Below are 41856 nucleotides of genomic sequence, written 5' to 3' on the forward strand. Positions count from 1 at the left end.
CCTTTCAGGTAAGCTCCTGGTAACTGCCGGTATTGGCGGCATGGGCGGCGCACAGCCACTGGCGGCTACTATGGCCGGCGCCGTGTTTATTGGCGCTGATATTGATCCTGCACGTATCCAGAAACGACTGGATACCCGCTACATCGACCGGATGACTTACTCCTACGAAGAAGCCATTCAATGGGCGAAAGAAGCGCAGGCTAAAGGCGGAGCGTTATCTATCGGCCTGGTAAGCGATGCCGGTGATATGCTGGAAAGAATGCTGAAAGATAATATTACACCAGACATCCTCACCGATCAAACCTCCGCGCATGATCCGCTGAACGGGTATATCCCTAATGGACTCACCCTGGAAGCCGCCCTGGAACTGCGTAAGAGCGATGCCGCCAGATACAGGGAGCTGTCGCTTAAAAGCATGGCGCGCCATGTAGGCTTTATGTTGCAACTGCAGCAGAAAGGCGCCGTTACTTTCGATTATGGCAATAATCTACGGGAATTTGCGCGCGAGGGTGGCGAGCCCAATGCCTTTAATTTCCCCGGCTTTACGCCTGCCTATATACGCCCGCTGTTCTGCGAAGGAAAAGGCCCCTTCCGCTGGGTAGCCCTTTCCGGCGACCCGGAAGATATTTACACTACAGACCGCGCACTGATGGAGGCTTTCCCGGAAAATACCCACCTGGTCAACTGGCTGAAACAGGCGCAGGAAAAAGTGGCTTTCCAGGGATTACCTGCACGTATCTGCTGGCTGGGACTGGGCGAACGCGAGAAAGCCGGTCTTATTTTCAATGAACTGGTGAGAACGGGAAAAGTGAAAGCGCCGATCGTGATTGGCCGTGATCACCTCGACTGTGGCTCTGTGGCGTCTCCCAATCGGGAAACAGAATCAATGAAAGACGGCTCCGATGCTGTGAGCGACTGGACCCTGCTGAACCTGATGGCCAATACCGGTGGCGGCGCTACCTGGGTATCCTTCCATCATGGCGGTGGCGTGGGCATGGGCTATTCCCAGCATGCCGGCATGGTAGTGCTGGCAGATGGTACCGGCCGCGCAGCGGAGTGCTTACGCCGCGTGCTTTTCAACGATCCTGCACTGGGTATTTTCCGTCATGCTGATGCCGGTTATGAAAAGGCACAGGAATGGGGACAGAAATTTAATATCAGCATTTAACGCGGGTTTTGTCTGACTCAGGATTATGATGATTATACTGATTAGTTTGATTTTATTTTTTGTGTTTACTTTTTGATTTTACCTGATTTCTCTTTTAAGAACTAATAGTAATGAAAGAGAAAACCAAACAGCGCTTCTTTCTTCCATTATTTTAAAACCCCAATAAAAAATAAACCAGTATAATCAGTATAATCATCATAATCCTGAGTCAGACAAAATCCGCGGAAAACCTTTTAATCAATTGCCCATGAAAACATTAATCGGCCCTTTTGCCCAGATCCTGCCAATGACCGGGTTACCGCTCAAAGGGGCCCTGCATGATGAGCAGTTAACCGTGATAGAGAAAGGAGGGGTAATGGTGGAAAATGGTGAGATAGTAGCCATAGCGGATTACAAATCGCTGCTGCAGAAATACCCGGATTGCGAGATTGCTTTCCAGGATACGCCGCTGGTTTTATTGCCGGGATTTATTGATTGTCATACGCACATTTGTTACGATGGTACCCGTAACCGCGATTATGCCATGCGCATTGCCGGTAAAAGTTACCTGGAAATAGCCCGTGCAGGCGGAGGTATATGGGACTCCGTTACCAAAACGCGTATAGCCGATGCAGTTACCCTCGCGGAAAATACCGTAGCCCGCGCCAACCGCCACCTGGCAGAAGGCGTCACCACCATTGAAGTAAAAAGTGGTTATGGTTTGAACCTGGAAGACGAACTAAAGATGTTGCGCGCCATACAACAGGCGGCAGTGCACACGTCTGCCACACTGATCCCTACCTGCCTGGCGGCGCATATGAAACCCCGTGATTACGAAGGTAGTGAAGAGGCTTACCTGCAATGGGTGTTAACGGAACTGCTGCCGGTAATACAACAGGAGCAGTTAAGCAACCGGGTGGATATTTTCATAGAAGAAACTGCGTTTTCTGTAAAGGCCGCCACTGCCTTCCTGCAACAGGCCATGCAGCAAGGGTTTGCAGCTACCGTGCATGCGGACCAGTTCAGCGCCGGCGGCGCCGAAGTTGCCGTGAGCACCGGCGCATTATCTGCCGATCACCTGGAAGCCAGCAGCGAAAAAGAAATTGCCTTGCTGGCAAATTCTGGTACGGTTGCCGTAGTTTTGCCGGGTGCTTCACTGGGGCTTGGAATGGCCTATGCACCGGCACGCAGGTTGTTGAATGCAGGTGCATGCGTGGCCATTGCGAGCGACTGGAACCCGGGATCGGCGCCTATGGGCGACTTGCTGATAGAGGCAGCTGTGATGAGCGCCGCGGAAAAATTGTCGACCGCAGAAGTGCTGGCCGCTATGACCGTAAGAGCAGCGCCGGCGTTGCAACTGAAAGATACCGGCCAGTTGCTGGCAGGCTATGCGGCAGACATGCAGGCATATCCTACCGCCGATTACCGTGATATACTTTATTACCAGGGCAAAATGAAGCCTGTCCTGGTATGGAAGAAAGGAATTGTAGTATGATAACAAAGGAAAACTACCTGCCCGCCACGGCAGCCTCCTGGAGCGGACGTACCGATGGCACGGATCCCGACCTGCTGCGCTGGCACCAGGTGATCACCGTAACGGACCTGCTACAGGCGCCGTTACCGGTACTGAAACAAGGGCAAAAAGGGATTGTATTACTGGGCTTTGCCTGCGATGAAGGCGTGCGCCGCAACAAAGGCCGCACCGGCGCTGCCGAAGGACCGGCTGCATTGCGCAAAGCCATTGCCAATTTCCCCGTTCACTTCAACGCACAAACGGTGTTACTGGACGCGGGGGATATTCTTTGTACCAACGGGGAGCTGGAGAATGCGCAACTGGTGCTCAGCGAAGCAGTAAATGCTATTCTCACTGCGGGATACCTGCCGCTGCTGCTGGGAGGTGGTCATGAAATTACGTATGGGCATGCCCGTGGTATCCGGCGTTATGCCGGCAAACAAAAAACAGGGTTCATTAACTTTGATGCCCATTTTGATATCCGTGTACCCGGACCGGAAGGCGCCAGCTCTGGCACCGGCTTCTGGCAACTGGCGCAGGATGCCAAACAGGAGGGCGCTCCTTTTCATTACCTGGCCCTGGGCATACAAAAAAATGGCAATACCCGCCAGCTGTTTACTACCGCAGGGGAGGAAGAAGCCACCTATGTAAGCGCCGATGCCTTTCATTTGCAGGATAAAGACACGCTGTTTGCCGCCATACAGCACTTTCTCAGCCAGGTGGATAAGGTGTATTTAACCACCTGCCTCGATGTATTTGCTGCGCCGTTTGCACCGGGAGTAAGCGCTACAGCCTATAACGGTATTATGCCGGGAGGTTTGTTCCTCCAGTGCTTCCGTAAAATATTGCAAAGCGGGAAAGTAGCGGGGGCCGATATTGCAGAGTTAAATCCTTCGCTGGATATAGATAACCGTACGGCGAAACTGGCCGCGGCCCTGATTTTTGAGATCGTAATGGCATACAGCGGGGAAGAGGCTTTTTAGCGTGTAGCCGTTTACTTTAACGGGTGTACGCTAAAAGCCGCCCGCGGCTTTCAATTCCTTCACCTGCCAGGCGCATTGCGCCAGTTGTTCCTTCATATCCATTTGCAGCAGCTGTATCAGCTGTTGCGCATTTACAGGCAGCACCGTCTTTTCTTTCTTCAGCTGTGCTACGGTTGCTTTTACAAACAATAACAATTCGCTGGTATCATGCCATTGCCCCAGCAGCTCGCCTGCTTTTCGGGTAGGAGCGGCCAGGTTTTCCGTGAATACCGCAGGCAGCACCTGTTCCAGTATATTGAGCTGGTAGTATAAAGCCTTTACTTCTTTCCGTACTTCATGCCATACCGTATGATGAGCCCTGCTGGCAGGCACAGTGATTTTTTTATGCTGTTCCTGCAGGTAGCTGATCAGTGCTGCAGTAGCGGCTTTGGGATCCATATCCGCCGTTGCTTCTTTAAATCTTTCCGGCAGCGTGTCCAGTTTTTTCAGGGAAGAAAATTTTACCGTAGCCTGGAGCATTTCACTGGCGGTGGCGGCTTTGTTCTGCAGCAGCAGGTGCGCAAATGAAAAGCGCCACGATACCTTTTTTTCATAGCTGCGCAGGTTTTTTTCCTGGAGATGCGTATCCCTGGAGGCGCCGCCTATAGACTGTATCAGCCTGGCGGTGCGCAGGTGTTTACCGGTTCCGAAGGAATAATCCGGCAGTTGTTTTACCAGCGAAAAGAATGCCCGCAGTTTTTTTACGCTTACCCGCATGGCGTGAATAGCCGCGGCATCGCCGGGAGCCTCCCGCAGGGTATGGTATGCGGCTGTTACGGTATCGCACTCCTTACGGAGGTAGTGATATAAGGCAGTTTGTAGCATGCCTTTAAGTTAACGAAAAATTCACCGCCGGGATCAGAATACGATGGTTTTGTTCCCGTGAAGGATCACGCGGTTATCGATATGGGCCTTCACCGCCCGGGTGAGCACCTGCCGCTCAATATCGCGCCCCAGCATTACCAGGTCTTCCACCGTATGTTTATGGCTTACCCTGGCCACATCCTGTTCAATGATAGGGCCTTCATCCAGTTCGTTGGTAACGTAGTGAGCAGTAGCGCCAATGAGCTTTACCCCCCTCGTATAGGCGTTGAGGTAAGGTCTTGCACCGGCAAAGGCGGGCAGGAAAGAGTGGTGGATATTGATGATCCGCTGGGGATAGCGGCTTACAAACTGTGGCGACAGGATCTGCATGTACCTGGCCAGCACAGTGAAATCTACCCCATGCTCTTCCAGCAGCCGGATGGCGTCCCGCTCCTGCAACTCTTTGTTAGCGCTGTTAACAGGAAGATAATGAAAAGGGATGCCCAGGCTGGTGCATTCATTTTCCAGGGACGCGTGATTCGAGATCACGACCGGTATATCTACCGGCAGCTCACCGCTTTTCCATCTCCATAATAATTCCAGCAAACAATGATCATAAGCCGATACCATGATAGCCATACGCTTACGGCGATCGCTGTAGTCTATTTTCCATTCCATTTGCAGGGGAATAGCTACCTGTTCCCTGAATGCCGTTTCCAGCGCGGCTTTATCCAGGTTGGCCAGCTGGAATTCCATGCGCATGAAAAATAATCCTTCCCGGGGATCAGTACTGTGTTGACTTGCATCCAGTATATTTGCACCCAACAGGTACAGGAACTGTGAAACGCCGGCTACAATGCCTGGCCGGTCCGGACAGCAAATAAGCAAACAGGCGGTGATATGAGGGATTTCTTGTGTTAACATATACTGCCAAAATATAAATATTAATACAATTTTCCCTTGAAAAAGATAGGACTGATGTCGGATACCCATAGCTATTTACATCCGCAGGTATTCAAATATTTTGAAGAAGTAGATGAAATATGGCATGCCGGCGATATCGGTAATGTGGAATTAGCCGATAAACTGGAAAATTTCAAGCCTTTCCGGGCCGTTTTTGGTAATATTGATGGGGCGGATATCCGTATCCGTTACCCCGAGATCCTGCGTTTCACCCTGGAAGGAGTAGAGGTTATGATGACACATATTGGTGGATACCCGGGGAAATATGCCCCCGGTGTAAAAGAGCAGCTGAAACAGCATCCTCCCAAACTCTTTATCTGCGGGCATTCCCACATTCTTAAAGTAATGCCGGACGCGGCACTTCATTTGTTACACATGAATCCCGGGGCATGTGGGCAACAAGGATGGCATAAGGTAAAAACGCTGCTGCGCTTTCAACTGGAGGCAGGTAATATTCAACAACTGGAAGTAATAGAGCTTCCCTGATCAACAACATTGTTTCAACCTACAACGTTTATGAACCTACGAACTTTAGCATGGCTGGTAATATTAGGAATGGGAGCTGCGCAGGCAAAGGCGCAGGGAAGATTCCTGAAATGGCTGAAAACAGAAAATGATACCACGTATATCGAAGATCATACGGAAGATATCACCTTCCGGCTCTATGGCTCCCGGAAGTATACCAGGTACGATATCATGGACCGGAAAACAAAAACCGATATCCTGTACCGGCCCAATACGCCCTTCAACGTTGGGTTTGGCGCCAACTACCGGTTTGTGGGCCTTAACATAGGATTTAACCTGCCGCTTATCAACAGCAACGACAGGTATGGTAAAACCAAATATATTGATCTGCAGTCGCATGTATACCTCCGCAAAATTGTGGTGGATTTTTACGGGCAGTATTATAAAGGCTACTATATAGCCAATCCGGAGGAAGTATTTGGTAAAGCCTATACCGCGCAAAATCCTTATCCACGGCGGCCCGACATCAGGAATATCGATTTCGGGCTGAATGTGGGATATATCTTCAACGACAAACGTTTTTCTTACCGCGCTCCCAACCTGCAGAATGAATACCAGAAGAAAAGCGCCGGTTCACTGATCGTGGGCGGCGAAATGTTCCTGGCCGGGATCAAGGGCGATTCTTCCCTTATCCCCACCAATATGGCGGATACCGCATTTTTACGGGATGAGCATTATTATAAGACCGGTATTAACTCCCTGGCCGCCAATGTGGGTTATGCCTATACCTTTGTGCTGAAGGAGCATTTCTTTTTATCGCTATCGGTTACCGGTGGGTTAGGTGGCAACATTACATCATTGTTCCTGGAAAACGGGGATGTGAGCCGTAAAGTGGGACTGCAATTCAGCAACACCGTGCGCGCTTCGCTGGGATATAACTCCAGCCGTTATTTTGCGGGTATCCATTACGTAGGCATGAATACCCGCAGTGGTATGTCTATACCGCACACGTACCAGACCTTTGGTACCGGCAATTTCAGGGTAAGCCTGGTGCGCCGTTTCACCCTGGAAAAGCCGTTGTGGAAAACCAAAACGATCTAGCTTTGCGCCGGTGAGATCCATTTCGACCGGGCCGGTGGCTGGTATCTTTCCATTTGTGATAACAGGTCGCTGATATCGTTGCTGCAAAGCAGCATATCGCGGTTTTCTGCGGAGAGGAAACCCTTTTCAAACATGGTTTGTGAAAGCGCAGTGAGTGCATCGTAAAAGCCGTTTACATTCAGCAACCCGATCGGCTTTTTATGCAGGCCCAACTGGCCCCAGGTGAGCATTTCAAACAGTTCTTCCATGGTGCCGAAACCACCCGGCAATGCAATCACCCCATCGCACAATTCATTCATTTTGGTTTTGCGCTCGTGCATGGTATCTACCAGGATCAGCTCTGTAAGCCCGTTATGCGCCAGTTCTTTTTGCTGCAGGAAGTGCGGCAGTACGCCGATGGCTTTGCCGCCCGCGTTTAAGGCGCCATCTGCCACAGCGCCCATGAGCCCTACTTTGGCGCCGCCATACACCAGCGTGAGGCCGCGTTGGGCCAGTGTTGCGCCCAGCAGGGCAGCCTGTTCCATGTAAACAGGGTCGTGGCCGGCGCTGGAGCCGCAATAAACAACAATTCGATTCATATCTTCTGGTTATAAAGTGTTCAATTCTGCCTGGATGTTGCTCCGGGCGGTTGTTTCATACAATTCCCGGAAGGCCGGCGTTACATAAATTACAGGCATATCCAGGAAATGCTGCAATACTTTTTTGCGTCCCGGTATATATACATTATCCGGGTATACCTGGTATTCCTGCCTGATCTGCCTGGCGTATGCCTGGTAAATTTCCGGCGAAGCGCCCAGGATCTGCAGGTCGAAATCCAGGAAGTAGTCCAGGTCCGGGTCGCGATGGGTATTGAGATGTGTTTTGGTGGCGATGATGAAATCGCTGATTTTGCCTGTTTTTTCCGTTGGATAATTGATTTTGTGCAGATGGGCTACCGCAGCGGCAGCGCTCTGTTCCTCATTATCCGGTTGCAGCGGGTTGTAAATAATATCATGGAAGAAGATGGCAAAGAGCACTGCTTCCGGGTCTGTGAGCTGATGTGCATAAGCCTGCTGCAGGCTTACCAGCTGCTGTATATGCAACCAGTTGTGGTAATACCTGCCGGGCGACTGATAGGCCCCCTGCAAAGCTGCATAGGAGCTGCCGACCAATGTTGCGGGGATATTTGGATGAAGGGAAGACCAGATGGCGTTTAATTGCATATGGCGCTTTTTGGGTGGCTGTAAAAAGGAAACGGGCAGAAAAAGATTTCTGCCCGTTCCTGGTATGTGAAAGCTTTGTATTAAGCTTTTTTGGCAGCTTCCGCACGGATCACGTTCAGGGCGCCTCCTGCTTTAAACCACTCGATCTGTTGTTCGTTGTACGTGTGGTTTACAGGGAATTCACTGGTGCTGCCATCTTTGTGATGAAGCACAACGGTGAGTTGTTTGCCCGGAGCGAAGGTGGTAAGGCCCAGGATATCGATGGTATCATCTTCCTGGATCAGGTCATAATCTTCCTTGTTAGCGAAGGTCAGACCCAGCATACCTTGTTTTTTCAGGTTGGTTTCGTGGATACGGGCGAAAGATTTCACCAGGATGGCACGAACGCCGAGGTGACGGGGTTCCATAGCAGCGTGCTCGCGGCTGGAGCCTTCACCATAGTTTTCATCACCTACCACTACTGCGCCAAAGCCGTGTGCTTTGTAGTCGCGCATGGTAGCCGGAACAGCACCGTATTGGCCGGTGAGGGCATTCTTAACGGTATCGCTTTTATCGTTGAATGCGTTGATCGCACCAATGAGCATATTGTTGGAGATATTGTCCAGGTGACCGCGGTATTTCAGCCATGGACCTGCCATGGAGATATGATCCGTAGTACATTTACCTTTTGCCTTAATGAGGAGCTTCAGTCCTTTCAGATCAGTGCCTTCCCATGCAGCAAATGGTTCCAGGAGTTGCAAACGGTCGGAAGTAGGGGATACTTTCACCTGAACGCCGCTACCGTCAACAGCAGGGGCCTGGTAGCCGGCATCTTCTACTGCAAAGCCTTTCGGAGGCAGTTCATAACCAACCGGTTCATCCAGCATTACTTCTTCGCCGTTTTTGTTTTTCAGCTTATCGGTCAGTGGGTTGAAGGTAAGATCACCTGCAATGGCCAGTGCGGTTACGATTTCAGGGGAAGCCACAAATGCGTGGGTAGAAGCGTTACCATCATTTCTTTTCGCAAAGTTACGGTTGAAGGAAGTGATGATAGAGTTCTTACGGTTTGGATCGTCGATATGACGTGCCCACTGGCCGATGCACGGACCGCAGGCATTTGCCAGTACTACGCCGCCTACCTGGTCGAAGGTATTCAGCAAACCGTCTCTTTCGATGGTATAGCGTACCAGTTCAGATCCGGGAGTGATGGTATATTCTGATTTCATTTCCAGTTGTTTGTCGATAGCCTGCCGGGCCAGGGACGCAGAGCGGGAAATGTCTTCGTAGGAAGAGTTAGTGCAGGAACCGATGAGGGCTACTTCCAGTTTTTCAGGCCAGTTGTTTTCTTTTACTGCCTGTGCAAATTTGGAGATAGGCCATGCCAGATCCGGGGTGAACGGACCGTTTACATATGGTTCCAGTTCGTCGAGGTTGATTTCGATCACCTGGTCGTAGTATTTTGCAGGATCTGCATATACTTCGGCATCCGGGCGGAGGTGGTCCCTTACTTCATCAGCCAGGGCAGCCACTTCTGTGCGGCCGGTGATTTTCAGGTATTCGGCCATTTTGCTGTCGTATGCAAAGAGGGAGCAGGTAGCGCCGATTTCAGCACCCATGTTACAGATGGTGGCTTTACCGGTAGCGCTGAAGCTGTCTGCACCTTCGCCGAAGTATTCCACGATAGCGCCGGTACCACCTTTTACGGTGAGGATACCTGCCACTCTGAGGATAATATCTTTGGCGGAAGTCCAGCCGCTCATTTTACCTGTCAGTTTTACACCGATCAGTTTTGGCATTTTCAGTTCCCAGGGTAAACCAGCCATTACGTCTACTGCGTCGGCACCGCCAACACCAATGGCCACCATGCCTAAACCGCCGGCATTGGGGGTGTGGGAGTCGGTACCGATCATCATACCACCGGGAAACGCATAGTTTTCCAGTACTACCTGGTGAATGATACCGGCGCCTGGTTTCCAGAAACCGATGCCGTATTTATCAGAAATTGAGGAAAGGAAATCGTAAACTTCTTTATTGGTGTCAATAGCAGTGGCCAGATCTTCTGTAGCGCCTACTTTTGCCTGAATGAGGTGATCACAGTGAACAGTGGAGGGAACCGCAACTTTATCGCGACCGCAGGTCATAAACTGGAGCAATGCCATCTGGGCAGTTGCATCCTGCATTGCTACGCGATCCGGTGCAAATTCAACATAGGATTTGCCTCTTTCGTAGGGCGTGGTAGTAGGTGCATACAAGTGTGCGTACAAAATCTTCTCAGCCAGTGTCAGCGGGCGACCCAGCATTTTACGGGTAGCTTCCACCTTACCCGGGAGTGCCGCATACACTTTTTTAATCATGTCAATATCAAACACCATGGGAAAAAAATTATTTAAGAGCGGTTAAAAATTGCTCGCAAAATTAACTAAAATCAGCAAGTTTTTAAATTAAATACTTAACAGATAGCCAACTGTGCATAAACTTCCTGTACTTTAACAGTTCCTTAAAACCGGGGCAGTGCGGTGGCGCCGCAGGGAATGGCCGGCCGGCGGTAATTTCCTTGTTTTTCCAGCCGGAATTTGATAAATTTGATTTATGAACCGGATAAAAGACTTCGTGGAATGGAAGGCGTTCGGTGTATGTGCCGCTATAGGAGATAAACTTGGAGTAGCCACATCCCGCATACGCATCTTTTTCATCTATGCTACTTTCCTGACAATGGGTTCCCCGCTCATTGTATATATGATCCTTGCCTTTTGGGTGAATATGAAGAATTACATCCAGAATGCCAGGAGAAATCCGCTGCGCTATTTATAAGTAACTGATATAATTAAAAGAGGTGGTTCGCGTTGTCCGTGAACCACCTCTTTTGTTTTATAGTTGTTGTCGTTTATTCAAGATGAAACAGCGTCATACCATGATAATGATTCTGTAGCTCATTCAGCGTGATAGGCGCTGTGAGGTTGCGGGTTTCATCGCGGTAATGCAGCTGCATGAGGGGATTATGTCCTTCCTCGAACCAACGGATTGAAAAAGGCCCTCTCACATACAATGTTCCACCCGCCGGCGAAGACTCCTCTTTATGAAACTGGAGCTTCAGCAGGGTGGCTTCGGTCAGGTGGATGGGCTCCAGGTTATCGAGATCATACCAGAACTCATTCTCATCTGTAGCCACCAGCACTTTTTTGTCTTCATGATCTACCTGCAGGATCTTTCCCTCCTTTTCTGTCCCGCCATAATTTGTGATAATGGTATCACCTGATTTTAATTCGTGGATATTAATCATAGTGAACTGGGTTTTATGTGTTTCATGAATTTACTGAAAAAAGTGCAAAGCTTCATGTAAAGAAAAAGCTATTATCTCCTTCCGGTGATAATAGCTTTTGATGATATATATCGTTTGTCTTAAAACTTTCTTACTACCTGGCGAAGTTCCACCAGCTGTTCCAGCAATGGTTCCAGCAGATCCAGGCGGAGCATATTGGCGCCGTCGGATTTTGCGCAGGAAGGGTCGGGATGCGTTTCAATGAACAGGCCGTCTGCCCCGGTAGCAATAGCTGCTTTGGCAATGGTACTGATCATTTGCGGGTTACCGCCGGTTACGCCGCTGGTTTGATTGGGCTGTTGCAGGGAATGGGTACAGTCCATTACCACCGGTTCGCCCAGGTGCTTCATGATAGGAATGTTGCGATAATCCACCACCAGGTCCTGGTAGCCAAAGGTGGTACCACGTTCGGTAAGGATGATATGATCATTGCCTGCGCCTTTGATCTTTTCCACGGCAAATTTCATGGATTCGCCGCTGAGGAACTGTCCTTTCTTTACATTTACCACTTTACCTGTTTCGGCGGCAGCCAGCAGGATATCCGTTTGGCGGCAAAGGAAGGCAGGAATCTGCAGCACATCCACGTAAGCGGCTGCCATTGCAGCTTCTGCGGCAGAGTGAATATCTGAAGTAACAGGAACATTAAAGGTTTTGCCTATTTTCTGCAGCAGTTCCAGTCCTTCCACATCGCCGATTCCTGTGAAGGAATGTACGCTGGTGCGGTTGGCTTTACGGTAAGATGCTTTGAAAATATAAGGGATGGCTAAACGTTTACAGATGGTGGTCACTTTTTCCGCTACTTCCATCAATATCGATTCTTCTTCTATCACACACGGACCCGCAATCAGGAAAAAATTTTCGGGGTTGTACTGCTCTTTAAACAAAGATTTTAAATGCTTCATATCTTGAAAAAATTGGGTCATTTAAATGAAGGTGCAAAGATAGGCATTCTCCGGCAAAGGAGGCGATTAAACGACACCATTTACAGTGATTGTCATGATATTGTAATCCGAAAACCACATGTATAACCTGCTGTTAATTTTATTGTTATAGCATTGTCATGCGCTGAGGCGGGGTGTGTGGAAATACCGGCGAACCCGTTAATATTACGCTTCGATTTAAAAAAGCTTACAATTATATTTTTGTATGAAGAAAGATAAGATACTGGTTATTGGCGCCTGCGGACAAATTGGCGTGGAACTGACGCTGGCCCTGAGAAAGATGTATGGGGATGCAAATGTGCTGGCCTCGGATCTGCGTGAGGAGCACGACCTGCTGAAGGGAACCGGTCCGTATGTATCGCTGGATGTGATGAACAAGGAGATGCTGCATGTGCTGGTGATCCGTCATAATATCACCCAGATCTATCTGCTGGCGGCGATCCTGTCGGCCACCGGTGAAAAAAATCCGTTGCTGGCCTGGCATATCAATATGCAAAGCCTGTTGAATGTGCTGGATATTGCCAAAGAAGAGAACCTTGATAAAGTATACTGGCCCAGCTCTATTGCCGTATTCGGGCCTAATTCCCCGGCGCAGGAAACACCGCAGCATACTATTATTGAGCCTACCACCATTTATGGGATCAGTAAATTTGCCGGCGAGCGTTGGTGCGAATATTATAATCACCGTTTCGGCGTGGATGTGAGGAGCCTGCGTTATCCCGGGCTGATCAGCTACAAATCAGCGCCCGGCGGAGGTACCACGGATTACGCCATCGAAATTTTCCACGATGCGAAAGAGCACCAGCAATACACCAGCTTCCTGTCTGAAAACACTTACCTGCCTATGATGTATATGCCGGACGCCATCCGTGCTACCATTGAACTGATGGAAGCAGACGCCTCCAGGATCACCGTTCGTTCCGCATATAACTTAGGCGCCATGAGCTTCTCCCCTAAGGAGATAGGCGCTGAAATCAAGAAACACATTCCTGCCTTTACCATGTCGTACCAGCCGGATTACCGCCAGCAGATTGCTGACGGCTGGCCCAACAGCATCGACGACAGCCAGGCGCGCGCCGATTGGGGCTGGAAGCCCGAGTTCGACCTCGAAGCCATGACAAAAGATATGCTGGCGCATATATAATGCTTACCGCCTTCGGCGGTGCGAATTTTGTCTTGGAACACTGATTACGCTGATTTTGATGATTAGTTTGATTTTATTTTTTTAGACTTTCATAAAGAATTAAGGGAGATATAGGCGAACCATTCGCATATATCTCCCTTGTTATTATAAAAATCAAAAAAATAAAATCAAACTAATCATCAAAATCAGCGTAATCAGTGTTCCAAGACAATCGCCGAAGGCGATCCCCTCCGCTGCACCCTATTCAATAAACCCCACAGCTACTGTAGTGTTGTTGAATTCGTCGATGAGAATGAAGGCGCCATTGGCAGGGTTCTTCTCATAAGGATCTGCGAATACCGGCGCAGCTGTTTTCAGCGTGATACGGCCGATATCATTCAATGTCATGGAAGTTTTATCTGTTACCTGTACGTGGTTGGTCACATCTGTTACATAGTTGATCTGCAGTACTTTTGCTTTCACACGGTTCACGCCGTGCTGCAGCAGGTAGGTTTTACCGGCAGCAAGCGGCAACTGGTCCATCCAGCAGATGTTGGCGCTTATTTCTTTCAGTTGTTGTGGTGCTTCGTTTGTTTTCACGAGCATGTTACCGCGACTGCTGTCTATTTCACCTTCCAGGGTGATCACCACGCTTTCACGTGCATGCGCCACCGTTAGTTGTTTCTCAAATTGCTCGATGGTTTTGATGCGGCTTTTTTGCCCGGAGGGCAGGGAAACCACTTCATCGCCTACAGAGAAGTGCCCGCTGGCCACTTTACCCGCAAAGCCGCGGAAATCGTGGTATTCGGTGGTTCTCGGGCGGATCACGCTTTGAATGGGAAAGCGGGCAGGGTGACTGTTGTCTTCATGATCAAAAGATACCTGCTCCAGGTATTCCAGCAGGGTACTGCCGTTGTACCAGTTGATAGCGCCGGTGCGGCTGGCCACGTTTTCACCATACAGGGAGGAGATGGGAATAAACTTCACTTCCTGTCCTTTGAATCCTGCATTATGAAGCATTTGCTGGAAATCTTCCACGATCTGGTTAAAGCGGGCTTCACTGTAATCAACCAGGTCCATTTTATTAACGCAAACCACCAGGTAGGGAATACGCAGGAGGTTAGCAATGAAGAAGTGGCGGTGGGTTTGTTCCACGATGCCCCTGCGGGCGTCTATAAGGATCAGGGATACCTGTGCATTGGAGGCGCCGGTAACCATGTTGCGGGTATATTCAATATGCCCGGGGGTATCGGCAATGATGTATTTACGGGTAGGGGTGGAGAAATAGATATGGGCTACATCTATCGTAATTCCCTGTTCGCGTTCTGCTACCAGTCCGTCGGTGAGCAACGACAGGTCGGTAAAATCCAGTCCTTTGCGTTTGCTGGCAGCGTGGAGCGCTTCCATTTTATCTTGCGGAATAGAATTGGTATCGTATAATAAACGGCCTATTAAGGTACTTTTACCATCGTCTACACTACCGGAAGTGGCTATACGTAAAACCTCCATTATTTTTATTTTTTTGCTTTCAGCGCCGGGCGTTGAAAGATGTGTTCAATTAAGTTAAGTGTGTATAACAGGAAATGCTGTTAGAAGTATCCTGCCTGTTTTCTCTTTTCCATGGCGGCTTCAGAGCGTTTATCGTCTATACGTGCGCCACGTTCAGAGATCTTTGCTTCCATGATTTCAGCAATGATGTCTTCCAGTTTATCTGCTTCAGATAATACGGCGGCAGTACAGGTCATATCGCCTACGGTACGGAAGCGTACTTTCTGGCGGAACGGCACTTCGTCGGCAGTGGTATTGAGGAAAGAGGAGTAAGGCCAGTAAAGACCATCGCGTTCTATGATTTCCCTTTCGTGGGAGAAGTAGATAGACGGGATCTCCAGTTTTTCGCGGACGATGTAGTTCCATACGTCCAGTTCTGTCCAGTTGGAGATAGGGAATACGCGCACGTTTTCGCCGATATTGATTTTACCGTTGAGGATATCGAACAGTTCGGGGCGTTGCATTTTGGCGTTCCATTGACCGAATTCATCTCTTACCGAGAAGATCCTTTCCTTGGCGCGGGCTTTTTCTTCATCCCTGCGGGCGCCGCCTATGCAGGCGTCGAACTTGCCTTCTTCGATGGCGTCGAGGAGGGTCACGGTTTGCAGTGCGTTCCTGCTGGCATATTTACCGGTTTCTTCCTGGGCTTTACCCTGGTCGATACTGTCCTGAACATTACGGATGATGATATCCAGTCCGAGTGTATCCACGAGCCAGTCGCGGAACTGGATGGTTTCCGGGAAATTGTGGCCGGTGTCCACATGCAGCAGGGAGAAAGGTATTTTACCGGGGTAAAATGCTTTCTGTGCCAGTCGTACGAGTGTAATTGAATCCTTACCGCCGGAGAACAGGAGCACCGGTTTTTCAAACTGTGCTACTGTTTCGCGAAGTATGTAAATGGCTTCATCTTCCAGTGCCTGAGGAAATTCCCAATTTATCTTATTAGTCATGGACTATAATAATTTATTCAAAAAGCTAATATTTGTTATCCGTGCAGTCCGCATTCCTTCTGCGACTGTTCCCACCACCAGCGGCCGGCGCGTGGATTTTCTCCCGGTTCGATGGCGCGTGTACAGGGAGCGCAGCCTATGCTGATAAAGCCTTTGTCGTGCAGCTTGTTGTAAGGCACTTTATGTTGCTCCAGGTAGGCCAGCACTTCGTCGTAGCCCCAGTGGATCAACGGGTTGAATTTGTAGAGATGGCGGTGTTCGTCCCATTCAAGGATTTCCATGCCCTGCCTGTTTTCGGATTGTTCTGCCCGGAGGCCGGTGATCCAGACTTTTACGCCTTCCAGCGCCCTGTTGAGGGGAACAATTTTGCGGATGCCGCAACATTCCTTGCGGTTTTCCACGGATTCGTAAAAGCTGTTGGGGCCTTTGGCGGAAATCAGTTTTTCTACTGCTTTGGTATCGGGGTAATACACTTCTACAGGCTGTTTATAACGGGCCATGGTAAGGTCCATTACATCGTACGTTTCCTGAAAGAGGCGGCCCGTGTCCAGGGTAAAAACTCTAACCGGCAATTGGTTACGCCAGATAATATCTGATATTACCTGGTCTTCCTGGCCAAAAGAAGTAGAGAATGCTACAGCGCCGGGGTATTGTTCCAGCAGGTACTGTATGGCCTCCTCCACTGGTTTGTTGACCAGCGCGGTGGTAATGTCTGTCATGTAGATCTTCCTTATTGAATTGATATGTCTAGTGCCAGCGGAGCAATTACGGTCACTCCTGCAACAAAAATACATAAAACCTATAAAAAAGATAGACTAATAATGTAAAAAATTATTTCTTTTGGGAAGATGAGCTGTGGGGGCGGAGAAGCAGGGGGTGATTAGTCGCCTTCGGCGACTACGCGGATGTTGTCTGACTCAGGATTAGGATGATTATAATGATTAATTGGCGGTTAAGAGCTGGGGGATTAGTTAACGGACAGGACTTGCTTCGGACTGGGATAGCGGTAGGAGTAGCCGGGCTGTGCAAGTGGACAGAAGGTGGAGGGAAGGTGGACTTGATCACGAAACCCTTTACAGGAGCGGAAAAGCCGGCTTAGTGGCCGGCTTTGATATTTTCAACCCTGATTAGCTATTCCTGGTCAGAATATCTTTCAGTGTTTTATTTTCAAGGATCTTGAGGGCAGAGTCCCTAACGCGGCCCATTACTTCGTTAAGGCCGCATACCGCTTCGTCGCGGCAGTTCTCGCAACGCTCGTAGTAGTTGAGGCTTACGCATGGGAGCAGCGCAATCGGACCATCGAGCAGGCGGATGATCTTGGCCAGGGCGATCTCTTTTGGAGGCCGCATGAGGTAATATCCCCCGCCTTTCCCTTTTTTACTGCCGAGGATGCCGGCATTCTTCAATTCCAGCAAAATGTTTTCCAGGAATTTGATGGAAATATTTTTTTCCTGTGCAATCTCGGATATAAGGATAGGGCCCTTATCTACATTCTCTGCCAGGTGTACTAATGCGTGAAATGCGTATTGCGTTTTTTTTGATAACATACAGACTTTTTTGCATCCCTCCACGGATGAACTTATAGTTCGGTGCTAACTTTATATTCCTGCAAAGATAAGCAGTTTTTAGCTGCCAGCAGTGAGTGGCTGGCTTTTAGCCACCGGAAAGGGCTCCGGCCGCCAAAAGGTATCGTTGCTGCTATCCCAGGTTCAGCACATCCCGCATGGTGAACACGCCGGTTTTGCCTTTCAGCCATTCTGCCGCTACTACGGCGCCGGCGGCAAAGCCTTCGCGGGAGTGGGCGGTATGGGTGATGGTGATATCGTCGATAGCGGAAGTATAGTTAACGGTATGTGTACCCGGCGCCGGATCTATCCTTTTGGAAATGATAGGCAGTGTTTCCGGTTGATCGCTGTCTTCGTTTACCCATCCGGTTTTACGGGTCACAGATGCCAGTACCTGCTCTGCCAGTGTGAGGGCGGTACCGCTTGGCGCATCTTTTTTCTGGGTATGATGGATCTCTTCCATCTTCACGTTGTATTGCGGCTGGCCGGCCATGAGGGCTGCCAGTTTCTTGTTCAGTTCAAAGAAGATATTTACACCTATGCTGAAGTTGGTGGCATGAAGGAATGCCTGGTGCTTTTCCTGGCAGAGCGCCTTTATTTCCGGCAGTTTATCCAGCCAGCCGGTGGTACCGGAAACTACCGGCACATTGGCATCGAAGCATTTTAAGATATTGTGGTAGGCTGTTTCAGGAGTGGTAAACTCGATAGCTACATCCGCCTGTGAGAGGTGCTCTTTTTCCAGCAGGTGTTTACTGTTAATATCCACCCGGAGTATTATTTCATGACCTTTGGCAGTAGCAATAGCATCTATTGCCTGTCCCATTTTACCATATCCGATGAGCGCTATTTTCATGACCCTTGAAAGTTGTATTTTAAGTTGATGTGTTTGTGAAGATCAGCGGCCTGCGAAGTAACGGCTTTTTCCCTTTTTACCGCCGAAGGAAATATTTACGCCGATGCCCAGTGTACGGTTGTTGATCAGCATAGGAGATACGCGCATACTGAGATCATCCGACATATCGAAGTTACGCAGATGCGCAAATACGGTGGCGTCTATAATGTTTACACCATAAGCCAGGATAAAGAACAGCACGGAATAATCCACATACTGCCGGAACTGGTCGCGGCCCACTTTAAGTGATTCTGTATCATAAGGTTTGGTATACGGGCTGGTATCGTTGGTATCCGGGTTGCCGTCTACCCGGAGGCGGTAGGCATCACGGTACAGCTTGTAGGTTTTCATGTTATCCACAAAGAAGTAAACAGTGGTACCAATGGCGGCGTAAACGAGCGGAATTTTCCAGTATTCTTTATTGTATGCCTGACCGAGGCCCGGTACCACAGCAGAGTAAAGGGCTGCTTTACGGGGACTGTGGGGGAGTTTGGAATCAGGCACGTAAGCGCTGTCGGTAAAGATGGCTTTGTTGGCTTTAACGGTGTCCGTACCGGGCGCAGGAATGGGCCGGATAACGGTATCCATTGTTTTGGCGATGGGGCGCAGGGTATCCTGTTGTGCGTGTAAAGGCGCTGCCATAGCCACTGCAACCAAGAACAATAAAGCGTACCGTAGTGAATGAAATATGTATTGAGCCTTATTAGCCACCGTATAGATCTATTTTTTCCAGGATACTATCCAGCTCTTCATCCGAATAGAATTCAATTAAAATACTGCCTTTGCCGCTTTTTCCCCTATCCAGCTTTACTTTGGTGGAGAAGTGGGAGGCAAGCTTGTCCTGTATTTTCTGGAAAGCAGGCGGCAGTTTTACCTTGGCTGCTTTTTGCGGATGATTTTTGTCGGCCTGGTTAATATTACGCGCCAGTTCTTCTGTTTGCCGTACAGACAACCCGTTTTTCAGGATTTCGTTGTACAGGAAGAGTTGGTTTTCCACGTTTTCCACGCCGGTCAGCACACGGGCATGGCCCATGCTGAGCTGGCCGTTGCGAACGGCTACCTGGATATCCGGCGGCAATTTGAGCAGGCGTATATAGTTGGTGACGGTGCTTCTTTCTTTGCCCATGCGGTCGGCCACCTGTTCCTGGGTGAGGCTGCATTCTTCCATGAGCCTTTTATAGCTGAGACCTACCTCGATGGCATTCAGGTTTTCCCTTTGCAGGTTTTCCAGCAGGGCAAGTTCCAGGAGCTCCTGGTCGTTTACCTGGCGGATGTATGCGGGGATATCTTTCAGCCCGGCCAGTTTACTGGCTCTCAGTCGCCGTTCCCCGGCGATGAGCTGGAATTTTTTGGCGTTGACCCTGGCCACGGTGATGGGCTGGATCACATCATGCAGTTTGATGGACTGGCTTAACTCCTGTAAGGAAACTTCATCAAAGTCGCGACGCGGCTGTTTCGGATTGGTTACAATCAGATCCAGTGATATGCGTTCAATGCCTGTAGCGGCAGCTACTACTTTATCACCCAGGGCGCCGGCAGTTTGCTTCAGATCTGTATCGATATTTTGAAGCAGAGAGCGGATGCCTTTACCCAACGCTTCTTTCTTACTTGGATTGGTCATCGTTTATAGCTAGGATTTTGTCTTTAGATGTAATTTTAGTGAAGTTATGTTTTTGCAGGATCTCCTTGGCCAGGTTCAGGTAATTAATAGCGCCTGTACTGGCAGCATCGTACATAATAACGGATTTACCAAAGCTGGGAGCCTCTCCCAGTTTGGTGTTACGGTGAATGATAGTATTGAACACGCTTTCTTCAAAGTGTTGTTTTACTTCATCCACCACCTGGTTGCTGAGGCGCAGGCGACCATCGTACATGGTCATCAGGATACCTTCAATTTCCAGTTCTATATTCAGGCGGCTTTGTACAATTTTGATGGTATTAAGTAATTTGCCCAGACCTTCCAGTGCAAAGAACTCGCACTGAACGGGGATGATCACAGAGTTGGAGGCTACGAGGGCGTTTACGGTGATAAGGCCCAGGGAAGGGGAGCAGTCAACGATCACGAAGTCGTAATCTGCTTCCACAGAGTCGATCACCTGTTTCATCACTCTTTCCCGGTTAGGGTGATTGATAAGCTCCAGTTCAGCGCCTACCAGGTCTATATGAGAAGGCAATACTTTCAGGTTGGGAGTATCTGATTCCAGGATCACATCTTTGGCCTGCACATCGTTCACCATACAATCGTACAAGCTCTGCTGCACATTGCGCAGGTCGAAACCCAGCCCCGTGGTGCTGTTTGCCTGCGGGTCGGCGTCAACCAGCAGTGTCTTAAATTCCAGCACAGCCAGGCTGCTTGCCAGGTTTATTGCACTTGTAGTTTTTCCTACGCCACCTTTCTGGTTAGCGATTGCGATTATTCTAGCCATTGTGTAATTTAAAAATTCAAAGGTTATTTATAGGATAAAGGATAAATCAGCAATGATCACTTCTTCCTCAAACCTCTATGGTACTACCAATTTCGGGTAATATCAGTTCAAGCCCGGCATCAATAAACTGCATTTTTGCTTCGTTGGTATCAATCTTAACGTAGCCGAATGTGTTGTAGTGTACGCCGATTATTTTATCACATTCTATCAATTCAGCAGCTGCAATGGCATCTTCAATACCCATTGTGAAATTATCGCCGATAGGCAGTATGGCAAAATCCAGCGAGGAAATGCCTGGTATCAGCTCCATATCCAATGTAAGCGCAGTATCGCCGGCATAATAGAAGTTCCCTTCGTCTGTCATAAATATGAAGCCCATGGGATTTCCGCCGTAGGCGCCATCCGGTAAACTGCTGGAGTGCTGTGCCACTACGCATTTTACCGTTCCAAACTCAAACTTCCATTTGCCGCCGGTATTCATGGGATGTAATTTTTCAATTCCCTGTTTACCCGCCCAGGTCACTATTTCAAAATTGGATACTACAGTGGCATTGGTCCGTTTTGCCAGGGTTACCAGGTCGGCCGTATGGTCTTCGTGACCATGGGAAACAAAGATGTAATCCGCCTTTATGGCATTGATATCTATCTTAGCCGCCAGCTCGTTATGGGTGATGAAAGGATCAAAAAGGATCGTTTTCCCCATAATCTCCACTGCAAAACAGGAATGTCCATAGCAAGTATACTTCATAATCAGTCCATTTGAATAATTCATGACAACTTCCGGGGAGATTATTCTCCGTCATCCGTCATTAATCTACACCTATATCTAAAAGTAACTCTATTAAAAGTAGCGTAATCGGACAAAAATACAACGATTACCTAAAATTCGGGTGCTGCAGTATATTTATTTATACACAAACTGTTCGCAGAATGGGTCCCATCCTCTATTAACGGGTTAATTTTTACCCAGTTTCAGCAGGGGTAAGATTAATATATTAATAAAATATTAAAATTATTTATCGTACGCCGGTTGGCAACAAATGTACTGTTTCCCGTTTTCCAACAAAAAAAAATAAAAACATACAATTCCCGGCATTGTTATTCGTCTTGAAATAGTACAACTGCCGTTTTAACTTTTCAGACCAGGTAAGTTGTGTTAAATTGCTTAACTATTATATATCTATATTAAATTTCTATAATGCGACCCGGGTTTAATTCCATTATACTTATTGTTTTCCTGTTGTTACTGGATATTTACGTTTTCCAGGCTGTAAGAGCCATGGTGTATATGTCGGCCCCCAGGGTAAGAAATATCACCTACTCCGTTTACTGGTTTATTTCTCTTACCTGTGTGCTGATGATCGCCTTACTGCCTTATATCAACTGGCATAGCTGGCACCCTACGCTGAAATCTTACCTGATGGCCATTTTCATGGGCCTGGTAGTGGCCAAGCTGCTGGTAACGGTGTTCCTGCTGATCGACGACCTGCGCAGGGGCATACTGTGGCTGATCCGCAAGTTCAGCACTGCGCCGGCAGCAGCACCCAGCCCGGCGGTAAGCGGCTTATCCAGGTCGCAGTTCATTAACCGCCTGGGCCTTATCACCGGCGGCGCCTTTTTCGGCACGCTCATGTACGGCTTCTCCAACAAATACAATTACCGGGTACATAAGATCAAAATGGCTTTCAAACATCTGCCGGCTTCCTTTAAGGGGCTGCGGATCGTACAGATCTCCGATATACATTCAGGCAGCTTTGCCAACAGGGAAGCGGTAATGAAAGGGATTAAAATGATCAACAACCAGCAACCGGACCTGGTATTGTTTACCGGCGACCTGGTAAACGACCGGGCAGTGGAAATGGCAGAGTGGCTGGATGTGTTCAGGGAGATAAAAGCGCCAATGGGCGTGTACTCTACCCTGGGGAACCACGACTATGGCGATTATTACCCCTGGCCCGATAAAAATGCCAACGGTTACAGCGCCCTGCAGCACCAGAACCTGGAAGACCTGAAAGCTGTGCACGGCAAACTGGGCTGGAAGCTGATGATGAATGAAAATGTGATCCTGGACCGCAACGGCGAGCAGATAGCCCTGCTAGGCATTGAAAACTGGAGCGCTATTAAACGTTTCCCCCGCTATGGCGACCTCAAAAGGGCTTATGAAGGAGCGGAGCATATACCGTTTAAGATATTGTTGTCGCACGACCCTACCCACTGGGATGCGCAGGTACGTACCGAATACCCGGACATTGCGCTGATGCTGGCAGGCCATACCCATGGCATGCAGTTCGGCGTGGAGATACCCGGGCTGAAATGGAGCCCTGCGCAGTATTTCTATAAAGAATGGGCGGGCTTATATAAGAAAGGAGAACAGTTCCTGTATGTGAACAGGGGCTTCGGATTCCTTGGATATCCCGGAAGAGTGGGTATCCTGCCCGAAATTACGGTGATAGACCTGGTATAAGGACGGCCGCTGCGCACTGACCGACAGAAAAGCATTGTTTAACCACACATTTGTCCTATTCATGGGATGTGGGGTTAAACAATTCTTATTTACGCTTATATTGCAGCGACGTACTTTTACAACATGCGCCTATACTTCTTTACTTTCCTGTTGTTATGTAGCCGTGTAGCATCGGGACAAAGCCTCGCAGAGCTGGAGCGGCAGCTCGATTCGCTGTTGCAGAAACAACAGAAGAGCGAACTAGTGGCTGGTATCGGGTATGGAAATAATCCCGCTTACGGCGGCAAAGTGACTAATTTCGAGCTGCCCATTGTTTTAAAAACGTTCGTTGCTCCTTCTTTGAGCTATTATCACAAAAGCGGGTTGTATGCAGGGGTAAGCGCCTATTATCTTTTTAATTCCGTTAACAAGCCCTGGTTTGAATGGGACCTTACCGCCGGTTACGACTATACGAAGAACCGTAATTTCCTTACCGGTATATCTTACACGAAATATATTTTTGCCGATTCTTCAGATGTTCCTGCCACGCCTATCAGGAACGAGCTTTTTGCTTATTTCTATTACCGTAAATGGTGGCTGCAACCCGGTTTGAGCCTGGATTACGGCTGGGGAAAGCATGTGTCGGAAGGACTGCATACCAAAGAAACGCTGAGAGGAAATGATTTTAATATTATTGCAGCAGTGAGGCATCCGTTTATTTTTTCAGGAGTGGTGGGCAGGTTTGATGTATTGATGATAACACCTTCGGTGAATATGACGCTTGGAACGGCCAATTACTACAGTAACCTCAAGGCATTCCAGTATATTGCCAGGTCGCCTCAGATGATAAAATCAAAGCCCCTCCAGGGAAAGGAACTTAATTTCGAAGACCATACGGAGTTTGAGCCCCGCGCAATAGATATTACTACCAGTGTATCCTATTTTGTTGGCCGGCTTAACCTGGCGCCATCTTACACGGTATTCAAGCCCTTAACCGGTACAGATCAAAGCATTATGAGCTATTTCACGGCGCGGATTTTATACAGTTTTTGATTTCTTTAACAAGTAGCACGGAATTTGTAATTACGGGAAATGTAATTGCAACATAGGGGTATTTTTTACCCCGGACGTCTATATTTTAACCATTACTAACAATACGTAATTTATGAAAAAACTGTTTTTCGCCGTAGCAGTGCTGATGATAGCTGCTGTTTCAACCGTGTCAACTGTGAATGCACAAACGTCAAAATTCCTGCGCTTTGGTGTTAAAGGAGGCGCTAATCTTGGAAAGCTGGATGGTACCGGTTTCCAGGATGGGTTTAAATTAGGTTATCACATCGGTGGATTTGCCCAGGTAAACCTTGTAAAAGGATTCGGAGTTCAGGGTGAGTTGATATTTTCTTCTACCAAAACAAAAACTACAGACGATTTCAGTGAGATCTACAACACCGGAAACCTGGAAGACAATGGTAAGAAAATCACCATGAGCTACCTGAGCATTCCGTTACTGGCCAACATTGACCTGGGCACCCCGCGTTTAAAGCTCCAGGTAGGTCCTCAGTTCAGCGCACTGGTAAGTGATAAGAAAGTATTGGGTGCTGCCAAAGAAGCATTCAAAGGCGGCGATATTTCCGGTGTAGCCGGTTTATGGCTGCAGTTGCCTATCGTTAATGTAAGCGCCCGTTATGTGATAGGCTTTAACGATGTAAAAGACATCAACAGCGTAACCAACACCAGCAACTGGAAGAACCAGAGCATACAGCTGGGCGTAGGCGTATCCTTCTAGTAAATCCGCGTTCCGCATTAAATTTTTATGATGCAGCAAAGATTAAAGTGAATACTTTGATCTTTGCTGCATTTTTTTGTGGGAAATGCCAACCACTAAACTGTTTTTTCTGTTACTGCCAGAGCGTCACTTGGCACCAAACTTGACAATATAGGGGTACATAAAAAAAAGAGGACTTTTGCCTGGTTGTATGACAGAATGTCCTCATGAGGCTTTAAATATCTCAGATGAACAGATTTTATTTAGGAAATTCGGAAGATGAAATGGAGTTCATGCCTATTATCCCTTTGAATGAAGACGGGGAAGGACAGGAGGATGAAAAGATTCCCGATGAACTGGCATTATTACCATTACGAAATACAGTACTGTTTCCGGGTGTTGTGCTGCCGATTACGGTGGGCCGGGACAAATCCATAAAAGCGGTGAACGATGCGTACAAAACCGACAAGTCGATCGGGGTGGTGGCGCAGAAAGACAGTACCATAGAAGATCCTGGCGTAGCGGATCTGACCGAAGTGGGCACCGTGGCGCGTATTGTGAAGCTCATTAAGATGCCTGATGGCGGCACTACCATCATTATACAGGGCCGCAAGCGCTTTAAGATAGATGAAATACTGTCAGAAGATCCCTACTTCAAAGCGAAGATCAGCGTGTTGCATGATGAAGCGGCAGAAGACGATTCAGAATTTGAAGCATATATTTCTTCCATCAAAGACCTGGCAGGACAGATCATACAGCTTTCTCCCAACCTGCCTTCGGAAGCGAGCATCATCCTGAAGAATATCGAGAATCCTTCTTTCCTGGTGCATTTTGTTTCTTCCAATCTCAATTCAGAATTGAAAGAAAAGCAGCAATTACTGGAGATCAACAACCTGCGCACCCGTGCAGAATTGCTGATGAAGCTGTTGCAAACCGAATTGCAGCTGGCTGAGCTGAAGAACAAGATCACCAATAAAACCAAAGCGGACCTCGACAAGCAGCAGCGCGATTATTTCCTGCAGCAGCAGATGAAATCGATCAAGGAAGAGCTGGGAGGAGATGCCAACGACCGGGAGCTGAAGGAAATGAAGCGTAAGGCCGAAGAGAAGAAATGGCCGGCCGCCGCTGCAGAAGCTTTTGCAAAAGGTATTGAGAAGCTGGAGCGTATGCATCCGAGCACGCCTGATTACAGCGTGGTATACAATCACCTGGACCTGATGCTGGATCTGCCCTGGGGCGAATATACCACCGACAGCTATGACCTGAAGAAGGCGAAAAAGATACTGGACCATGACCATTACGGCATGGAAAAAATAAAGGAGCGTATCCTGGAATACTTGGCTGTACTGAAACTGAAAGGGGACATGAAGTCGCCCATCCTCTGTTTCGTTGGCCCTCCGGGTATCGGTAAAACCTCCCTGGGACGGTCTATCGCCAATGCTGTTGGCCGTAAATATGTTCGTCTCAGCCTGGGCGGCTTACACGATGAAAGCGAGATCCGCGGGCACCGTAAAACCTATATCGGCGCTATGCCGGGCAGGGTGGTACAATCTATCCGCAAAATCAAATCATCGAACCCGGTGATGATCCTCGATGAGATTGATAAAATAGGCAATGATATGCGGGGCGATCCAAGTTCAGCACTGCTGGAAGTGCTGGATCCTGAGCAGAACAGCACCTTTTACGATAACTACCTGGAGCTGGAATATGACCTGAGCAAGGTGTTGTTTATAGCCACCGCCAATAATATCAGCTCTATTCACCCTGCGCTGCGCGACAGACTGGAGATCATTGACCTGAGCGGGTATTCCATTGAAGAGAAAGTAGAGATTGCCAAAAGGCACCTGTTGCCCAAGCAAAAGGATGCGCATGGTCTGAAGGATACAAAGATAAAGATCAGTAATACCGTGATTGAGCAGCTGATCGCTGATTATACGCGGGAGAGCGGTGTACGTGAGCTGGACAGGCAGTTTGCCGCCATTATGCGTAACCTGGCCAAACAGGTAGCAATGGATGAGGAGCTGCCGGATGCGCTCACCGAAGAAGGGCTGCAGCAAATACTGGGTAAACCCCGTTATTCCAACGAGATCTATAAAGTGGGCAATCCGCCGGGAGTAGCAGTGGGGCTTGCATGGACCTATGTGGGTGGTGACATCCTGTTTATTGAAAGCAGTTTGAGTGAAGGCAAGGGAGAGCTGAAGCTGACAGGCAACCTGGGTAATGTGATGAAGGAGTCGGCAGTTACTGCGCTTACCTACCTGCAATCCCATGCAGAAGAACTGGGAGTGGATCCGAAGAAATTCGGACAGAAGAGCGTACACGTGCATGTGCCCGAAGGAGCTGTGCCGAAAGACGGTCCCAGTGCGGGTATTACCATGCTTACGGCATTGGCTTCTGTATTTACCGGCCGCCGGGTAAAATCCTACCTGGCTATGACCGGCGAAATCACGCTCCGCGGACAGGTGCTGCCAGTGGGCGGTATCAAGGAAAAGATACTGGCCGCCAAAAGGGCAGGGATCCGTGAAATTATTCTATGCTGGCAAAATGAAAAAGATATCAAGGATATTAACCCGTCTTACATTAAGGGGATGAAATTTCATTATGTGAAGCAAATGAACCAGGTACTGGAAATAGCGTTATTAAAGAAGTAACAGGGCGTAACATTGCTGCCAGTCATGACGGCAAACTATATATGTTCATACCGGTTTAGTTGTGACCCGATATGAACTTCATGTTGATTGTTTTAAGGGTTGATAAAGCCATTCCGTAAATGCGGAATGGCTTTATTGTTTGGTATAATTAGTCTGCGAGTTGCCGTTTGTAGAGCTGGATGGTATTTTCCAGGCCGAAGTAGAGGGCATCAGCCACGAGTGCGTGACCGATGGATACTTCTTTGAGTTGTGGTATATGCAGTTTAAAGAAGCGGAGGTTATCGAGATTGAGATCGTGGCCGGCGTTGAGGTCCAGGCCGATAGCGGTGGCTTCTTTAGCGGTGTTTTTATAGTCGTTGAACAGCTGCAGGTTTTGCGGCTGTGTACGTGCGTTCGTATATTCTTCCGCGTAGGGGCCGGTATAAAGCTCTATACGGTCGGCGCCGGCGGTTTTAGCGCCTTCTACTTTGGATACATCAGCATTGAGGAAGATGGACACACGGATCCCTGCTTTTTTCAGGGTGGAGATCACATCTTTCAGTTGGGACTGGTAAGCGATGGTATCCCAGCCGGTGTTGGAGGTAATGGCATTGGGTGGATCGGGTACCAGTGTGCATTGGTGGGGTTTCACGGCCAGCACCAGGTCCATAAAGTCCTGCGAAGGATATCCTTCTATATTGAATTCCGTTGTTACCAGTGGTTTCAGATCCCTTACGTCCTGGTAGCGGATATGCCGTTCGTCGGGGCGGGGATGAACCGTGATCCCGTCGGCGCCGAAGCGTTCACAATCCTGCGCCACTTTTAGTATATCCGGTAGATTGCCGCCGCGTGCGTTGCGCAGGGTAGCAAACTTGTTGATGTTTACACTCAGCTTTGTCATGCGGCAAAATTACGGCTTTTAGCTTTTACAAAAAATGCAGCGGGGAAAAAGTAATGACTTCTTCCCCGCTGCATTTGTATTTGATAGTCGTTTAAAACTAGTACCTGTAGTAGTCTGGTTTGAAAGGACCTTCTGCAGGAATACCGAGGTATTCAGATTGTGCAGTAGTGAGTACGTCCAGTTCCACGCCGATTTTTTTCAGGTGTAAGCGGGCTACTTTTTCATCCAGGTGTTTAGGCAGTACATATACCTTGTTTTCGTAGTTTTCTGAGTGCAGCCACAGTTCCAGCTGAGCCAGTACCTGGTTGGTAAAGGAGTTACTCATTACGAAAGAAGGGTGGCCTGTAGCGCAACCGAGGTTCACCAGGCGGCCTTCGGCCAGGAGGATAATATCTTTACCATCGATGGTATATTTATCTACCTGTGGTTTGATTTCCACTTTGGTGTTACCATAGTTTTTGTTTAACCAGGCTACATCAATTTCGATATCGAAGTGACCGATATTGGAAACGATGCATTTGTCTTTCATCAGTTTGAAGTGCTCGCCGGTGATGATATCGCGGCAACCGGTAGTGGTTACAATGATATCAGCTTCTTTCACAGCGTCGTTCATCTTCTTTACTTCATAACCTTCCATTGCAGCCTGTAAAGCGCAGATGGGGTCAATTTCAGTAACGATTACGCGGGCGCCTGCACCTCTGAGTGATTCAGCGGAACCTTTACCTACGTCGCCAAAACCGGCAACAACAGCTACTTTACCTGCAATCATCACATCGGTAGCGCGACGGATCGCATCTACGCAGGATTCGCGGCAACCGTATTTGTTATCGAACTTGGATTTGGTAACGGAATCGTTGATATTGATAGCGGGCATTGGTAAAGTACCTGCTTTCATGCGTTCGTATAAGCGGTGAACACCAGTGGTAGTTTCTTCACTTAATCCTTTGATATGCTGGATCAGCTCCGGGTATTTATCGAAGACCATGTTGGTCAGGTCGCCACCATCGTCCAGGATCATGTTCAGCGGACGGTCGGGGCTGCCAAAGAACAGGGTTTGTTCAATGCACCAGTCGAAGTCTGCTTCATTCAAACCTTTCCAGGCAAATACGGGTATACCGGCAGCAGCGATAGCAGCAGCAGCGTGGTCCTGTGTAGAGAAGATATTGCAGGAGCTCCAGCGCACTTCAGCGCCGAGGGCCACGAGGGTCTCTATTAATACGGCAGTTTGGATAGTCATATGCAAACAACCAGCAACACGTGCACCTTGCAATGGTTTGCTGTTACCATATTCTTCTCTCAATGACATCAGCCCGGGCATTTCGGCTTCTGCCAGTTCAATCTCTTTACGACCCCAGGCCGCAAGAGACATGTCTTTTACCTTGTATCCGAGGCTAAAGTCAATGTTTGATTTTGCAATTGTTGACATTCTGAATTGTTTTTTGCAAATCTAGGGTTATTTTAACTTTTAACATAACCCGTATGCATATATAAGGTATTATAAGCGCTAAAAATTTGTTAATCACCTCTTCCCGCCCGCTATCTTATTACCAGATAAAATAATTTGATTTAATATAAATATTATTATAGATTTGCTAATTAAAATATATGATTTTATATTTAATTGTTTGAAGATGTGCTACAGGTGGAAGGGTATAGTATAATTAAAGAAATCATAAATAACGTCTATAAGAGCGTTTTGGGACCCACCACCACATGATCAGAGAGATAAATATAATTGCCGGCGGCTGGTTTTTCAGTTTCATCAGAAGAGAAGAAGAAACAATATAGATGCCTGCCGGGGAGAGCCAATTTAAGAGATCCGCATATAGGGTTTTACAAAGGACTGTTTTTCACATTTTTGACTTAAAATCTATATGTATAAATAGAAATTTACACGCTTATATGTTACTCCTTTCCTATCCTACGAAATTGATCAAGCAAGGTATGCCCCATCGTATCCATGTATTCCTGTACCAGGCTGTTTTCCTCATAGCTGCTTTTTTCCTGGTAAGCACGGGCGTACAGGCACAGGTTACCATTAACCCGCTGGGAGGTAATACGCTTACCGATGGATTGAGGATAAAGATCAATGCGGATGGTACCTATGAAATTACAAGGAATGGGAGATCAGAATCCAGGAAGGAGAACAGCAGTGCGGTAATGGGCATCCGCTCCAATTTCAAGATGGAGAATACCACGGGTTTTTTCACGGCTTCACCCCTTGATATCAATTTTACAAACATATCCGAGGTGATGGGAGCCGGTACAGCGGCGGATCCTTATAAGGTTTGTCTGGCAGGCACTCTTTCTTATTATGAAAATTTCGGCAGGGGCCCTTTTGATCTCACCGTACTGATGACCATCACTTATGTAGCGCCTAACAGCTACTTTGTGCTGGACTATACTTTTTACAATACCCGGCCCTCCACTACATTTCACCTGTACCTGAGTGAATTTCCCACTATGCAGGACAACCCCGTGGCGCCTATACTGGATAATAACAAAAGCGCTACAGGGTTTATGAACCCTCCCGGCGGTGGCCCCAATCCGGATATCATCGGGTTTATCCGTCCTCCAGGCTATAATCCCGCGTATCCCAATGCTACGGTTGGCACGTTTTCACATACCTATCACGCCTATACGACATTTTCTTCCTACGTGGCGAAATCGGCGGGCGACCGGCAGGTGTTTAACAACATGGAACTGGTAAACGCGATCGATGAAGGCGGTGTGAACACTTCCACCAAAGGGCTTGCTGCAGCTATCAACCTGGGGATGAAGCCAACCGCTAAAGCTGTTGGTACCCGCGTGGCGGTTGACTATGGCTATGATAATTCACCGGTGCATATTAACCTGCAGGGAACGCCGCTTAGTACCAATACAGATCCTATTTCGGTATCATTTGAGAAAGATTCTGCCACCGGTCCTGAAGGAAATAACGGGGATCTCACCTCACCTAATTTATACCTGGTAGTAAATAACACGGCCACCATTACTTCGGAGATGTATGTGAAAGTGGCGCTGGTGCCTCCGTCGGGCGGATCGCATAACGCCGTGCAGGGCACCGATTTTACTTTTTACGGCGGGTTTATGATCCCCGCAAAGGCGTATGTTCCCGGCGATAAAATTCAATTAAGTAACATTAAGATCATCGGTAACAATGCCCTGGAATACAGCCGGCATATGACTTTCCAGCTGGTGCCGGTTACCGAAAACAAACTGGTAACTATTACCGGGCAAACTACCTGTACCTATACGATCCAGGACGATGAGCCACGGAATATCACCTTATCCGCCCCTGCGAAGATCCGCGAAGGCAGCACCACCGACTCTATCCGTGTAACGCTGCCGCCGGGAGTGCTGGCCTCCGAAAGAACCAGAGTGGATATTTCTGTTGTAGCTGCCGGTACCGAGGCGGTTGCATCGGACTTTACCTATGATAATGTTGCCTATATAGAAGTAGATTCCAATGGAGTGAACATCCCTGTAAAACCTGTGAAAGACAGTATCCTGGAGAAAGATGAACTGGTGAATTTCAAAGCGGATGCAATGGTAATGGGACAGGCACAAACTTTTTCCAAATCCCTGCATATAGAAGACGCTACCAGGCTGGATCCTACACTGACAATACTGTCTTTTGTAACGGATGATCCCACCCTGTTGAAAGAGCCATACACCGGGTTGGTAACGATTTCCCTGCCAAAGGATGTTACCACCGACCTTCCCATTGATGTGGTCATTAATAAAAAAAGTACTTCTACCGCTACCGATGGTACGGACTATGAGCTGAATGGCCCCGTTACTATTCCGCAGGGAGCAGGCCAGGTGGCCGTGCCATTCAAGATCAATGCTGATAATGCGATAGAAGGAACGGAGAAAATAGAAATAGAACTTTCCGCTTCTGATCCAATACCCTCTACTACTTACACCACTACTGTTACACCATATGTAGTGAATATTACAGATGCGCAGTTGCCTATGACAACGCCCATCATTTTACACATTTCCGCGAACAGTGTGAATGAAGGCGCTTCGCCCGGCGTTTGGGCGGAACTGCCTGCGGGCCTTAGTACTGAAATACCTATCCAGGTGGACTTCGCCCGGGGCGCTTCCTCTACTGCTGCGCCGGGAACCTATACGTTTCCTTCCGGTACAGTGACTATTTCTCCCGGTAAAACATTGTCTGATACCATATTGGTGGGGGCCAGCGCCAACCAGGTATTTGATGATACCCGCACGCTGGTACTGACAGGAAGCACCCCGGGAGCCGGTATCCTGGTGAAAGACAGCCTGACGCTTACTATTAACGACCAGACTGCGCCAGCACAGAAGCAATTGACCATTGCCCCGCTGAAGTATCACCTGGATGAAGGCGACAGCACCCGGTTTACTATTGCATTGCCAGCGGGTTATACTTCCGCAAAAGACATTGTAATTGCGTTGAAAAGAAATGCAGTTGGCTCCGATGCAGGCGTAACTGATTTTGGCTGGATATCAGAAGATACCATCCGCTTACCGGCCAACACGGCATCTCCTTATACTACTACCTACACCGTTATAAATGCGGCAGGCGATGATAATATTATTGAGAAAGATGAACGCCTGGCGCTGACCGGCAGCGTATCCGGGCTTAGCGGTTACACTGTTTCTGATACCGCTCTTATTATTGATGACGCCACACGCAGGGATCCTGCTAAAACCAAACTCACTTTCACATTGCCAACAGCTGCAGTGAATGAGAACAGCACCAATAATATTGGCTTTAATTTACCATCCGGTGTAACCACTGAAATACCGATCAAGGTAACACTTGGCGGCGCCACTGGCACGGCTATACGTAATACCGATTATTACCTGCCTGCAGACACTTCTTTCACAGGAGCATCTGGTATAGCAGAGCTGAAAGTAGCGGGTGATATCCTGGTGGAAGACGCAGAAGATATCCATCTTACACCAGCGGTGAGCGATGCGTTGAGCACCGTGTATACCTTCCTGCCAGCTACGGTTGATATCAACATTAAAGATGCGCAGTATCCTTTCCCTGCGGGCGATTCGGTGATCCTGAGCAGCGCGCCCGATAGCATTTATGAAGGCAGCAATGCAGTTATTACCGCCACTTTCCCACATGGCTGGAAAGCTGGCAAGGACTGGGTGATCAACCTGTTGAAGAATACCGCTGCTTCTACGGTGGCAGATGCCCGTCATACTACGGTGCCGGCCAGCATTACCATTCTCAATACCCAAGCATCTGCTTCTGCTCCTGCTATTACCGCCATCACTAATGCCATACTGGATGATGAAGGTACACTGGTGATTGATGGTAATAAGGGTAACAGCAATATGCCGGCTACCAGTGCGGGCGTATTTATAAAAGACTATACAGAGAAACAACCTAATGCCAGGAAAATGACCCTTACTCCCGATGCCACACTGGTGCCGGAAGGAAATAAAGTGATGGTAACGGTAGCAGTACCATATGCATCTGCAAAAGATGTAAGCGTACAGCTGGCGGTTGATAACGTAGTGACTACTGCTAAGAACCCCGGCGATTATACCATGTCTGCCGCTTCCTATGTATTGCAGCAGGGACAAACCACCGCTACCTTTGAACTACTGAAAACAGTAGCAGATAAGGTGTTGGAAAAGAATGAGGCGTTGGTGGTAAATGCTACTGCTAACAGGTATACAGTAAATAACCTGCCGTTGGCCATACAGGATCTTACCCGTACAGATGCCGCTAACCTGGCACTAAGTATCAGCACCTGGAAAACGCCGCTTTCGGAAGGCGATAGCGGGGCTTTAACTGTGAGCCTGCCCGCGGGTGTTACCACGGAGGTACCCGTACATATATTGCTGCCACAATCGGTAGGCGATGCGGAAGCGGGATTGGATTATGTGCTGGCGCCCGATGTGTACCTGAACAGCGGCAACAACTTCGTTACCGGGTTGAAGCTGAGTAAAGATAACTTCACAGAAGGTCCGGAAAGCTTTACCATTAACGCCAGCGCTACCGATGGTATCAGCACCTTTACCATCAACAAGCCGGTGATCACTATTAACGATGATCCGTCACAGTACCCGTTGCCGGCTCCTGTAGTGCTGAACAGCAGTCTTGCCGCCATTGATGAAAACGGCGCCGGCGCCGTACTGAGTGCACAGCTGCCCAACAACCTGCAGGCGGGTAAAGACATTACCATACATATAACAAAGGACAACGCGCTGAGCACAGCGATAGGTGCAGACCACAATGCTTTACCATCTCCCTATGATATTGTTATCAGAAAAGGGCAGCATACAGGTACGCACAGCTTTGCGCTGAAGGCAGTGAAAGACCTGGTGCTGGAAGATGATGAAACAGTGGTATTAAAAGGCAACATTACAGATGCCACCTTCAGTACTGCTGTTGTAAAGGATACAATTATTACCATTAAAGACAGAACACATGATGACCCGGTTACCGGCTTCATACATCTTACCGCTGTTACACCCGGCGCCAAAGTGCTGGAAGGAAACGCTTACCAGGTGAAAGTAAGCCTGGCCCCAGGGGTTACTGCCAGCAAGGATATTGTGGTAAGATTAAATATAGGTGCGGGATCAGTGGCCACAGCAGGGGATATTGACCTGTTACCCGCTACGGTGACCATCCCGGCAGGTATCCCGGATGCTACCTTCTCCTTTACCGCAAAAACAGACCTGGTACTGGAGAAACCGGAACTGTTGTGGATCACTGCCGAACCAAACGGTTTTGCAGGAATGAAAGGAGATAAGTTATCAGTAACTATTGATGATGCTACCCGCCTGAACCCTGATAACCTGAAGATTGAAATGCGTGTAGACTCCTCCGTTATACATGAAGGTAGCGGCAGCGATGTAACGATCGGGTTTGTAAACAGCCAGATCACTTCATCAGAAGATGTGATCATTAATATCAGCAGGAATACAGCATCTACTGCAGATGATGCGGACTACAGCGGGATACCCGCACAGGTGACCCTGGCGGCAGGTGAGCATAATAAAACATACCAGTTGAAAGTAACCGGTGATAATATCCTGGAAGGAGATGAACAACTGCAGTTTACCGCACAGCTGGTAACAACAGGTTATACACTTACCCAGCCGGGCATGGTGCTGATCCCTGAAACCGGGGATATGCGGGTAATACTGCAGAAAGATAAGGATGCTGCAGAACCGGCAACCAATGGCGCCTATACCGTAAAATTACCAGGTACCAGCACTGCAGCGGCCGATGTGAAAGTTGTGTTCTATGTGAGCAGCATAGCGGGTACTACCAATATAGCGCCGGTACAAACTTCAGCTGTGATACCAGCCGGACAAAACAGTATATCCGTTCCCGTTAATGTGATCGATAATAAGGTGATTGAAGGAGATGAACAGGTGAGGATGTCGCTCATGCTGGCGCAGATGAAGCGGTTCAACAGGAACATTGCCCTGGATGTGGATGATAAGGACACCGTTACTTTAATTGTACATGATGATGAAAGCAATGCCCCTGGCCGTGAAATGATGATCACCAAAACAGCCGATGCCACTGAGCCGGATATGCCTGGCGGCTTCCGTGTAAGGTTCTCCGATACACAGTTGTCTGCCGTGAAAGATGTGAGCGTTACCTATACGGTAAGTGGTACTGCCGTTGCTGATGCCCGTTATCATAAACTGAGCGGCACGGTGCTGATACCGGCTGGTCAGAATGGTGCCGACATAAAAGTAACACCGATCGATAATAATATAGTAGAAGGGGACGAAGATGTGAAAGTGCAGCTGGGCGCCGTTAGCAGCAACATGGCAGGCATTACCTGGCCGTTATCTGCCAGCGCGGCAGCCGATGTGATCATTCATGATAATGATACGCTGGCGGTGGAAATATTTGCGGAAGTAACAACCGCTGCAGAAGGAAGTGGCGTGAAGTTTACATTGAAATCGCCAGCATCCGCAGCCTATGATGTGCCGGTAAGGCTCCGCATTACACAGGACGATGCGCGCACGTTTACAGCTAGTGAAGGAACAGTAAGCGGTAATATTTTAACTATCAGTATGCCGGCACTGGCGAAACAACACTCATTTGTGATCACCACCGGAGATAATGATATCAATGATGATGATGGATTCCTGAAGGCGGCCATACTTCCATATATCAGCGGTAACAGCACGCTGGTATACAAAGCCGGCGCCACAGACACTGCACGTGTAATGATCACCGATAATGATCCGCTGACGCTATCTTTTGCAGCCGATAAATTCAGTGTGAAAGAAGGGAATACCAACGAGAATACACCGCTCAGGTTTAATGTACAACTGAGCAGGCAAAGCTCCCGCCCGATCACTATTAATTATGATTTTGAGGAATCTACAGACGGGGTGTCTTATCCTTATATGGACTTCAAAGCTACACCGGGCGTGGACTTTGATAATACCATCAAACAAACGGTGATTGCTCCGCTGCAAACCATCGGGCAGGTAACGGTGAATATAAAAGGCGATACCACCTTTGAACAGAATGAAACCTTTATCCTGAAAATGACCACGGTATCTGTACCATCCGGACAGCATACGCCTACTTTAGGCGAGCCGTTTAAAGCTACAGGAGTGATCCTGAATGATGATCCGATGTGCAACAGCTGTGATACGGATGGCGACGGGCTGACGGATAAACAGGAAGATATCAACGGCAACGGGGATCCGTTTGACGATGATACCGATGGAGATGGTATCCCTAATTTCCTGGACCTGGATTCTGATGGTGACGGCGTGGCGGATTCCGTGGAGAAATATACCACAGATGGCCGCCAGATTAACAACAACAGCGGTAAGATCCGGGTGCACCCGGCGTTATCACCCAACAACGATGGCATTGGAAATGACGTGATGTACATTGAGAATATAGACAAGTACCCGGATAATGAAGTGGTGATATTTAACCGTTGGGGAGGTACTGTATTTAAACTGCAGCACTACGATAACAAATCGAAGAACTTCCGCGGTAAGGCGAATGCCGGCGGCAGCGCGGGAAATGATGTGCCGGATGGTTCTTACTTCTACAATATTGAAGTAACGATAGATGGCAGGAAAGAACGTTATACCGGGTTTGTGGTGATAAAACGGTAAGGGTTATACGAATTGAAGCAGATGTATCTGAACAAAATAATTAAGCTGATACCTATGAAAAAGCGCCTTATGAAAGCTTTAGGGGTTACTATCTTATGCTGGTGCTGTTGCCTGCAGGTTGCTGCGCAGCAGGAACCGCTGTACTCACAGTATATGTTCAACGGCATGATCATCAATCCGGCTTATCCTTCTATGGATGAATCTTCCAGTCTTACTGCGGTAGGCCGTAACCAGTGGGTGGGAGTGGAAGGTGCTCCAAAAACGGCCACAGCTTCCTTTTATACGCCCATTAAGGCTACCAATACCAGTTTTGGCGTATCGCTGATGAATGAAAAGATCACGGTGAATTCGCAGACGGCGGTGAACCTGAATGTTTCCCAGCGTGTGAAGCTGAATGAGAAGATTTACCTGGCACTGGGGTTGAAGGGCGGTATGTCACATTTTAAGGAAGACAACAGCTCACTGAGCACTACCGACCCGGTGTTTGCACAGAACCAGAGTTACTGGAAAACAGATGTGGGCTTTGGGTTCATGTTATTTACAGACCGCTTTTTTATAGGGTTGTCGTCGCCTACTTTCAAGAGTTTTGATCTTGGCAACAGTGTGAATAAAGTAGTGGTGGAGTCACACTACTACCTGCAAACAGGTTACCTGGTGAATATCAATGATGATGTAAAGCTGAAGCCAAACGTGTTATTGCGGCAGGTGAAGGGAGCAGGTTTCCAGTACGATCTGAACGCCAATATCCTTCTGAAGAATGTAGTGTGGCTGGGTGCATCATGGCGTTCCGAGAAAACGGTGACGGGACTGGTGCAGGTGCAGGCCACCAAAAACCTGCAGATAGGATACTCTTATGATACCCCTATGCAGTCGAACCTGAAAGGCGCTCAAACGGTGTCGCATGAAGTGATGATCAATTACCGCTTCTCATGGTCGAAGTGGAAAGTGGTGGCGCCGCGTTATTTCTAAATTTAAAAATCAAGAATGGTATGCGAAAATACAAATTCTCTTCCCTCATACTTTTCCTGGGTATTATTCCCCTGTTTGTTTCCTGCAGTTTTGTAAAGGATCGCGTGCAGCTGGGTGGTGTGGGCAGTATGGCTAAGGTAAAGCGTGCCGAACGGCTTTATAAAAGACAGGAGTATGAAAGAGCTATCTCACTGTGCAATGAAGTGATCAATAACGGCAGCAGTGAGGAAATATTACGCCGGGCAAAGTTACAACTGGCACGGGTGTATTTTGAAACCAGGCAGTTTGAGAAAACGATCAGCCTGTACGACGAGCTGCTGTATAAGCCTGAAAAAGATGTGCTGGTAACAGATGTAACCAATTATATTGATCTGCTGAAACGTACCGGCAGGGTATTGAAAGCGCAGGAGATCAGCGCGGTTTATGCCAATAATTATAAGAACAATGCCCGCTTTACCAACCTGAAAGAATCACTGGTGAACTATTATAGCTTCTTTAACCGTGATTCCATGGAGAATGTGAGAGTAGACAGCCTGCGGCTGAATTTACCTGGTTACCAGTATGGCCTTGCATTATACCGGAACAACATCGTATTTCTTTCCAACGATATCCGTAAAAATGAACAGCAATCTTTCTATACCAACTCCAAACTATACCAGATCTCTGAGGATGGTGTAGAACCTTTTAATAACAGCCTGCGTGGCGTATTACAGGTAGGGCCTGCCTCTTTTTTTGATAACGGGCAAAAGGTGATCTATACTTCCAACCGGTTTACCGATGTAAAGAACGACAAGAACTCCTATATTAATTATAACAATGGTACACAGTTGCTATCTGCTGTTTACCAGCCCGAGCATGATATGTGGAGCAAGCCGGCGCCGGTGAAGCTGGGGAAGAACATGGAAACTTATTCTTTCCTGCATCCGTCTGTTGCGCCGAATGGTAAACGTTTGTACTTTGCATCGGATATGCCTGGCGGTCAGGGTGGTACAGATATTTACTACGCCGACTGGGACAAGGAGACCAAACGGTGGAAAGCGCCGGTGAACCTGGGTCCGCAGGTAAATACCAACGGGAATGAACTGTATCCTTTTGTTGTGGGTGATAAATTGTTCTTTTCTTCCAATGGCCTTCGCGGGTTTGGTGGACTGGACATCTTCATGATAAATATTAAAAAACCAGAAGAAGGAACCGTACATTTGCCCTATCCTGTGAATACGCAGTTTGATGATCTGAACCCTGTGCTGGATGAAAACAAATTGTTACTATACTTTACATCAGACCGTTCAGGAGCGCATGATAATGATCACATCTATGTGCTGAACCTGAAGAAAAATCCTTTGAAACAGCTGGATCTGCCTTATCCCGGCAAGCCAGTAAAAGAAGATGACCGCGTGCCTTATACCATGAACCAGACGGACAACCGCCGTCAGCTGACTTTAGTAGGAACCAAGCAATACGATAATCTCCCTGTGCAACCACCGGTGGCAGATAGTGCTGTGGCAAAACCCGTTCCCGCAGTAGCCATTGCCGTTAGTCCCGGGCGTAACATGGCAGATGAGGCCAACGAGATTACAGACAGTTCTCCCGAAATGATTCCCTGGCAAAATGATCATCCCGGTACCAATACTGCTTCAACAGCCACTGTTACCACTTCGGTCAAAGCAACAGCTACCGGCGGGGCAACTTACAGCAGCCCCGAAATGGTGTCCTGGCAACAGGGAGGCAAAGGCTTCTCTGCATCTAACGGCACCGGTTATACGCTGATGAAAGACAGTACTGTAAAAGCATTGGAATCGCTGTGGAAAGTACCCGGCGTGATTTACTACGACCTGAATTCCTTTATACCACAGGACCAGGAATGGCGTAAGCTGGATTCTATTTTCAGGATATGGAAGGCTAATCCCCACCGGATCATACTGGTAAACGGGCATACGGATATTATTGGCACCGAGCGGTATAACCTGTCGCTTTCAAAGAACCGTGCGGTATATATCCAGGAATGCCTGCTGAGCAGGGGCGTGACGCCGGATAAAGTAAAGATCAATTACTTCGGATCTACACGTCCTGTATGGATAGCAGGGAATCTCAGGCTGGAAGGGAACAGGGATTACTTTATACAACTGCAGGGCGTTAACAGAAGATGCGAGATCAGGATTCAATGAACCAGTTATCGGTTATTTTTTAGCGTATATCAAACTAATACAAATGAACAAATTTTCCTCACTAATGCTATTACTGGCGGTAGGCACACAGGCCTTCGCACAGGAGATGCCTGTTGTGTTTAACAAGAGTTTCAGCGCTCCCAAAAACCAGTACAGGAAGCTGGCCATTGCGGAGAACAATGCTATTGTTGCCATCGGGGGCGGAACAGATAATGGTTGCATTACCAAATTATCTGCCACAGGCACGCTTATTTACAATGCCAAACTGAACAAAGGCGGACTGGTAGCTTACCAGGACTTGTTGCTGCTGCCAAAAAATGAACTGGTAGCGGTAGGTGGTGGCACCATTGCCTATGGCAATGCACGCATTACCAGGTTGTCGGCTACCGGCGAAGTCATATTTGATAAGAGCATCGGTAACGGCCAGGGTGGTTATTTCACCCGGGTAATTACCGACCGTCATGGTAACTATATTACCGTAGGAGTGGATGGCAGCAAGCCGGCACAGGCCCGCATCACGAAGATGTCGCCCGATGGTAAAGTAGAATTCGACAAGGGTTTTGGCGCGCACAATGTTTTTACCAATGTGCTGATCGATGAAGATGAAAACATTGTTGCTGTAGGTGGCGATGTGGGCGACGGACAGGGAAAGGCTTATATGGTAAAAGTAGATGGAAAGGGAGAAAAACAATTTGAGCTTTCCTTTGGTAAACCAGGGGCTACATTTGAAAAGATGTTGCTGCTGGAAGACGGGGCTGTACTGGCAATGGGCGGTGGCGCCTATGGTACCGGCAACGCCAGCCGTATTGCAAAAGTGAATGCGGAAGGACAGGTAGTATTTGATAAAGAATACAGTACGGCAGATGGTAAGTTCAACGCTATAAAGGTGAACGACCTGGG

33 protein-coding genes are annotated in these 41856 nt (G+C 48.3%); 15 read left to right on the forward strand and 18 right to left on the reverse strand.

Annotated elements, in window-relative coordinates:
• The 3 genes from hutU to hutG all read left to right on the forward strand — a co-directional run.
• A partial coding sequence (gene hutU / locus VIM72_RS19045; RefSeq protein WP_332004410.1) for a urocanate hydratase occupies positions 1-1168 on the forward strand: 1168 nt, incomplete at its 5' end.
• A gap of 247 nt (positions 1169-1415) precedes the next feature.
• Positions 1416-2642 carry an imidazolonepropionase gene (gene hutI, locus VIM72_RS19050; RefSeq protein ID WP_332004411.1) on the forward strand — a complete coding sequence of 409 codons (1227 nt, stop codon included), beginning with the start codon at positions 1416-1418 and terminating at the stop codon, positions 2640-2642.
• Positions 2639-3643, forward strand: coding sequence for a formimidoylglutamase (hutG, locus tag VIM72_RS19055; protein WP_332004412.1), 1005 nt, complete (start codon positions 2639-2641; stop codon positions 3641-3643). The genes hutI and hutG overlap by 4 nt, the downstream gene beginning before the upstream one ends.
• Positions 3644-3673: 30 nt before the next feature.
• On the opposite strand, the gene VIM72_RS19060 is transcribed toward hutG, so the two are convergent.
• Together VIM72_RS19060 and purU are read right to left on the reverse strand one after the other, a co-directional pair.
• A complete protein-coding gene (locus tag VIM72_RS19060; protein ID WP_332004413.1) occupies positions 3674-4507 on the reverse strand; it encodes a CHAD domain-containing protein in 834 nt (277 codons plus the stop codon).
• Positions 4508-4540: 33 nt separating this feature from the next.
• A complete protein-coding gene (purU, locus tag VIM72_RS19065) occupies positions 4541-5410 on the reverse strand; it encodes a formyltetrahydrofolate deformylase (protein ID WP_332004414.1) in 870 nt (289 codons plus the stop codon).
• 36 nt (positions 5411-5446) lie between these two features.
• Between purU and VIM72_RS19070 the strand changes: the two genes are divergently transcribed.
• Together VIM72_RS19070 and VIM72_RS19075 are read left to right on the forward strand one after the other, a co-directional pair.
• Positions 5447-5935, forward strand: coding sequence for a metallophosphoesterase family protein (locus VIM72_RS19070; RefSeq protein WP_332004415.1), 489 nt, complete (start codon positions 5447-5449; stop codon positions 5933-5935).
• Between the two features lie 30 nt (positions 5936-5965).
• Positions 5966-7015 (forward strand): DUF4421 domain-containing protein, encoded by a 1050-nt coding sequence (locus tag VIM72_RS19075; RefSeq protein WP_332004416.1) that lies wholly within the window; start codon positions 5966-5968, stop codon positions 7013-7015.
• Here VIM72_RS19075 and VIM72_RS19080 read toward each other — a convergent pair.
• The 3 genes from VIM72_RS19080 to VIM72_RS19090 form a co-directional block, all read right to left on the reverse strand.
• Entirely contained in the window at positions 7012-7593 is a 582-nt protein-coding gene (locus VIM72_RS19080; RefSeq protein WP_332004417.1) for a TIGR00730 family Rossman fold protein, read from the reverse strand. The two genes, VIM72_RS19075 and VIM72_RS19080, sit on opposite strands and share 4 nt — an antisense overlap.
• A 9-nt stretch (positions 7594-7602) precedes the next feature.
• A complete protein-coding gene (locus tag VIM72_RS19085) occupies positions 7603-8217 on the reverse strand; it encodes a hypothetical protein (RefSeq protein ID WP_332004418.1) in 615 nt (204 codons plus the stop codon).
• A gap of 80 nt (positions 8218-8297) precedes the next feature.
• Positions 8298-10568: an aconitate hydratase gene (locus VIM72_RS19090; protein ID WP_332004419.1), complete on the reverse strand. Its 2271-nt coding sequence runs from the start codon at positions 10566-10568 to the stop codon at positions 8298-8300.
• 217 nt (positions 10569-10785) lie between these two features.
• Between VIM72_RS19090 and VIM72_RS19095 the strand changes: the two genes are divergently transcribed.
• Entirely contained in the window at positions 10786-11007 is a 222-nt protein-coding gene (locus tag VIM72_RS19095) for a PspC domain-containing protein (RefSeq protein ID WP_089894158.1), read from the forward strand.
• Positions 11008-11080: 73 nt separating this feature from the next.
• Here the strand turns inward: VIM72_RS19095 and VIM72_RS19100 are convergent, their stop codons facing one another.
• The gene (locus VIM72_RS19100; RefSeq protein ID WP_332004420.1) at positions 11081-11476 is read right to left on the reverse strand and encodes a hypothetical protein; all 396 of its coding nucleotides are present in this window, start codon (positions 11474-11476) and stop codon (positions 11081-11083) included.
• Between the two features lie 119 nt (positions 11477-11595).
• A complete protein-coding gene (gene kdsA, locus VIM72_RS19105; RefSeq protein WP_181785016.1) occupies positions 11596-12417 on the reverse strand; it encodes a 3-deoxy-8-phosphooctulonate synthase in 822 nt (273 codons plus the stop codon).
• A 244-nt stretch (positions 12418-12661) separates the two neighbouring features.
• Between kdsA and VIM72_RS19110 the strand changes: the two genes are divergently transcribed.
• On the forward strand, positions 12662-13600 hold the full coding sequence (locus VIM72_RS19110; protein ID WP_332004421.1) for an NAD-dependent epimerase/dehydratase family protein: 939 nt from the start codon (positions 12662-12664) through the stop codon (positions 13598-13600).
• A 240-nt stretch (positions 13601-13840) separates the two neighbouring features.
• Here VIM72_RS19110 and VIM72_RS19115 read toward each other — a convergent pair whose 3' ends face one another.
• From VIM72_RS19115 to VIM72_RS19155, 9 genes are all read right to left on the reverse strand, one after another.
• Complete coding sequence (locus VIM72_RS19115; protein ID WP_332004422.1) at positions 13841-15088, reverse strand: sulfate adenylyltransferase subunit 1; 1248 nt, start codon at positions 15086-15088, stop codon at positions 13841-13843.
• Positions 15089-15168: 80 nt separating this feature from the next.
• Positions 15169-16077, reverse strand: coding sequence for a sulfate adenylyltransferase subunit CysD (gene cysD / locus VIM72_RS19120; RefSeq protein WP_332004423.1), 909 nt, complete (start codon positions 16075-16077; stop codon positions 15169-15171).
• A 35-nt stretch (positions 16078-16112) separates the two neighbouring features.
• Positions 16113-16796, reverse strand: a complete 684-nt coding sequence (locus VIM72_RS19125) for a phosphoadenylyl-sulfate reductase (RefSeq protein WP_142683318.1) — start codon at positions 16794-16796, stop codon at positions 16113-16115.
• 408 nt (positions 16797-17204) lie between these two features.
• Complete coding sequence (locus tag VIM72_RS19130; protein WP_142683316.1) at positions 17205-17624, reverse strand: RrF2 family transcriptional regulator; 420 nt, start codon at positions 17622-17624, stop codon at positions 17205-17207.
• A 151-nt stretch (positions 17625-17775) separates the two neighbouring features.
• Positions 17776-18495, reverse strand: a complete 720-nt coding sequence (gene dapB / locus VIM72_RS19135) for a 4-hydroxy-tetrahydrodipicolinate reductase (RefSeq protein ID WP_332004424.1) — start codon at positions 18493-18495, stop codon at positions 17776-17778.
• Positions 18496-18537: 42 nt separating this feature from the next.
• A complete protein-coding gene (locus VIM72_RS19140) occupies positions 18538-19197 on the reverse strand; it encodes a DUF5683 domain-containing protein (protein ID WP_332004425.1) in 660 nt (219 codons plus the stop codon).
• Positions 19198-19237: 40 nt separating this feature from the next.
• Positions 19238-20155 carry a ParB/RepB/Spo0J family partition protein gene (locus VIM72_RS19145; protein ID WP_332004426.1) on the reverse strand — a complete coding sequence of 306 codons (918 nt, stop codon included), beginning with the start codon at positions 20153-20155 and terminating at the stop codon, positions 19238-19240.
• Complete coding sequence (locus VIM72_RS19150; RefSeq protein ID WP_325643835.1) at positions 20139-20960, reverse strand: AAA family ATPase; 822 nt, start codon at positions 20958-20960, stop codon at positions 20139-20141. Before VIM72_RS19150 ends, VIM72_RS19145 begins: the two co-directional genes overlap by 17 nt.
• 67 nt (positions 20961-21027) lie before the next feature.
• Positions 21028-21708, reverse strand: coding sequence for a metal-dependent hydrolase (locus VIM72_RS19155; protein WP_332004427.1), 681 nt, complete (start codon positions 21706-21708; stop codon positions 21028-21030).
• 450 nt (positions 21709-22158) lie between these two features.
• Here VIM72_RS19155 and VIM72_RS19160 point away from each other — a divergent pair, with 450 nt between their 5' ends.
• The 4 genes from VIM72_RS19160 to lon all read left to right on the forward strand — a co-directional run bounded on the left by VIM72_RS19160 (position 22159) and on the right by lon (position 27819).
• Complete coding sequence (locus tag VIM72_RS19160; RefSeq protein WP_332004428.1) at positions 22159-23424, forward strand: metallophosphoesterase; 1266 nt, start codon at positions 22159-22161, stop codon at positions 23422-23424.
• 123 nt (positions 23425-23547) lie between these two features.
• Positions 23548-24456, forward strand: coding sequence for a hypothetical protein (locus VIM72_RS19165; RefSeq protein ID WP_332004429.1), 909 nt, complete (start codon positions 23548-23550; stop codon positions 24454-24456).
• A gap of 112 nt (positions 24457-24568) precedes the next feature.
• Positions 24569-25189 carry a porin family protein gene (locus VIM72_RS19170; protein ID WP_332004430.1) on the forward strand — a complete coding sequence of 207 codons (621 nt, stop codon included), beginning with the start codon at positions 24569-24571 and terminating at the stop codon, positions 25187-25189.
• A 227-nt stretch (positions 25190-25416) separates the two neighbouring features.
• Positions 25417-27819, forward strand: a complete 2403-nt coding sequence (gene lon, locus VIM72_RS19175) for an endopeptidase La (RefSeq protein ID WP_332004431.1) — start codon at positions 25417-25419, stop codon at positions 27817-27819.
• 148 nt (positions 27820-27967) lie between these two features.
• Here lon and VIM72_RS19180 read toward each other — a convergent pair whose 3' ends face one another.
• Entirely contained in the window at positions 27968-28699 is a 732-nt protein-coding gene (locus VIM72_RS19180) for a pyridoxine 5'-phosphate synthase (RefSeq protein WP_332004432.1), read from the reverse strand.
• 97 nt (positions 28700-28796) lie between these two features.
• Positions 28797-30125, reverse strand: a complete 1329-nt coding sequence (gene ahcY, locus VIM72_RS19185) for an adenosylhomocysteinase (RefSeq protein ID WP_332004433.1) — start codon at positions 30123-30125, stop codon at positions 28797-28799.
• A gap of 476 nt (positions 30126-30601) precedes the next feature.
• On the opposite strand from ahcY, the gene VIM72_RS19190 reads away from it, so the two are divergent.
• The 4 genes from VIM72_RS19190 to VIM72_RS19205 form a co-directional block, all read left to right on the forward strand.
• A complete protein-coding gene (locus VIM72_RS19190; protein ID WP_332004434.1) occupies positions 30602-37822 on the forward strand; it encodes a Calx-beta domain-containing protein in 7221 nt (2406 codons plus the stop codon).
• Positions 37823-37891: 69 nt separating this feature from the next.
• Complete coding sequence (locus tag VIM72_RS19195; RefSeq protein ID WP_332004435.1) at positions 37892-38791, forward strand: type IX secretion system membrane protein PorP/SprF; 900 nt, start codon at positions 37892-37894, stop codon at positions 38789-38791.
• 20 nt (positions 38792-38811) lie between these two features.
• Positions 38812-40956 (forward strand): OmpA family protein, encoded by a 2145-nt coding sequence (locus VIM72_RS19200; protein ID WP_332004436.1) that lies wholly within the window; start codon positions 38812-38814, stop codon positions 40954-40956.
• A 43-nt stretch (positions 40957-40999) separates the two neighbouring features.
• On the forward strand, positions 41000-41856 hold an 857-nt coding region (locus VIM72_RS19205; protein WP_332004437.1), incomplete at its 3' end, for a hypothetical protein.

Source organism: Chitinophaga sp., from assembly GCF_036569185.1.
Lineage (GTDB): Bacteria > Bacteroidota > Bacteroidia > Chitinophagales > Chitinophagaceae > Chitinophaga.

Bases quoted from the DNA above. Each gene is read 5' to 3' on its own strand.
- VIM72_RS19160 (WP_332004428.1), top strand. From the start codon at position 22,159: ATGCGACCCGGGTTTAATTCCATTATACTTATTGTTTTCCTGTTGTTA.
- VIM72_RS19150 (WP_325643835.1), bottom strand. From the start codon at position 20,960: ATGGCTAGAATAATCGCAATCGCTAACCAGAAAGGTGGCGTAGGAAAA.
- hutG (WP_332004412.1), top strand. From the start codon at position 2,639: ATGATAACAAAGGAAAACTACCTGCCCGCCACGGCAGCCTCCTGGAGC.
- VIM72_RS19165 (WP_332004429.1), top strand. From the start codon at position 23,548: ATGCGCCTATACTTCTTTACTTTCCTGTTGTTATGTAGCCGTGTAGCA.
- VIM72_RS19090 (WP_332004419.1), bottom strand. From the start codon at position 10,568: ATGGTGTTTGATATTGACATGATTAAAAAAGTGTATGCGGCACTCCCG.
- VIM72_RS19190 (WP_332004434.1), top strand. From the start codon at position 30,602: ATGTTACTCCTTTCCTATCCTACGAAATTGATCAAGCAAGGTATGCCC.
- dapB (WP_332004424.1), bottom strand. From the start codon at position 18,495: ATGAAAATAGCGCTCATCGGATATGGTAAAATGGGACAGGCAATAGAT.
- hutI (WP_332004411.1), top strand. From the start codon at position 1,416: ATGAAAACATTAATCGGCCCTTTTGCCCAGATCCTGCCAATGACCGGG.
- VIM72_RS19200 (WP_332004436.1), top strand. From the start codon at position 38,812: ATGCGAAAATACAAATTCTCTTCCCTCATACTTTTCCTGGGTATTATT.
- VIM72_RS19195 (WP_332004435.1), top strand. From the start codon at position 37,892: ATGAAAGCTTTAGGGGTTACTATCTTATGCTGGTGCTGTTGCCTGCAG.
- cysD (WP_332004423.1), bottom strand. From the start codon at position 16,077: ATGACTAATAAGATAAATTGGGAATTTCCTCAGGCACTGGAAGATGAA.
- lon (WP_332004431.1), top strand. From the start codon at position 25,417: ATGAACAGATTTTATTTAGGAAATTCGGAAGATGAAATGGAGTTCATG.
- ahcY (WP_332004433.1), bottom strand. From the start codon at position 30,125: ATGTCAACAATTGCAAAATCAAACATTGACTTTAGCCTCGGATACAAG.
- VIM72_RS19060 (WP_332004413.1), bottom strand. From the start codon at position 4,507: ATGCTACAAACTGCCTTATATCACTACCTCCGTAAGGAGTGCGATACC.
- purU (WP_332004414.1), bottom strand. From the start codon at position 5,410: ATGTTAACACAAGAAATCCCTCATATCACCGCCTGTTTGCTTATTTGC.
- VIM72_RS19155 (WP_332004427.1), bottom strand. From the start codon at position 21,708: ATGAAGTATACTTGCTATGGACATTCCTGTTTTGCAGTGGAGATTATG.
- VIM72_RS19075 (WP_332004416.1), top strand. From the start codon at position 5,966: ATGAACCTACGAACTTTAGCATGGCTGGTAATATTAGGAATGGGAGCT.
- VIM72_RS19180 (WP_332004432.1), bottom strand. From the start codon at position 28,699: ATGACAAAGCTGAGTGTAAACATCAACAAGTTTGCTACCCTGCGCAAC.
- VIM72_RS19095 (WP_089894158.1), top strand. From the start codon at position 10,786: ATGAACCGGATAAAAGACTTCGTGGAATGGAAGGCGTTCGGTGTATGT.
- VIM72_RS19080 (WP_332004417.1), bottom strand. From the start codon at position 7,593: ATGAATCGAATTGTTGTTTATTGCGGCTCCAGCGCCGGCCACGACCCT.
- VIM72_RS19145 (WP_332004426.1), bottom strand. From the start codon at position 20,155: ATGACCAATCCAAGTAAGAAAGAAGCGTTGGGTAAAGGCATCCGCTCT.
- VIM72_RS19130 (WP_142683316.1), bottom strand. From the start codon at position 17,624: ATGTTATCAAAAAAAACGCAATACGCATTTCACGCATTAGTACACCTG.
- VIM72_RS19085 (WP_332004418.1), bottom strand. From the start codon at position 8,217: ATGCAATTAAACGCCATCTGGTCTTCCCTTCATCCAAATATCCCCGCA.
- kdsA (WP_181785016.1), bottom strand. From the start codon at position 12,417: ATGAAGCATTTAAAATCTTTGTTTAAAGAGCAGTACAACCCCGAAAAT.
- VIM72_RS19100 (WP_332004420.1), bottom strand. From the start codon at position 11,476: ATGATTAATATCCACGAATTAAAATCAGGTGATACCATTATCACAAAT.
- VIM72_RS19170 (WP_332004430.1), top strand. From the start codon at position 24,569: ATGAAAAAACTGTTTTTCGCCGTAGCAGTGCTGATGATAGCTGCTGTT.
- VIM72_RS19110 (WP_332004421.1), top strand. From the start codon at position 12,662: ATGAAGAAAGATAAGATACTGGTTATTGGCGCCTGCGGACAAATTGGC.
- VIM72_RS19115 (WP_332004422.1), bottom strand. From the start codon at position 15,088: ATGGAGGTTTTACGTATAGCCACTTCCGGTAGTGTAGACGATGGTAAA.
- VIM72_RS19125 (WP_142683318.1), bottom strand. From the start codon at position 16,796: ATGACAGACATTACCACCGCGCTGGTCAACAAACCAGTGGAGGAGGCC.